The organism is Streptomyces sp. NPDC127177, assembly GCF_042672475.1.
Taxonomy (GTDB): domain Bacteria; phylum Actinomycetota; class Actinomycetes; order Streptomycetales; family Streptomycetaceae; genus Streptomyces.
In genome coordinates, this window is the sequence record NZ_JBHXUW010000023.1 from 57,672 (window position 1) to 111,641 (window position 53,970).

At 71.3% G+C, this 53,970-nt stretch carries 38 protein-coding genes, 6 tRNA genes, 1 rRNA gene and 1 riboswitch (1 of these 46 cut by a window edge); of the genes, 23 read left to right on the forward strand and 22 right to left on the reverse strand.

Annotation, left to right across the window (positions count from 1 at the left end; all coding sequences use genetic code 11):
- Nucleotides 1-188 carry the start of a Leu/Phe/Val dehydrogenase gene (locus tag ACFVJX_RS16575; RefSeq protein WP_384127928.1) on the reverse strand. The gene continues 904 nt to the left of window position 1, outside the view, so 188 of the gene's 1,092 nt are visible here — the first part of the coding sequence; its start codon is at nt 186-188; the stop codon falls past the left edge of the window.
- A 181-nt stretch (nt 189-369) separates the two neighbouring features.
- Between ACFVJX_RS16575 and ACFVJX_RS16580 the strand changes: the two genes are divergently transcribed.
- The gene (locus ACFVJX_RS16580) at nt 370-1,215 is read left to right on the forward strand and encodes a hypothetical protein (RefSeq protein WP_384127930.1); all 846 of its coding nucleotides are present in this window, start codon (nt 370-372) and stop codon (nt 1,213-1,215) included.
- A gap of 764 nt (nt 1,216-1,979) precedes the next feature.
- On the forward strand, nt 1,980-2,186 hold the full coding sequence (bldC, locus tag ACFVJX_RS16585; protein WP_003949541.1) for a developmental transcriptional regulator BldC: 207 nt from the start codon (nt 1,980-1,982) through the stop codon (nt 2,184-2,186).
- A gap of 515 nt (nt 2,187-2,701) precedes the next feature.
- Here bldC and ACFVJX_RS16590 read toward each other — a convergent pair.
- The 7 genes from ACFVJX_RS16590 to ACFVJX_RS16620 all read right to left on the reverse strand — a co-directional run bounded on the left by ACFVJX_RS16590 (nt 2,702) and on the right by ACFVJX_RS16620 (nt 9,643).
- The gene (locus ACFVJX_RS16590; RefSeq protein ID WP_384127931.1) at nt 2,702-3,109 is read right to left on the reverse strand and encodes a DUF6274 family protein; all 408 of its coding nucleotides are present in this window, start codon (nt 3,107-3,109) and stop codon (nt 2,702-2,704) included.
- A 139-nt stretch (nt 3,110-3,248) separates the two neighbouring features.
- Nucleotides 3,249-3,323 (reverse strand) — tRNA-Asp (locus ACFVJX_RS16595).
- 114 nt (nt 3,324-3,437) lie between these two features.
- The gene (gene hrpA / locus ACFVJX_RS16600; protein WP_384127933.1) at nt 3,438-7,358 is read right to left on the reverse strand and encodes an ATP-dependent RNA helicase HrpA; all 3,921 of its coding nucleotides are present in this window, start codon (nt 7,356-7,358) and stop codon (nt 3,438-3,440) included.
- A 348-nt stretch (nt 7,359-7,706) separates the two neighbouring features.
- A tRNA-Phe gene (locus ACFVJX_RS16605) sits at nt 7,707-7,783 on the reverse strand.
- Nucleotides 7,784-7,805: 22 nt separating this feature from the next.
- Nucleotides 7,806-7,880 (reverse strand) — tRNA-Asp (locus tag ACFVJX_RS16610).
- Between the two features lie 38 nt (nt 7,881-7,918).
- Nucleotides 7,919-7,991, reverse strand: a tRNA-Glu gene (locus ACFVJX_RS16615).
- 80 nt (nt 7,992-8,071) lie between these two features.
- A complete protein-coding gene (locus ACFVJX_RS16620) occupies nt 8,072-9,643 on the reverse strand; it encodes a metallophosphoesterase (RefSeq protein WP_384127937.1) in 1,572 nt (523 codons plus the stop codon).
- Between the two features lie 85 nt (nt 9,644-9,728).
- Between ACFVJX_RS16620 and ACFVJX_RS16625 the strand changes: the two genes are divergently transcribed.
- The 5 genes from ACFVJX_RS16625 to ACFVJX_RS16645 all read left to right on the forward strand — a co-directional run bounded on the left by ACFVJX_RS16625 (nt 9,729) and on the right by ACFVJX_RS16645 (nt 15,183).
- Entirely contained in the window at nt 9,729-10,079 is a 351-nt protein-coding gene (locus tag ACFVJX_RS16625; protein ID WP_384127939.1) for a metallopeptidase family protein, read from the forward strand.
- Nucleotides 10,080-10,416: 337 nt separating this feature from the next.
- On the forward strand, nt 10,417-10,971 hold the full coding sequence (locus ACFVJX_RS16630) for a hypothetical protein (protein ID WP_384127941.1): 555 nt from the start codon (nt 10,417-10,419) through the stop codon (nt 10,969-10,971).
- Nucleotides 10,972-11,180: 209 nt separating this feature from the next.
- Nucleotides 11,181-13,235 (forward strand): DEAD/DEAH box helicase, encoded by a 2,055-nt coding sequence (locus tag ACFVJX_RS16635; protein WP_384127943.1) that lies wholly within the window; start codon nt 11,181-11,183, stop codon nt 13,233-13,235.
- A gap of 124 nt (nt 13,236-13,359) precedes the next feature.
- Nucleotides 13,360-15,018 carry an amino acid permease gene (locus ACFVJX_RS16640; RefSeq protein ID WP_384127945.1) on the forward strand — a complete coding sequence of 553 codons (1,659 nt, stop codon included), beginning with the start codon at nt 13,360-13,362 and terminating at the stop codon, nt 15,016-15,018.
- Between the two features lie 91 nt (nt 15,019-15,109).
- A tRNA-Lys gene (locus tag ACFVJX_RS16645) sits at nt 15,110-15,183 on the forward strand.
- A 123-nt stretch (nt 15,184-15,306) separates the two neighbouring features.
- Here the strand turns inward: ACFVJX_RS16645 and ACFVJX_RS16650 are convergent.
- The gene (locus tag ACFVJX_RS16650; protein WP_384127946.1) at nt 15,307-16,236 is read right to left on the reverse strand and encodes an alpha/beta hydrolase; all 930 of its coding nucleotides are present in this window, start codon (nt 16,234-16,236) and stop codon (nt 15,307-15,309) included.
- A gap of 121 nt (nt 16,237-16,357) precedes the next feature.
- Here ACFVJX_RS16650 and ACFVJX_RS16655 point away from each other — a divergent pair, with 121 nt between their 5' ends.
- On the forward strand, nt 16,358-17,233 hold the full coding sequence (locus ACFVJX_RS16655) for a helix-turn-helix domain-containing protein (protein WP_384127948.1): 876 nt from the start codon (nt 16,358-16,360) through the stop codon (nt 17,231-17,233).
- A 122-nt stretch (nt 17,234-17,355) separates the two neighbouring features.
- Here ACFVJX_RS16655 and ACFVJX_RS16660 read toward each other — a convergent pair whose 3' ends face one another.
- From ACFVJX_RS16660 to ACFVJX_RS16675, 4 genes are all read right to left on the reverse strand, one after another.
- Nucleotides 17,356-17,724 carry an ArsR/SmtB family transcription factor gene (locus ACFVJX_RS16660; protein WP_384127950.1) on the reverse strand — a complete coding sequence of 123 codons (369 nt, stop codon included), beginning with the start codon at nt 17,722-17,724 and terminating at the stop codon, nt 17,356-17,358.
- A 278-nt stretch (nt 17,725-18,002) separates the two neighbouring features.
- Nucleotides 18,003-18,419: an ATP-binding protein gene (locus ACFVJX_RS16665; RefSeq protein ID WP_384127967.1), complete on the reverse strand. Its 417-nt coding sequence runs from the start codon at nt 18,417-18,419 to the stop codon at nt 18,003-18,005.
- A gap of 100 nt (nt 18,420-18,519) precedes the next feature.
- The gene (locus ACFVJX_RS16670) at nt 18,520-20,160 is read right to left on the reverse strand and encodes a SulP family inorganic anion transporter (RefSeq protein ID WP_384127968.1); all 1,641 of its coding nucleotides are present in this window, start codon (nt 20,158-20,160) and stop codon (nt 18,520-18,522) included.
- A 68-nt stretch (nt 20,161-20,228) separates the two neighbouring features.
- Nucleotides 20,229-20,570 (reverse strand): ArsR/SmtB family transcription factor, encoded by a 342-nt coding sequence (locus ACFVJX_RS16675; protein ID WP_384127951.1) that lies wholly within the window; start codon nt 20,568-20,570, stop codon nt 20,229-20,231.
- 415 nt (nt 20,571-20,985) lie between these two features.
- Between ACFVJX_RS16675 and ACFVJX_RS16680 the strand changes: the two genes are divergently transcribed.
- From ACFVJX_RS16680 to ACFVJX_RS16700, 5 genes are all read left to right on the forward strand, one after another.
- On the forward strand, nt 20,986-21,504 hold the full coding sequence (locus tag ACFVJX_RS16680) for a hypothetical protein (protein WP_384127953.1): 519 nt from the start codon (nt 20,986-20,988) through the stop codon (nt 21,502-21,504).
- Between the two features lie 89 nt (nt 21,505-21,593).
- Nucleotides 21,594-22,451 (forward strand): DUF4097 domain-containing protein, encoded by an 858-nt coding sequence (locus ACFVJX_RS16685; RefSeq protein ID WP_384127954.1) that lies wholly within the window; start codon nt 21,594-21,596, stop codon nt 22,449-22,451.
- Nucleotides 22,452-22,591: 140 nt separating this feature from the next.
- Nucleotides 22,592-23,668, forward strand: coding sequence for an ATP-binding cassette domain-containing protein (locus tag ACFVJX_RS16690; protein WP_384127969.1), 1,077 nt, complete (start codon nt 22,592-22,594; stop codon nt 23,666-23,668).
- Complete coding sequence (locus tag ACFVJX_RS16695) at nt 23,665-24,456, forward strand: ABC transporter permease (protein ID WP_384127955.1); 792 nt, start codon at nt 23,665-23,667, stop codon at nt 24,454-24,456. Before ACFVJX_RS16690 ends, ACFVJX_RS16695 begins: the two co-directional genes overlap by 4 nt.
- Before the next feature lie 81 nt (nt 24,457-24,537).
- Nucleotides 24,538-25,983: an NAD(P)/FAD-dependent oxidoreductase gene (locus ACFVJX_RS16700; RefSeq protein ID WP_384127957.1), complete on the forward strand. Its 1,446-nt coding sequence runs from the start codon at nt 24,538-24,540 to the stop codon at nt 25,981-25,983.
- A gap of 92 nt (nt 25,984-26,075) precedes the next feature.
- Here ACFVJX_RS16700 and ACFVJX_RS16705 read toward each other — a convergent pair whose 3' ends face one another.
- Nucleotides 26,076-26,486 carry an SHOCT domain-containing protein gene (locus ACFVJX_RS16705; protein WP_384127959.1) on the reverse strand — a complete coding sequence of 137 codons (411 nt, stop codon included), beginning with the start codon at nt 26,484-26,486 and terminating at the stop codon, nt 26,076-26,078.
- A gap of 366 nt (nt 26,487-26,852) precedes the next feature.
- On the opposite strand from ACFVJX_RS16705, the gene ACFVJX_RS16710 reads away from it, so the two are divergent.
- The 3 genes from ACFVJX_RS16710 (at nt 26,853) to ACFVJX_RS16720 (ending at nt 29,907) form a co-directional block, all read left to right on the forward strand.
- A tRNA-Met gene (locus tag ACFVJX_RS16710) sits at nt 26,853-26,926 on the forward strand.
- A gap of 211 nt (nt 26,927-27,137) precedes the next feature.
- Nucleotides 27,138-28,301, forward strand: coding sequence for a PP2C family protein-serine/threonine phosphatase (locus tag ACFVJX_RS16715; protein WP_384136067.1), 1,164 nt, complete (start codon nt 27,138-27,140; stop codon nt 28,299-28,301).
- A 277-nt stretch (nt 28,302-28,578) separates the two neighbouring features.
- Nucleotides 28,579-28,732: riboswitch (cyclic di-AMP (ydaO/yuaA leader) on the forward strand.
- 11 nt (nt 28,733-28,743) lie between these two features.
- Complete coding sequence (locus tag ACFVJX_RS16720; protein WP_384136065.1) at nt 28,744-29,907, forward strand: M23 family metallopeptidase; 1,164 nt, start codon at nt 28,744-28,746, stop codon at nt 29,905-29,907.
- A gap of 158 nt (nt 29,908-30,065) precedes the next feature.
- Here ACFVJX_RS16720 and ACFVJX_RS16725 read toward each other — a convergent pair whose 3' ends face one another.
- Entirely contained in the window at nt 30,066-30,239 is a 174-nt protein-coding gene (locus ACFVJX_RS16725; protein WP_384136063.1) for a hypothetical protein, read from the reverse strand.
- A gap of 2 nt (nt 30,240-30,241) precedes the next feature.
- Here ACFVJX_RS16725 and ACFVJX_RS16730 point away from each other — a divergent pair, with 2 nt between their 5' ends.
- Nucleotides 30,242-31,186, forward strand: a complete 945-nt coding sequence (locus ACFVJX_RS16730) for an aldo/keto reductase (RefSeq protein WP_384136061.1) — start codon at nt 30,242-30,244, stop codon at nt 31,184-31,186.
- Between the two features lie 3 nt (nt 31,187-31,189).
- Here ACFVJX_RS16730 and ACFVJX_RS16735 read toward each other — a convergent pair whose 3' ends face one another.
- The 4 genes from ACFVJX_RS16735 to ACFVJX_RS16750 all read right to left on the reverse strand — a co-directional run bounded on the left by ACFVJX_RS16735 (nt 31,190) and on the right by ACFVJX_RS16750 (nt 36,913).
- Complete coding sequence (locus ACFVJX_RS16735) at nt 31,190-32,794, reverse strand: PrsW family glutamic-type intramembrane protease (protein ID WP_384136059.1); 1,605 nt, start codon at nt 32,792-32,794, stop codon at nt 31,190-31,192.
- A gap of 174 nt (nt 32,795-32,968) precedes the next feature.
- Nucleotides 32,969-33,874 carry a tRNA (guanosine(46)-N7)-methyltransferase TrmB gene (gene trmB / locus ACFVJX_RS16740; RefSeq protein WP_384136072.1) on the reverse strand — a complete coding sequence of 302 codons (906 nt, stop codon included), beginning with the start codon at nt 33,872-33,874 and terminating at the stop codon, nt 32,969-32,971.
- 4 nt (nt 33,875-33,878) lie between these two features.
- Nucleotides 33,879-35,135: an L-2-hydroxyglutarate oxidase gene (gene lhgO, locus ACFVJX_RS16745; RefSeq protein ID WP_384136057.1), complete on the reverse strand. Its 1,257-nt coding sequence runs from the start codon at nt 35,133-35,135 to the stop codon at nt 33,879-33,881.
- A 101-nt stretch (nt 35,136-35,236) separates the two neighbouring features.
- Nucleotides 35,237-36,913, reverse strand: a complete 1,677-nt coding sequence (locus tag ACFVJX_RS16750; protein WP_384136055.1) for a sporulation protein — start codon at nt 36,911-36,913, stop codon at nt 35,237-35,239.
- 1,376 nt (nt 36,914-38,289) lie between these two features.
- On the opposite strand from ACFVJX_RS16750, the gene ACFVJX_RS16755 reads away from it, so the two are divergent.
- Nucleotides 38,290-40,401 carry an asparagine synthase-related protein gene (locus ACFVJX_RS16755; protein ID WP_384136053.1) on the forward strand — a complete coding sequence of 704 codons (2,112 nt, stop codon included), beginning with the start codon at nt 38,290-38,292 and terminating at the stop codon, nt 40,399-40,401.
- A 206-nt stretch (nt 40,402-40,607) separates the two neighbouring features.
- On the forward strand, nt 40,608-44,144 hold the full coding sequence (locus ACFVJX_RS16760) for a BTAD domain-containing putative transcriptional regulator (protein ID WP_384136051.1): 3,537 nt from the start codon (nt 40,608-40,610) through the stop codon (nt 44,142-44,144).
- On the opposite strand, the gene ACFVJX_RS16765 is transcribed toward ACFVJX_RS16760, so the two are convergent.
- On the reverse strand, nt 44,131-46,152 hold the full coding sequence (locus ACFVJX_RS16765) for a sigma-70 family RNA polymerase sigma factor (RefSeq protein WP_384136049.1): 2,022 nt from the start codon (nt 46,150-46,152) through the stop codon (nt 44,131-44,133). The genes ACFVJX_RS16760 and ACFVJX_RS16765 overlap by 14 nt on opposite strands.
- Before the next feature lie 286 nt (nt 46,153-46,438).
- Nucleotides 46,439-47,368: a TetR/AcrR family transcriptional regulator gene (locus ACFVJX_RS16770; RefSeq protein WP_384136047.1), complete on the reverse strand. Its 930-nt coding sequence runs from the start codon at nt 47,366-47,368 to the stop codon at nt 46,439-46,441.
- A gap of 418 nt (nt 47,369-47,786) precedes the next feature.
- Between ACFVJX_RS16770 and ACFVJX_RS16775 the strand changes: the two genes are divergently transcribed.
- Nucleotides 47,787-49,103: an NAD(P)/FAD-dependent oxidoreductase gene (locus ACFVJX_RS16775; protein WP_384136071.1), complete on the forward strand. Its 1,317-nt coding sequence runs from the start codon at nt 47,787-47,789 to the stop codon at nt 49,101-49,103.
- A 237-nt stretch (nt 49,104-49,340) separates the two neighbouring features.
- Entirely contained in the window at nt 49,341-51,005 is a 1,665-nt protein-coding gene (locus tag ACFVJX_RS16780) for a SpoIIE family protein phosphatase (protein ID WP_384136045.1), read from the forward strand.
- A 65-nt stretch (nt 51,006-51,070) separates the two neighbouring features.
- Here ACFVJX_RS16780 and ACFVJX_RS16785 read toward each other — a convergent pair whose 3' ends face one another.
- Nucleotides 51,071-52,372, reverse strand: a complete 1,302-nt coding sequence (locus ACFVJX_RS16785; RefSeq protein WP_384136069.1) for an MFS transporter — start codon at nt 52,370-52,372, stop codon at nt 51,071-51,073.
- 192 nt (nt 52,373-52,564) lie between these two features.
- On the opposite strand from ACFVJX_RS16785, the gene ACFVJX_RS16790 reads away from it, so the two are divergent.
- Both ACFVJX_RS16790 and ACFVJX_RS16795 read left to right on the forward strand, forming a co-directional pair.
- Nucleotides 52,565-53,119 (forward strand): MarR family winged helix-turn-helix transcriptional regulator, encoded by a 555-nt coding sequence (locus tag ACFVJX_RS16790; protein ID WP_384136044.1) that lies wholly within the window; start codon nt 52,565-52,567, stop codon nt 53,117-53,119.
- A 679-nt stretch (nt 53,120-53,798) separates the two neighbouring features.
- Nucleotides 53,799-53,970 (forward strand): 16S ribosomal RNA (locus ACFVJX_RS16795); the annotation flags it as partial.

Genomic DNA, 53,970 nt, shown 5'->3' on the forward strand with positions numbered 1-53,970 from the left:
ACGGCCTCCTCCTCGGAGGCGTACGGGTAGAAGCGGGTGCCGCCGAGGGCCGGGCCCAGGGCGGTGGAGTGGATGGCGATGACGGCCTTGAGGCCGCTGGCACGGTCCTGGCAGAGCACGACTTGTTCGTGGCCCCCCTGATCCGAGTGGAACAGGGTGTGCAGGACGCCGTCGGTCACATCGGTCACTGTGGTGACTCCCAATTACGAGGCGGCGGAAAGCCCTCCTGAAGGTGGGGAGGGCCCCGGACCGACCGGCACGGACGGTCCGTGCGCATGAGCTTAAGGCCGCTCGGCGCGCACGGACGGAGATCCGTTCCGGCGGGGCGGATCACCCACGTCCGGAGTACGGGCGTGACACGATCGCTGCATGTCGGTGGTGTCTTCGGTGCTCGTCCCATACGCGTCCTACCTCCGGGTCTACGAGCCACTGGCGGCTTTCCCGGAGGCCGAACGCGCCCACTGGGCCCGTTACGCGGGCCGCCCCTCCATCCCCACGGTCCAGGACGAACTGCGCCGCTCGCTGGCGGACTTGGCGGCGACCCCGCCGGTCGGTGTGCCGGCGCACGAGAGCGCCGACGCGTTCGTCGCCGAGGTGGACGGGGTGGTGTGCGTCTGCCCGTGGCGGACCCGGCTGCGCGGCTGGCTGGCGCTGGACGGTCTGGCGGACATGTTTCCCGGGCCGGTGCTCGACGCGGTGCTGCCGCCGGTGGTGCGGGGGCAGGCCCTCGCCGATCACGAGCGGTGGTCGGAGCGCAATCCGGACGCCCGGCCCTGGATCAGGACGGCGGTGTGGCAGGTCCCGGTGCGCTGGTTCGTCCTGGTCTCGGACGAGGAGCGCGAGTACCGGGAAGCGGGCGAGGACGGTGAGCCGGCCGTGCTGCGGTACCGGACGCCGATGGTCCAGGCCCGCCGCCGACTGGCACGGGCGCTGAAGACGCTGCGCGAGACGGTGGACGAGGGGCCGCTCACCGAGAGCCTGGTGGACGTCGGCCGCTGGCTGGAGGAGTTCCATCCGCGCGCGCTGGTGGAGCTGGACTACGGCGGCCTGGTGCACGCGCTGTCCGCCGCGCATCTCGCCGAGGACCGGAGCGCCGCCGATGTGGCCGAGGGAATCTCGGCGCTGCGGGCCGGTGAGGCCGAGAGGGCGAGTGAGGCCTATGCCCGTCTCTCGGAGCGCTGGAAGGCCGTAAGGGACCGTCAGTTCGCGAACTGATGACCGACGGAGTCACTGGCGACGACTGACGATCCGTGAATCCGGGCCCTGCCGGAGTGAACCTGCGACCCGGCAGGCATCAATCCGGGCCGTGCCGGATGTGAAGCAGTGTCGTGCCGGACGTGCAGCAGCATCGCGACGGCGGACATGAATCTGCGTCCCGGCGGGCGTGAAGCAGCATCGCGGCGGACACGAATCCGCCTCCCGGCGGGCGTGAAGCAGCGTCCCGGCGACGAGAATCTGAGGTCTGCGTCACACGTGAACCTGGGTCCTGTGTGACGCGTGAGGGTGAAGAGGCGGAACACTACAGCTGTGGCATCAGGACCTACGTCCCGAACCGGGCCTTTGCCTCAAGCGTGATGGATAGCACTTACGGGGCCCTTGCGCCCTTACCCACTCCTCGTGCCAAAATAGGACAAGGAGTCCGGGGAGGGCTCCATTCGTCCAAGTGTGGGCGTAATGCTCAGCATTGCACGCTATGGGGGGTCTGATGACTCCTGATCGCTCTGTGACTGATCGTCACGGTGGTGTGACTGTCCGCTATGGCATGGTCCATCGGCTTCCGTCGCTGATGAACACCTGGGAGGGCAATTCCATCGGTTTGGCCGACGTGGCTGGACGGATGGTGTAGTTGTAGTGCCGAGGACAAGCCGTTCGTCCTATAACCGACTCGGCCCGCGTCCGCCATTTCGGGCAACGCGGGTCAAGGTGCAGAATTTAGAGGAAAGAACCGAGATGGTTCGGTTCTCCCGAGGAGGCCGCTCATGACCGCTCGCACCCCTGATGCCGAGCCGCTGCTGACCCCGGCTGAGGTTGCCACGATGTTCCGCGTGGACCCGAAGACGGTTACCCGTTGGGCCAAGGCAGGCAAGCTCACGTCCATCCGCACGCTCGGTGGACATCGCCGGTACCGCGAGGCAGAGGTCCGCGCACTGCTTGCGGGTATTCCGCAGCAGCGCAGCGAGGCCTGACACACCCCTGTCGCCGCAGCACAACTGGGCTTTTGGGTCCCCCAACTCATACAAGCCCACCCATAGCTCCATATGACGGGCGCCCGCCCCAACGGGCGCCATACCTGTGCAATGCGGGTTACGTCATGAGATCGCGCTGGACTCCGCCGGGTCCAGCGCGATCTTTTTTGTGCTCTCGCGACTGGTCGCGGTGAGCGCCTGCGGCTGTGACACACGCCCTGTTCAGGCTGCTGGAAACCGGACGCCCGGTTGGCTCCCGAGGGGTCTCGTGCGAGCTTGCTCGGGTCTGTGCGGGACTGTGTGCCCTCGTCCCGGGAAGGTCGCGCCGGGGCGGTTCGGGGGCTCCTGGGCCGACCCCCTCCGAGTGATGCAATTGCACATATTAAATTCGCCAGTTGTAGGAAGGGTGTAAAGTCACCCCTTCTCAAAACTGATTCGGTGACTCCCGTCACACAGCAGGGCCCTTGCCAACTACGAGCCTGCCACTGCATAGGGGCGCGCGGTCGCGCCATTGGTCATGCGGCGGGGGGACTTTCGTCCTCGGCCGGCCGGGCGCCCGGCCGGCCCTCGTGGACCGCTCCAGCGCCTCCCGGTGGCGACTCCCCGCCGGCCCGTGCCACCGGTGCCCGCACGTCGGCCTCCCGCGGCCCTGAGGGCGCCTCCGGCGGGCCGGCCGGAGCGGACGACTCCTCAACCGGTCCGGTGGCCGGGGAGGCGGTCACGGGCTCCATGGCGAGCCGCAGCAACCGGGCGCAGACCGCGCAGTGCCGGGTGAGGTGGCGGTAGCCGGTGGCGGCTGCCAGATGGGCGCGCAGCAGGGCGCGTATCTCGCGCCGGGGCGCGCTGCGCCGGAGCCGGGGCCGGGCCGGTTCGCGGGTGCTCGCCCCGTCCGGCCGGAAACCCTCGTCCGTGGATGCCGTCATCCGCGCCACCTCCCGGTGGATGCGCGCTGTCCCGCGCCGGAAAACAGGGACAGCCCCTGTTTTCTGAGTACTCGTCGGCGGACACCGGAGTCAATACGCGCGAAAGCCCGGATCCAGGGGATCCGGGCTTTCGTTACTGCGGTCCTGACGGGATTTGAACCCGCGGCCTCCACCTTGACAGGGTGGCGAGCACTCCAAACTGCTCCACAGGACCAGGTTTTCGCGGCTGCCTCGCGGCTGGCTGCGAAGACAGACTGTACAGGAGGTCAGAGGGTGCGGTCGACCTCACTCCTGGTGGTGGGGCCGTTACGCGCCCGCCGCCGGACGCCTACGGGGCGGCGGCGTCGATCGCCTTCACGATCCGCTTGTCGGAGACGGGGAACGCGGTGCCCAGCGCGTGCGCGAAGTAGCTGACCCGCAGCTCCTCGATCATCCAGCGGATGTCCAGGACCTCCTGCGGAACGGGCCTGCCCTGCGGCAGCTGTTCGAGCAGCCAGGCGTACTCGTCCTGCATCTCGTGGACCTTCTCCATGCGCGAGGTGTCGCGCTGGACGTTCGTCGGCATCTGCTGGAGCCTGCGGTCCTCGGCGATCAGATAGCGCATCAGGTCGGGCAGCCTGCGCAGCCCCGTCGCGGTGACGAACCCGGGCGGCACCAGGCGGGCCAGGTGCTCCCGTACGTCCGTGACGTTGTTGATCAGGACCAGGCTGTTGGTGGCCTTCAGCCGGCGCTCGCACGCCTGCCACGCCGCCAGGATCTGCTGCACCTGACCGATCGTGCGGACGGTGAGGTCCACCAGATCGGCACGCACCTTGTCGTACAGCTTCCGGAACGACGCCTCGTCCCAGGCGGGCCCGCCGTGCGCCGCGATCAGCCGGTCGGCAGCGGCCGTCGCGCAGTCGTCGAAGAGCGCCTGGATGGAGCCGTGCGGGTTACGGGACAGGGCCAGCTTCTGCTGGTTCGTGAGCTTGTCGGACGCGAACTTCGCCGGGTTCACCGGGATGTTCAGCAGGATCAGCTTCCGGGTGCCGCGCCACATCGCCTGCTGCTGCTCGGCCTCGGTGTCGAAGAGCCGTACGGCCACCGTCTCGCCCTGGTCGACGAGGGCCGGATACGCCTTGACCGGCTGACCCGCCCGCCGGGTCTCGAAGATCCGGTCCAGCGCGCCGATCGTCCAGTCCGTGAGGCCCGAACGCTCGATGGACTCGCCGGAGGGCCCGGCGGTCGCCGCCGCGGCCTTGGAAAGGGCCTGCCGGGCCTTCGGGCGCAGCTGGATCTTCAGCGCCTCGAGGTCCTTGTCCTCGGCGACCTTGCGGCGCCGCTCGTCGACGATCCGGAACGTGATCTTCAGGTGGTCCGGGATCCGGCTCAGGTCGAAGTCGTCCGCGGTGACCGGGACGCCGACCATCCGCTGGAGCTCGCGGGCCAGCGTCATCGGCAGCGGCTCCTGGAGGGGCACGGCCCGGTCCAGGAACTTGTCCGCGTAGTTCGGCGCTGGGACGTAATGCCGGCGGATCGGCTTCGGCAGGGAGCGGATCAGCTCGGTGACGACCTCCTCGCGCAGGCCCGGGATCTGCCAGTCGAAGCCCTCCGACGTGACCTGGTTGAGCACCTGGAGCGGGATGTGGACGGTCACACCGTCGGCGTCCGCACCGGGCTCGAACTGGTACGTCACCCGGAACTTGAGCTTCCCCTGCCGCCAGGAGTCCGGGTAGTCGTCCTTGGTGACGCTCCCGGCCTTCTCGTTGATGAGCATCGAGCGCTCGAAGTCCAGCGCGTCCGGCTCGTCCCGGCGCTTGTGCTTCCACCAGGAGTCGAAGTGCGCGCCCGAGACGACGTGTTCCGGGATCCGCTGGTCGTAGAAGTCGAACAGCGTCTCGTCGTCCACGAGGATGTCGCGGCGCCGGGCCCGGTGCTCCAGCTCCTCGACCTCGCCCAGGAGCTTGCGGTTGTCGTGGAAGAACTGGTGGTGCGTGCGCCAGTCGCCCTCGACCAGGGCGTTGCGGATGAAGAGGTCCCGCGAGGTCTCCTGGTCGATCCGGCCGAAATTGATCTTGCGCTGGGCCACGATCGGTACGCCGTAGAGCGTGACCCGCTCGTACGCCATCACCGCCGCCTGGTCCTTCTCCCAGTGCGGCTCGCTGTAGGTGCGCTTCAGCAGGTGCTGGGCAACTGGCTCGATCCACTCCGGCTCGACCCGGGCGTTGACCCGCGCCCACAGCCGGGACGTCTCCACCAGCTCGGCCGACATCACGAACCGCGGCTGCTTCTTGAAGAGCGCCGACCCCGGGAAGATCGCGAACTTGGCGCTGCGCGCGCCCAGGTACTCGTTCTTCTCGGTGTCCTTCAGCCCGATGTGCGACAGCAGACCGGCCAGCAGTGAGGTGTGCACCGACTGCTCGGGGGCGTCGTCGTCATTGGGCTCGATCCCCATCTGCTTGGCGACCGTGCGCAGCTGCGCGTAGATGTCCTGCCATTCGCGGATGCGCAGGAAGTTCAGGTACTCCTGCTTGCACATCCGGCGGAAGCTGGAGGAGCCGCGCTCCTTCTGCTGCTCGCGGATGTAGCGCCACAGATTCAGGAACGCCAGGAAGTCCGACGTCTCGTCCTTGAACCGGGCGTGCTGCTGGTCGGCCTGCGTCTGCTTCTCGGACGGGCGCTCACGCGGGTCCTGGATGGAGAGCGCCGAGGCGATGACCATGACCTCGCGGACACAGCCGTTGCGGTCGGCCTCGATGACCATCCGGGCCAGGCGCGGGTCCACCGGCAGCTGGGAGAGCTGCCGGCCCAGCGGGGTGAGCCGCTTCTTCGGATCCTTCTCCTCCGGATCCAGCGCGCCCAGCTCCTGGAGAAGCTGTACGCCGTCACGGATGTTGCGGTGGTCCGGCGGGTCGATGAAGGGGAACTTCTCGATGTCGCCGAGGCCCGCTGCGGTCATCTGGAGGATGACGGAGGCCAGGTTCGTCCGCAGGATCTCCGGATCGGTGAACTCCGCCCGGGTCAGGAAGTCGTCCTCGGAGTACAGCCGGATGCAGATGCCGTCCGACGTACGGCCGCAGCGGCCCTTGCGCTGGTTGGCGCTGGCCTGCGAGATCCGCTCGATGGGCAGCCGCTGGACCTTGGTGCGGTGGCTGTAGCGGGAGATACGGGCGTTGCCCGGGTCGATCACGTACTTGATGCCGGGCACGGTCAGCGAGGTCTCGGCGACATTGGTCGCCAGAACGATCCTGCGCCCCGTGTGGCGCTGGAACACGCGGTGCTGCTCGGCGTGCGACAGGCGCGCGTAGAGGGGGAGCACCTCCGTATGTCTGAGGTTGCGTTTGCCCAGCGCGTCCGCCGTGTCACGGATCTCGCGCTCGCCGGAGAGGAAGACCAGGACATCGCCGGGCCCCTCGGACTGGAGCTCGTCCACGGCGTCGCAGATCGCGGTGATCTGGTCGCGGTCGGAGTCCTCGCTCTCCTCCTCCAGGAGCGGGCGATAGCGCACCTCCACCGGATACGTACGCCCGCTGACCTCGACGATCGGCGCCTCGCCGAAGTGGCGCGCGAAGCGCTCCGGGTCGATGGTCGCCGAGGTGATGACGACCTTCAGATCCGGGCGCTTGGGCAGCAGCCGGGCCAGGTAGCCGAGCAGGAAGTCGATGTTCAGCGACCGCTCGTGGGCCTCGTCGATGATGATCGTGTCGTACGCGAGCAGTTCGCGGTCCGTCTGGATCTCGGCGAGCAGGATGCCGTCCGTCATCAGCTTGACGAAGGTCGCGTCCTGGTTGACCTGGTCGGTGAAGCGGACCTTCCAGCCGACCGCCTCGCCCAGCGGCGTCTTCAGCTCCTCGGCGATCCGCTCGGCCACCGTGCGCGCCGCGATCCGGCGCGGCTGGGTGTGCCCGATCATGCCGCGGACACCACGCCCCAGCTCCATGCAGATCTTGGGGATCTGGGTGGTCTTGCCGGAGCCCGTCTCACCGGCGACGATCACGACCTGGTGGTCACGTATCGCCTCCAGGATCTCGTCCTTCTTCTGGCTGACCGGCAGCTGTTCGGGGTACGAGAGGGCAGGCATCCGCCCGGCCCGCAGCGCGAGCCGACCGGCCGCCTTCGTGGCCTGGACGGCGATCTCGTCCAGCACGCCTTGCTGGGCCTCGGGCTTACGAATGCGGCGCGCCCCTTCGAGGCGGCGGCCGAGCCGGTGGGCGTCGCGCAGCGAGAGCTGCCCGAGCTGGGACTGGAGATCGGCAAAGGAAGTAGACATACGGGTCCCAGGATCTCACCCGGGCCCGAGGAACGGCGAACCTATTTCGCGCGGGCTCGGTCACGGAGTCGGCACGGCGGGGCCGGGACGAGCACAGCACACACCATTCCGGACAGTTGATCATTTTCGACGGGACGACGGGACGACGGGACGACGGGACGACGGGACGACGGGCCGACGGAACTGCGGACTGCCCGGACTACTGGACGTGGACCAGTCGTTCGCCGTCGAGCGGTGTGCGCAGGGCGTCGGCGAGCAGATGCCGGACGCGATGCTGCTGGTCGCGGCCGCCGAGGCGCGGGGGAGAACACACGACGAAGGCCCCGTCCATCGGACGGGGCCTTCGAATGGTGGCTGGGGCCGGGATCGAACCGGCGACCTATCGCTTTTCAGGCGATCGCTCGTACCAACTGAGCTACCCAGCCACGCAGCTCATACGGGCTGCAGCGGTCCTGACGGGATTTGAACCCGCGGCCTCCACCTTGACAGGGTGGCGAGCACTCCAAACTGCTCCACAGGACCAAGCAATGTGCGAGACGAGTCTCGCACACGTTTTAGCGTGCCCCCAACGGGATTCGAACCCGTGCTACCGCCTTGAAAGGGCGGCGTCCTGGGCCACTAGACGATGAGGGCTAAGGGCCCACCTGCGCGCTTCGCAGCGCGTCGGGGACGTGAGAAGCATATGGGATGGCGGCAGCTATCGCCAAAACGGTTTACGGGGACGCCGTGGGAGACGTCCGGAGCGGGGTCGGGAGGGCCGGTTCGGCTTCCGGCAGATGGCGGCTGACCTCGGCCGTCGTCAGGCCGAGGCCGCCCAGGGTTATCTCGTCCCAGGCCTGCAGACGGCGGGTGGAGCGGTCCAGATAGAGCACCGACGCGAGCACCTGTTCCGGCTTCTTGTTCTGCACGGCGCGCAGCCCGCCGCCGCCCGTGGAGCCCTCCACCTTCAGCCGGGTGCCGTGCTCCATGACCTCGTTCTGCCGGTGGTGCACATGACCTGCCAGGACGAGCGGGACCGCGCCGTCCGTCTCGCGGGCCGCCGCGGGTTCGTGGGTGACGGCGATGTCGACCGGGGTACCGGCCCGCTGCTGGTCGTGGAGGGCGGCCGCCAGTCGCAGGCCGGCTGTCCGTTCGATGTCCTCGGCCTGTTCGGGGCCGGTGCGGTCGGGGGTGAAGTCCGGGTCCCCGATGCCCGCCACCCGCAGCCCGCCGACGTTCACGGCCCGGCCCTTGTCGAGCACGTGCACGTTCTTGAACCGTTTGGCCTGCTCCAGATACTTCTGGGTGACCGCGGAGTCGTGGTTCCCGCGGACCCAGACGTAGGGCGCGCCCAGATCGGCGATGGGGTCGAGGAAGCTGTTCTCGACGGCGGCTCCGTGGTCCATCGTGTCGCCCGAATCGATGATGACGTCGATGTCGTACTGCTCGACCAGCGAGCCGATGATGTGCCAGGCCGCCGGGTTCAGATGGATGTCGGAGACGTGCAGGACGCGGAGTGTGGCGGGGTCCGGGGTGTAGACGGGGAGCGTCGATGTGGCGTCGTAGAGCTTGGTGACGTTGGTGACCAGCCGGGCCAGTTCCCGCTGGTAGACGTCGAAGTCGGTGACGATCGAGCGGGCGTCGCCGACGACCGAGGGGGCGCTGGAGAGCAGGCCGGAGAACCGGGGCTCCAGGACCGACTTCGGGTTCCAGGTGGCGTAGGCGCTGATGCCCGAGGCGGCCAGCAGCGTGAGCGCGAGTCCTCCGGCGGCGAGTGCGCGGCGGGGCCTGCGGTAGACCGCGAGGCCGAGTGCGGTGGCCCCCGAGACGACCGCGACGCAGGAGCGCACGGCGAGTTCCCGGGTGCCGGCGGTGACGTCGCCGGTGACCTCGTCCTCCAGGCCGGCCAGCCGTTCGGGGTGCTGGACGAGGGCCTCGGAGCGGACCGGGTCCAGCCGGTCGACATCGACGTCGAGCCGGACCGGGGCGTGGTGCGAGTCCAGTTCGAGGGCGCCGAGCGGGGACACGTTGATCTTGGTGCCGCCGGTGAGAGAGGGGCGCAGCGTCATCGTGGTGTCCATCGGGCCGACGGTCGTACGGATACTGCCGACGGCCAGCAGTCCGAGCCAGGCGCCGAACAGCACCACGACGACCAGACCGAGCGCTCGGACGAACGGCCGGGGCGATGCGGCGAGCGTGGGGCCCGAGGGCCGGGCCCGGCGGCCGGCGCGCGGCCGGTGCCGGGTGTCGAGGCGGAGGCGGTGCCGGACGCGGGCTGCTGCGGCACGGAACGGGTCGCGGGCCATTGGGCGACTGTGCCCCGGTCCGGGGAGAGGTATGCGCCCGGGGCGCTTCGGGGCGCATCCCTCGGTGGTACGTGACAATGACGGGGTGCTGGAGATGACGCGGGAAGAGTTCGAGGAACTGGTCGGCGAGGCCCTGGACCGGATCCCGCCGGAGCTGACCCGGCTGATGGACAACGTCGCGGTGTTCGTCGAGGACGAGCCGGAGGCCGGTGAGCCGGATCTGCTCGGACTCTACGAGGGGACGCCCCTGACCGAACGCGGTGAGTGGTACGCGGGGGTGCTGCCGGACCGGATCACCATCTACCGCGGGCCGACGCTGCGGATGTGCGAGTCGCGCGAGGACGTCGTCGCCGAGACGGAGATCACGGTCGTCCATGAGATCGCCCACCACTTCGGCATCGACGACGAGAGGCTGCACGCGCTCGGTTACGGGTGAGGCGGACGGAGGGACGGACGTACGGGCGATGCGGTGGACGTACGGACGTACGGGCGATGCGGTGGACGTACGGACGTACGGACGTACGGACGTACGGACGTACGGACGTACGGGCGGTGCGGTGGGCGTACGGGTGCGGGTGGACGGCGCGGACGCGCGTTGCGTGGGCGGGGTGCGTCAGGACGCTGTTCAGGACGCGTCGGGTGCGAGGTGTGAATGAGGTGTGCGGGCCTGTCCCGGGGGCGTGTCCCCGGCGGGGCGGAGGGAGTTGGGCACAGCGCTCCCGGCTCGTTTCCTACCTGTCCCGTCCTTCTTCGCGCCCCCCGGAGGTGCCCCCGTGCGCCAGTTGTCCGTGCCTGTCCGCTGGGCGGCCGTCACCGTTGTGACGATCGCCGCGTCCACAGGCTGTATGAGTGTCGGCGACGGCGACGGGAAACCGGCGCCCTCGCGGTCGGCCTCGCCGAAGGCGTCGGTGGCCGGGCCGGACGGCTCAACGGTGGCCGGTACCGGCCGCGCCCGTACCGGCGGCGCCGAGGCGCACTCCGAGCGGGAGGCCGCGGAGTCCAGCGGCCCGAGCGCCTCCGCGCGCCCGTCGGACAGCCCCGGTACGGAGCCCGCCGAGCCGGGCCGGCTCCGGGGCGGCCGGTTGCCGGCCCCCGCACCCGCTCCGTCGCAGCCCGGGGTGCCGGACCAGCCGGACCCCCCGGCCCCGTCCGATCCGCAGACCCCCGAGCCGCCGGAACCGACGGAGCCCGGTCCGGAGCCCTCGGACCCGCCGGAGGTGCCTTCGGCGTCACCCGCCGCGCAGTTCCGCCATGACGCGATGGGTGCGCCGGGCGAGGTGGAATCGATGCGCACGCCGGAGGCATCGCCGCAGGTGGGACCGGCCTGACGGGCCGGTCGGCCGGGGCCGGTTTGCGCAATGGGGGTGACAGTGCGTATGGTAGTAGATCGTTTGATCCATTGCCCGGCGCCGACACAGAAGAGCGCCGTGTGGCGCGTACTCTCCCTTGCCGTGGCTGGACCGCATTGAGGCGGTCGAAATTGCGAATCACGGAGTTACGGGCGCGTGCCGAGACTCCGGAAGGTTTCGCATTTCGCATGTCAATTTCCAGTTCTGACCACACCGTGCTGCCCGAGAACATCGAGAACGACGAGCTCGTCGTGGCCGCAGAGGCCGTAGTCGCCGAGTCCGCCGTCTCCATCGAGGCCGGCGCCCCCGAGGCCGAGCAGGCCGACACCGACGCCGCCCCCGAGGCGGACGCCGAGCCGACCGTCACCTTCGCCGACCTGGGCCTGCCGGACGGCATCGTCCGCAAGCTCGCGCAGAACGGTGTGACCGCGCCCTTCCCGATCCAGGCAGCGACCATCCCGGACGCCCTGGCCGGAAAGGACATCCTGGGCCGCGGCCGTACGGGCTCCGGCAAGACCCTCTCCTTCGGTCTGCCGACCCTGGCCTCGCTGGCCGGTGGGCACACCGAGAAGAAGAAGCCCCGCGCGATCATCCTCACCCCGACCCGTGAGCTCGCGATGCAGGTCGCGGACGCGCTGCAGCCCTACGGCGACGTGCTCGGCCTGAAGATGAAGGTCGTCTGCGGCGGTACGTCGATGGGCAACCAGATCTACGCGCTGGAGCGCGGTGTCGACGTCCTCGTCGCCACCCCGGGCCGGCTGCGCGACATCATCAACCGGGGCGCCTGCTCCCTGGAGAACGTCCAGGTCGCCGTCCTCGACGAGGCCGACCAGATGTCCGACCTGGGCTTCCTGCCCGAGGTCACCGAGCTGCTCGACCAGATCCCCGGTGGCGGCCAGCGCATGCTCTTCTCCGCCACCATGGAGAACGAGATCGGCACCCTGGTCAAGCGCTACCTGAGCAACCCGGTCACCCACGAGGTCGACTCCGCCCAGGGCAACGTCTCCACGATGTCGCACCACGTCCTCGTCGTGAAGCCGAAGGACAAGGCGCCGGTCACCTCCGCGATCGCCGCCCGCAAGGGCCGCACGATCATCTTCGTCCGCACCCAGCTGGGCGCCGACCGCATCGCCGAGCAGCTCGTCGAGGCGGGTGTCAAGGCGGACGCACTGCACGGCGGCATGACCCAGGGCGCCCGTACCCGCGTTCTCGAGGACTTCAAGAAGGGCTACGTCAACGCGCTGGTCGCGACCGACGTCGCCGCCCGCGGTATCCACGTCGACGGCATCGACCTGGTCCTGAACGTGGACCCGGCCGGTGACCACAAGGACTACCTGCACCGCTCGGGCCGTACCGCCCGTGCCGGCAAGTCCGGTGTCGTCGTCTCCCTGGCGCTGCCGCACCAGCGCCGTCAGATCTTCCGCCTGATGGAGGACGCGGGCGTGGACGCCTCGCGCCACATCGTGCAGGGCGCGGGCGTCTTCGAGCCGGAGGTCGCCGAGATCACCGGTGCCCGCTCGCTCACCGAGGTCCAGGCCGACTCCGCGAACAACGCCGCCAAGCAGGCCGAGCGCGAGGCCGCCGACCTGACGAAGCAGCTGGAGCGCATCCAGCGCCGCGCCGTGGAGCTGCGCGAGGAGGCCGACCGCCTGGTCGCCCGTGCCGCCCGCGAGCGGGGCGACGACCCCGAGGCAGCGGTGGCCGAGGTCGCCGCCGAGGCGGAGGCCGCACTCGTGGCCGCCGCCGCCGTGCCGGAGCAGCCGGCCGCGCGTGACGACCGTCGCGACGACCGGGGCAACTACGAGCGCCGGGACAACCGTGGCGGCGACCGCGGCGGTTACCGGGGCGGCAACGACCGTGTCGGCGAGCGCAGTGGCCGTCCCACCGGTGGCAACGGCTACCGCGGCAGCAGCGACCGCCCGTCGTTCCGCGGCAGCAACGACCGTCGTGACGACCGCGGCGGCGACCGTGGCGGCCGTTCCTTCGAGCGTCGTGACAACGACCGTCCGTCGTTCAACCGCGACCGTCGTGACGACCGCCCGTCCGGTGGCTTCCGCTCCGGCGGCAGCGACCGCCCGTTCAACCGTGACCGTCGTGACGACCGCCCGTCGGGTGGCTTCCGCTCCGGCGGCAGCGACCGCCCGACCGGCCGCCGCGACGACCACCGCTCCACGGGCACCGGCACCAGCACCGGTTCCTTCGGCCGCCGCGACGACAAGCCGCGCTGGAAGCGCAACGGCTGATCGTCGTCCGGTCGCCTGACCGCTGAACAGGGCCCGCACACCACCTCGGTGGTGTGCGGGCCCTGTTTTTTTGGGGCCGACGGCCTGTGCATGTCGCGCCCCCGGGTAGGGAATCGCTGGGGGCATGACAATCAACCCCGGTGAGGCCCCATCCGAACCATCCGACCCACCTGAGCTCTCCGAATCCTCCGAGCCCTCCGAATCCTCCGAACGATCCGAGCCGTTCCGACCAACCGAGCCGCTCCACCCAACCGACGCGCCCGCACCGCCGGTTGCGCCGCCGTCCCCGGGCGGCGCCCCCGGTTCTGATGAGGCGCGGCTGGCCGAACTCGGCTACACCCAGGTGCTGGCCCGCCGGATGTCGGCGTTCTCCAACTACGCGGTCTCGTTCACGATCATCTCCGTGCTCTCCGGCTGCCTGACGCTGTATCTGTTCGGCATGAACACCGGCGGCCCGGTCCTGATCACCTGGGGCTGGGTCGGCGTCGGCCTGATGACGCTCTTCGTCGGCCTCGCGATGGCCGAGATCTGTTCGGCGTACCCGACGTCCGCGGGACTGTACTTCTGGGCCCACCGGCTGGCCCCACCGCGATCGGCGGCGGCGTGGGCGTGGTTCACCGGCTGGTTCAACGTGCTGGGGCAGGTCGCGGTGACCGCCGGCATCGACTTCGGGGCGGCGTCCTTCCTGGGCGCCTACCTGAACCTCCAGTTCGACTTCCGGGTCACGCCCGGCCGCACGATCCTGCTCTTCGCCGCGATCCTGTTCCTGCACGGCCTGTTGAACACCTTCGGGGTCCGGATCGTCGCGATCCTCAACAGCGTCAGCGTGTGGTGGCACGTGCTCGGCGTCGCGGTCATCGTCGGCGCGCTCACCTTCGTGCCGGACTCCCACCAGTCGGCCTCCTTCGTCTTCACGGAGTTCGTGAACAACACCGGCTGGGGCAGCGGGTTCTACGTGGTGATGATCGGGCTGCTGATGGCCCAGTACACGTTCACCGGATACGACGCCTCCGCCCATATGACGGAGGAGACGCACGACGCGGCGACGGCCGGTCCGCGCGGCATCGTCCAGTCGATCTGGACCTCTTGGATCGCCGGATTCGTCCTCCTCCTCGGCTTCACCTTCGCCATCCAGTCGTACGACGGAGCCCTGGCGTCCCCGACCGGCGCCCCGCCCGCCCAGATCCTCCTGGACGCCCTGGGCGCCACCACCGGCAAGCTGCTGCTCCTGGTGGTGATCGGCGCCCAACTCTTCTGCGGCATGGCGTCAGTGACCGCCAACAGCCGGATGATCTACGCCTTCTCCCGCGACGGAGCCCTCCCGTTCTCACGGGTCTGGCACACGGTCAGCCCCCGCACCCGCACCCCCGTGGCGGCGGTCTGGCTGGCCGCCGCCGGCGCGCTCGTACTGGGACTCCCGTACCTGATCAACGACACCGCGTACGCGGCGGTGACCTCCATCGCGGTGATCGGCCTCTACATCGCCTACGTCATCCCCACCCTGCTCCGCCTCCTGCGCGGCGACGACTTCAGGCGTGGCCCCTGGCACCTGGGCCGCTGGTCCCGTCCCATCGGGATCGTCGCGGTGGTCTGGGTGGCGGTCATCACGGTGCTCTTCATGCTGCCCCAGGTCTCACCCGTCACCTGGGAGACCTTCAACTACGCCCCGATCGCCGTCCTGGTGGTCCTCGGCTTCGCCGCCACCTGGTGGCTGGCCTCGGCCCGTCACTGGTTCCTCAATCCGGATCACAAGCGCACGATCGCCCGCAATACACCTCACTGAACGAGACCACCGCGACCCTGACGGGGCCCGGCAACCGATACCCGATCGGCGGCCGGGTCGCGGCGGGCTATGCTCGGGGGTGATTCGCCGGGGGCCGTTAGCTCAATTGGTCAGAGCAGCGGACTTTTAATCCGTTGGTTGTGGGTTCGAGTCCCACACGGCCTACCTCCGGCGGGGCGGGGTCTGCCACTCCGGCCTGCTCCTTCAGTGCCTCGATCGGCTTCGGCCGGTCGAGGCACTTCGTCTTTCCCGGTCGTCTTTCCCGGTCGTCTCGTCTTTCCCGGCGGGTCAGACGACGGACACCGGTGCGGGCCGCGTCGCCAGGTGGCGCGTGAAGAAGGGGACGAGCTCGGTGGTGACCTGGGGGACGTAGCGGTCGTAGAGGTCGATGTGGCTGGCCCCCTCGACCCAGTGCAGCCGCTTGGGCTCGTTCGCCTTACTGATCGCGTCCTCGGACATCCAGGCGGTGGCAGCTTCGTCGCCGGCGACCATCAGCAGTGGGCGCGGTGCGAGCAGGCCAACGAGGTGGAAGGCGTCGAAGTTCACGATCTTGTCGATGCTGGGAAGGGTGAACTCGTCCGCCTGCCGGGGGTGCCGACCGCGCTCGGTGGAGTAGTACTCCCACCCTTCGTAGGCGTAGCGGCCGCCGGCGCGCGCTTCCTCCTCCGAGGTGCGCAGGGGCATCATCCGAAGTGGCTCGCCGGCCGCTTCGGCGGTGCGTGCCGCGGCTGCGGCGTCGAGCAGTGTCCGGATGACCGCGGGGTCCTGGGCGCCGTCGGGGCCGAGCCGGAAGTTCAGGCCGAGGTCGACGGCGCTGACGGTCGCGACGGCGCGGATACGGTGATCGGCGACCGCGGCCGGGATGACGTAGCCACCGGACGCGCAGATTCCCAGGGCGCCGATCCGCTCGGAGTCGATGTCCGGGCGGGTGGTGAGGTAGGAGACGGCGGCCTTGAAGTCCTCCACGCGCTGGGCGGGATCCTCGACGCCGCGGGGGGTGCCGCCGCTCTCGCCCTGGTGGGCGGCGTCGAAGGCGAGCGCGGCGAAGCCCGCGTCGGCGAGCTGTCGGGCGTAGGCGCCGGCGGTCTGCTCCTTGACGCCGCTGCCGGGGTGGCCGACGACCACAGCGGCCATCGGGCCACCGGTGGCGGTGCCGGGGGTGTACAGGTGGCCGGCGAGTGTGGTGCCGGCGCTGGTGAAGGTCACATCGGTTCGCATGACTCCAGGCTGCACGCGCTCGCCCCGCGGCGGGAGAGACAGCTTTCTGCCTGGGATGACGCGTGCCGGGGAACGATTCTTCCCCCCCTTGACGGCGCCGTTTCCAGGCATAGTGAAAGGCATGTCCGATTCGCGTTCGTCCCGGTCCGAGTTCGGCGCGTTCCTGAAGGCGCGCAGGGCCGAGCTGTCACCCGGGCAGGTGGGTCTCGCCCATGACGGAACCCTCCGGCGCGTCCCGGGGCTGCGCCGTGACGAAGTCGCCCGCCTGGCCACGATGAGCACCGACTACTACACCCGTATCGAGCAGGGGCGCGTACGGGCGTCCGCGACCGTCCTCGCCTCTCTCGTACGGGCGCTGAGGCTCGACGAGGCACAACAGGCCTACCTTTACGAGCTGGCCGGCAAGACCCCCGCCCCGCGACGCCGTCCGGTCCAGCGGGTGCGGCCTTCGGTGCGGTGGATGCTCGACGGCCTCGGCCACCTGCCGGCCCTGGTCCTGGGCCGGTACAACGACATCCTTGCCTGGAACGCTGCCGCCGCGGCCCTCTACCAGGACTTCGGCAAGCTGGCGCCGCGCGAACGCAACTACACCAGGCTGCTGTTCCTCGACCCCGGTATGCGCCGCCTGTACATCGATTGGGAGGACGCGGCCCGGCTCAGCGCGGCGGTGCTGCGGATGGAGACGGCCGGCAACCCCGATGACCCGCGCCTGGCGGCATTGGTCGGTGAGCTGTCGGTACGCAGTCCCGAATTCCGCGAGTGGTGGAACGAACGGACCGTCTCCGACACCGCGTCCGGCTCCAAACGCTACCGCCACCCCCTCGTGGGCGCTCTCACCCTCGACTGCGACACCTGGACCAGCCCCGGCGATCCCGACGTCATGCTCATGGTCCTGACCGCCGAACCCGGCAGCCCCGAGGACCACGCGCTGCGCATACTCAGCTCCTGGCAGACCGACCCCGCACCGACGAACACGAGGGACACCCCCCACGACTGATCCCGGCCCGCACAGCAACGGCACAGCCGAAGGCGGCGCAGGCGGTCAGCTCATCGACCGGACTCCGCGGGAGCCGGCCGCCATCGAACCGTCCCGCGCTCCGGAGAAGCCCCGGCCGCCGTTCACCGAGGCGCCGGCCCGTGCCGGTGGGGCGTGGTGTCGGGTTCGGCCGCCTGAAGATCGGCCAGCAGCTCGGCCTGGCCCGTCAACACGCCGGACAGGATGGTTCGTGCCACTCGCAGCAGCTCCGCCACCTGCGGGTTGGTCAGGGAGTAGTAGACGGCGGAGCCCTCGCGACGGGGGACGACGAGGTTGGCCCGGCGTAGGACGGCCAGCTGCTGGGAGAGGTGGGCCGCCTCGATGCCGATCTCGGACAGCATTTCGGAGACCGCGTGCTCGCGCCGGCTGAGGAGTTCCAGGACGCGAATGCGCACCGGGTGGCCGAGGGTTTTGAAGAACTCGGCTTTCAGCTGGTACAACGGCGCGCTCACTGACCGGACCCCGCGGCATGCCGGGCCGCCGGACGGCTGGGCGGTCGGACGGCCGCTGTCGTGTGAGTGCTGTGCATCGCAGCCACCTCAGAACTCTTCACCATGGGGGACATCATCGCGTCTGGACCTGAGCCGCACGGAGCCGAAGCCATCGGTCCCGCGGTCGATGGCGCTCCTGCCCAACCCGTCGTCCTCGGTCCCGCCTTCGGGGCCGAGGACGCGGGCGTCACTCATGGCACACGCCGGAGCATCGGGGCCACGGCGGCAGCTCAATGCTCTCACTGGTCACCGGCTGCTGCTCCGGCCTCCCGTCCGGGGATCTTCACCAGGGGGAGGGTGACCCAGATGCTCTTTCCCCTGCCGTCAGCGTCGCCCCGGATGACGGCGGTGCCGCCCAGACCGAGGGTGAGTTCCATGACGGTGCACAACCCGCCTCCGCGCGCCTCGGTGACAGCCGGGTAGAGCGGGGGCTTGTAGGGGTGCCGGTCGTGCACGGCGAACGCGAACGTGTCCGGACCACCCGCGTAGACCACGGTCACGGTCGGGGACAGCGCGGCGGCGTGCCGGACGCTGTTGGTGACCAGCTCGGACAGGATCAGCAGCGCCGGATCGACCGCTGGGTGGCGTCTGCTGACGCCCCACTCGGCCAGGACCTGTTCGGTGGTCTCACGCGCGATCCGCACCGAGTGGCCCATCGCGGGCAGAGTCAGTACGTGCCGCAGGGGGAGAAGGTCGAGTCGGCCGTTCACCGGGCGGCCCCGGCACGGGCCGGACGAATCCCGCGGGAGGTGTCCATCAGAGAGCCTCTTCGGTGACGGGTGCGGTGGGCAGGAGCCCGGCCCTGTGCAGGTGGGTGCGGGCCCCGGCGATCGCTTCGGGTGTGGTGGCGTACTCGCGGCCGTCCACGCGCAGCAGCTCCAGGGCGCCCACCGATTGGAGGGCGCGCCGTTGGCCGGGGCGTATCCCGGAAGTCAGTACGGCGATGCCGCGCCGGTTCAGCTTTTCCACGGCGTCCTTGAGGACCAGGGCCCCGGTGGCGTCCATCGTGGTGATCCGCGACATCCGGAGGATCACCACGCGGACGTCGGCCACGTCGGCGAGCTCCAGGAGGAAGCGGTGGGCTCCGGCGAAGAAGACCGGCCCGTCGATGCGGTAGGCGACGATGTGCTGGGACAGCAGCGCGTGTTCCTCCTCGCTGTGTTCGCCCGGCAGATCGGCCTTGAAATCGACCTGGTCCATCCGGGCCTGGTTGGCGACGTCCCTCAGCGCCAGAGCGCCGGCGACGGCCAGGCCGATGATGACGGCGTGGACGAGGTCGAGGGCGAGTGTGGCGACCGCGGTCAGTACCAGCACGATCGCGTCCGAGCGGGTCGCCCGGACCATCGCTCGCAGCGCGCCGACCTCGACCATGCGGATCGCGGTGGCCAGCAGCACTCCGGCGAGCGCGGCCAGCGGGATCCTGGAGACGAGCGGGGCGGCGGCGAACACGATGACCGCGAGGACGGCTGCGTGGGTCAGGGCGGCGAGGCGGGAGCTCGCCCCGCTGCGGACGTTGACGGCGGTACGGGCGATGGCCGCGGTGGCGGGCACGCCGCCGAACAGCGGGGCGGCCAGGTTCGCGACGCCCTGTCCGAAGAGCTCCTTGTCCGGGTCGTGCTTCTGGCCCACGGTCATGCCGTCCGCGACCGTGGCAGACAGCAGCGACTCCAGCGCCGCGAGGGCGGCGACCGCTACGGCGGGGGCGAAGAGCGAGCCCAGTGCGGACAGATCGAGGAAGGCCAGCGAGGGCGCGGGCAGCCCGGTCGGCAGGGCGCCGATCGGTGCCGCAGCGTCCAGGTGGAAGAGCTGGGCAGCCAGTGTCGCGGCGACCACCCCGACGATCGAGAAGGGGATGGCGGGCCGCCACCGGGCACCGATCAGCATCACGGCCGCCACGGCGACGGCCAGGGCGGCCGCGGTCGGGTTCGGTGCGCGCACGAACTCCTCGATGGCCCGCCAGGCCACCACCAGCACCTTGTCGCCCTCGGGTGTGGCGACCCCGAGAGCGCCGGGGATCTGCTGCAGACCGATCACGCACGCGATGCCCAGAGTGAAGCCCTCCACGACCGGCGCCGGGATGTACCGCATGTACCGGCCGGCCTTCAGCAGGGCCAGCGTGATCAGCAGTACGCCGGCCATGAGCCCGACGGTGAGTACCCCGCCCGGCCCGTACTCGGCGACGATCGGTACCAGCACCACCGTCATCGCACCGGTCGGCCCGGATACCTGGAGGTTGGAACCGCCGAACACGGCGGCCAGCGCCCCGGCGACGACGGCGGTGGCCAGCCCGGCCTCGGCGCCCAGGCCGGAGGAGACCCCGAAGCCGAGCGCGAGCGGCAAGGCCACGATCGCCACGGTGAGGCCGGCGAGCAGGTCACGGCGCGGATTGCGGGCCATGGCGGCGAAGCCCGCACGGGCGGGCAGCACAGACCGCACTCGGTTCCACGATCGGGCGAGTGAGCGGCTCACCGCACCGAACCCTCGGCGTCCCGCAGCTCCGCAAGCAGTTCGTTCTGCCCGGTCAGCATCTCCGTCAGGATCCGCCGCGCCGCCCGCATCAACTCCGCCACGTCCCCGCCCGCGAGCTCGTACACCACCGTCGAGCCTTCACGCGCGGACGAGACGATGCCCGACCGGCGCAGCACCGCCAGCTGCTGTGAGAGCGCCGAGGGCTCCACCTCGATCGAGGCGAGCAGGTCACGGACCGGCATCCGGCCGCCCTGCAGCAGCTCCAGAACCCTTATCCGCACCGGGTGCCCGAGCATCCGGAAGAACTCGGCCTTGGCTTGGTACAGCGGAACCGGCACGGTCACAGATCCCCTTCGTCACCCCGACGCCCGGGGCTTCGCTTCGTGCTGCGCCCCACGGCTGCCCATCTGCACAACGAGCACAGCATGTAGTGAATTGCGTAATTTCGCAATTCACGGATTCGCTGAATCGGTCGGCTGTGCGGGTCGGGGTGGGGGTGGGGTTGAAGTGGGTGCGACGGCGGCGCGCGGGGCGCGTCGCCGCCCGGGGGTCCGTGCGCCAGCGTGCTTGGCGCCTCGATGGCGCCACCTGGCGCCATCCTGTGGCCGCGTGGCGCCAAGGCGTTGACGCTACTCGTAATCGGTCGCTGAGCTGCGGTGATGACTGAATCTTTGGTCCCTGTGCCCTGCCCTGCGCCACGCAATGTGCCATTTACGCTTGCGCATGGCGCCATAGTGGTGCCATTCTTGAGCCATGGACCTCACGCCGTACGTCGAAACACTTCACAGGGAACTGGCGGTAGCCGCCGAGGCCGGGGGTGACGAAGCCCGCGCGCTTGCCGAGCGGCTGACCGCGCCCCTGGAGTCGGCCACCCGGCTGACCCTGCTCAATGTGCTGTCCGCGGCCATGGACGAGATCACCCGTGAACTCGCCCCCGGCTCGGTCGACGTACGGCTGCGTGGTCTCGACCCCGACTTCGTGGTGGCGCTGCCCCAGCGTGAGGACCGGGCCCAGCCGCTGGACGCCCCGGTGTCCGCGCCGGCCGCGGTCCCCGCCGACGCCGACGAAGGTGGCACCGCCCGGGTCAATCTGCGTCTGCCCGCCCATCTCAAGACCCGCGCCGAGGAGGCGGCGGCCGGTGAGGGGCTGTCGGTCAACGCGTGGCTCGTGCGCGTGGTGTCGGCCGCGGTCGAGGCCGGGGGCCCCGCCGCACCCCGTAACCCCGGGAAGGCCCGGACCGTCGGGCAGAGCTTCACGGGCTGGGTGCGCTGACCAGCCCTCCGGAACGGCTTCATCCGCACCACGCCCCGCAGGCCGGGGCGCCGCCAACATTCAAGAGGACCCAAGAGGACGGGACAGCCATGCCTTCTTTCGATACTCCCCAGCCGATCTCGGTCAACGCCCATGTCGACGCGGGCTCCCTCCGGCTCGCCGCGTCCGACCGCGCCGACGCCGTGGTGGAGGTGGTCCCCCGCGATCCGAAGAAGGACCAGGACGTGCGCACCGCCGAGCAGACCGTGGTCACGTTCTCGGGCGGCGAGCTGCACATCAGGACGCCCAGGCAGCGTTACCTCTTCGGCCGCACGGGCACCGTCGACATCACCGTGGAACTGCCCGCGGGTTCCCAGGTGGAGGCGACCGGCGGGTGGGCCGAGGTGCGCAGCGAGGGGCGTCTCGGTGAGGTGCGCGTGAAGACCTCGGCGGGCGACGTCCGCCTGGACGTGACCGGTCCGCTGCGCCTGACGGCATCCCACGGCTCCATCGCGGTGGACCGTGTGGAGGGCCCCGCCGAGATCACCACCAGCTCCGGCAGCATGCGCGTCGGTACGGTGACGGGCCTCGCCGTGCTGAAGAACTCGCACGGCACCACCAGCGTCGGGGATGTCACCGGCGACCTCAGGGTCAGTGGCGCCAACGGTGACATCGTCATCGACCGTGCCCGCGCCTCCGTGTCCGCCACGACGGCTAACGGGACTCTGCGGGTCGGCGAAGTCATCAGCGGAGCGGTGCAGTTGGAGACCTCCTACGGAGCCATCGAGGTGGGAGTCCGCGAGGGCACCGCCGCCTGGCTCGATGTCAGCTCCGATGCCGGGACGGTGCACAACTCGCTCACGGCGTCCGGCGGCCCGGAGGAGTCCGAGGCCACCGTCGAGGTTCGTGCCCGTACCCGTTACGGGAACATCGACGTCCACCACTCCCGCGTCCGCGACCACGCCTGAGGGCCGGCTCCCGCTCGGGAGCCGGCGCCCGGCCCCCGAGGGTCCGCGCTCGTCCGTGGCCCCTGCTTCTCCATCTCGTTCCACCTCATCCCATTCCAGCCTTCGATCGGGAGGGCTCCATGCCTTCATCTGTCATGTCCATGTCGGAAAATGGCGGCGGTCAGCAGTCCGTCGCCACCACCGCCACCGCCGCGGTCTCCGCCGTCGGGCTCCGTAAGTCCTACGGCGACAAGGTCGTACTCGACGGAATCGACCTGCGTATTCCGGCAGGCACCGTCTTCGCGCTCCTCGGCCCGAACGGCGCCGGGAAGACCACCGTCGTCAAGATCCTCTCCACGCTCGTCCCGGCCGGCGCGGGCTCCGGCGAGGTCCGGGTCGGTGGCCACGACCTGGCCACCGATCCGCAGGCGGCGCGGGCCGCGATCGGTGTCACGGGGCAGTTCTCCGCCGTCGACGGACTGATCACCGGCGAGGAGAACATGCTCCTCATGGCGGACCTGCACCACCTGTCCCGCAGTGAGGGCCGCCGTGTCGTCGCCGAACTCCTTGAGCAATTCGATCTGGTGGCCGCCGCGAAGAAGCCTGCCTCGACCTACTCGGGTGGCATGAAACGCCGCCTCGACATCGCCATGACCCTGGTCGGGAACCCGCGGATCATCTTTCTCGACGAACCGACCACCGGCCTCGACCCGCGCTCCCGCCACACCATGTGGCAGATCATCCGCGAGCTGGTCTCCGGTGGCGTCACGGTCTTCCTCACCACCCAGTACCTGGACGAGGCCGATGAACTGGCCGACCGCATCGCGGTCCTGAGCAACGGACGGATCGCCGCCGAGGGCACCGCCACCGAACTCAAGCGGCTCATCCCGGGCGGCCACGTCAGGCTCCGCTTCACCGCCCCGGCCGTCTACCGCGACGCCGCCCGCGCCCTGGGCGAGGCCGCACGGGACGACGCCGCCCTGGTGCTGCGGGTTCCCGGTGACGGTGGCCAGCGCGAACTGCGCTCCCTGCTCGACCGGCTGGACTCCGCCGGAGTCGAGGCGGACGAACTCACCGTGCACACCCCGGACCTGGACGACGTGTTCTTCGCCCTGACCGGCCCCACCCCGGCCCCCGCCCGGGCCGACTCCACACCCGACCCCGCCCGGACCGATTCCACACTCACACCCACACCCACCCCCGTCCGGACCGACCAGTCCCAGGAGACAGCCCGATGAGTGCCTTCTCGCTCGCCGTACGCGACTCGTCCACCATGCTGCGCCGCAACCTCCTGCACGCCCGGCGCTACCCCTCCCTCACCCTCAACCTGCTGCTCACCCCGGTCATGCTGCTCCTGCTCTTCGTCTACATCTTCGGTGACGTGATGAGCGCGGGAATCGGCGGCGGTGGAGCGGGCCGCTCCGACTACATCGCCTACATCGTCCCGGGCATCCTGCTGATGACCGTCGGCGGCACCGTCGTCGGGACGGCCGTGTCCGTCTCCAACGACATGACCGAGGGCATCATCGCCCGCTTCCGCACCCTGGCCATCCACCGTGGTTCGGTGCTCGTGGGACACGTCCTCGGCAGCGTGCTCCAGTCGGTGATGAGCGTGCTCCTGGTGGGCGCCGTCGGTGTCGCCATCGGCTTCCGGTCCACGGACGCCACCGTCGTCGAGTGGCTGGCGGCGTTCGGGCTGCTCGTCCTCTTCGCCACCGCGCTCACCTGGATCGCCGTCGGCATGGGCCTCATCAGCCCCAACGCCGAAGCCGCCAGCAACAACGCCCTGCCGATGATCCTTCTGCCACTGCTGTCCAGCGCCTTCGTCCCGCTCGACTCCATGCCCGGCTGGTTCCGGCCGATCGCCGAGTACCAGCCGTTCACCCCGGCCATCGAGACCCTGCGGGGACTCCTCCTCGGCAGCGGGATCGGTAACAACGGATGGCTCGCGGTCGCCTGGTGCCTGGGCCTCGCCGTACTCGGATACTTCTGGTCCACCTCGAAGTTCAACAGCGACCCGGCGTAACAGCCGTCACAGCGCGGGCCGCGCCCGGGCCCGGCCCACTGGGCTAGGTTTTATGCGCAACACGGGCTGAAGGGGGCCGAATTGACACGGGTTGCGATCGTCGGCGGCGGGATCGGCGGTCTGGCCGCCGCGTTGTTCCTGGCTCGGCGGGGACACGGCGTCACGGTGCTGGAGCGGGACGGCCGACGGCCGGGGCGCGATCTCGACGAGGAGTTCTTCGGCCGGAGCCGCCCCCGGGTGCCGCAGGCGAACCAGCCGCACGGGCTGCTGGCTCCGGTCCGTACCGTGCTGCGGGCGGAGACCCCGGACGTGTACGAGGCGATCCTGCGCATGGGGGCCGTAGAACGCCACGAGTTCGAGTGGTTCGCCGAGCCCCCGCCCGCCCGGCCGGGCGACGAGGACCTGGTCACACTGCAGACCCGCCGCATCGTCCTCGAAGTCGCTCTGCACGACGCGGCGCGCCGCGAACCTGGCATCGACATCCGGCTCGGGGACACCGCCGAAGGGCTCCTCGTCGACCGGCACGGTGCCGTTCCGCAGGTCACCGGGGTGCGGTCCGCGTCCGGGCGGCACGACGCGGATCTGGTCGTCGACGCCGGTGGGCGACGCTCCCCGGTGGCGGCCTGGCTGTCCGGGGCGGGCTGGCTGTCCGGGGCGGGCTGCCGGGCCCCGGTCGTGGAGAACCACCGCATCGGGATCTCGTACGTCTGCCGCTGGTACCGGCTGCGCCCGGACGGGCCGCGGAACCCCGGCCGGGTCAAGGCCGGCTCGGTGGCGGCCTTCGCGGTGGGCGGGGTGTTCCCGTCGGACAACGGCATCTTCGCCGTGTCCCTGATCGTCTCCTCCGCCGACCCCACCCGGGGAGCGCTGCGGGATCCCGAGGTCTTCGAACGGGTCGCCCGGACGTTCCCCGCGGTGGCCGCCTGGCTGGCCCTGCGGCCCGAACCGGTCTCCGGCGTCCTCGCGATGGGCGGCCTCGACAACCGCTGGACCGGCCTCGCTGACGAAGCCGGGCCCGTGGTCACCGGGCTGGTCGGCATCGGGGACGCGGTCGCACACACCAATCCCACGATGGGACAAGGGGTCGCCCTGACTCTCCAGGCCGCGCAGTGGGTGGCCCGGCGGGCCGGCACCGCCGAGGACGACCCGGAATCGTTCGCCACCGACTACCACCGCTGGACCGAGCGCACGCTGCGCCCCTGGTTCGACATCCAGGTCGCCATGGACCGAGCCAACGAGGCCAGACTCAGGAACCCCGCACGGCCTGCGCCGTCGCGGCCGCCCAGTGCGGCGGACATCGAGCAGGCCGCCCTGTCCGCCTGCTCCTGGGACGACCCGGTCGTCATGCGGGCGCGGGCCAGGATCCGTCATCTCCAGCTGCCCGCCGACCAGGCGTACGGCACCGATGAGGTCCGTGCCCGGCTCGCGCGCTGGCTGGCGGACCACCCCGGTTTCACACCCGGATACGAGGGTCCCGCGCGGGACGAGTGGGAGTCGGCTGTGCGGGGTCCGGGGCGGGCGGTCTGAAACGGCTCCGCGTCGTCAGAAGAGGGGCGGGCGGTCTGAAACGGCTCCGCGTCATCAGAAGAAGGTGCGGTCCGGAGAGGACCCCGCGGCCGTCAGACGAGAAGCTTCGTCTTCGCCCGCTGGTACTCGTCGTCCGTGAGCGCGCCCTTGTCCTTGAGGTCGGCGAGCCGTGTCAGGTCCTCGACGTGGGTGCTCCGCGTCGAGCCGCCCGCCGAATCGGTGCCCGCCGCGTCCCTCACGTACGCCTTGAAGGCCGCGTCCCGGTCCTTGGCGTCCTTCGCGTCGCGCGCCCCCATGGACCTGCCGCGGGCGAGCACATAGATCAGGACACCCAGATACGGCAGCACCAAGGTCAGGATCAGCCAGCCGGCCTTGGCCCCTCCGCCCAGGTCGTGGCTGCGGAAGATGTCCATGATGACGCGGAACAGCAGGAACATCCACATCACCCAGAGGAAGAACCAGAGCATGGTCCAGAACAGGTTGAGCAACGGGTAGTCGTCCATCGTCCACTCCGGGGCGCCGCGTCGAATGGGTGGATACAAAATAATTCATACCACCGCATTTCGCCCCTCGCCCGGTGGGCTCCGCGGGTGCTGCCGGCGGAGCCCACCGGGCGAGGGGCGGGCCGGGGTTACGCCGGGGACTCGTCCGCGGTCATCTCGTCGCGTCCGGGGGATGTGCCAGATACCTTGCGGCAGAACACGCGTCCCCTGTAACACCATCTCGGTTTCCACACTTTGAGCCGGTGGGTGAGTAAGTCGCTCTGCCGCCGGGACCGTTGATGGCGGGGGGCGGATGGCCGGCGCGCGGGGCGGGCGCGTGGAGTGGTCATGGGTGCTTCGAACATGCCGTAGAGTTGTGTTTACCGACGCGGGGTGGAGCAGCTCGGTAGCTCGCTGGGCTCATAACCCAGAGGTCGCAGGTTCAAATCCTGTCCCCGCTACTGAAGAATCAGGCCTGGTACGCATACAGCGTGCCGGGCCTGATTCGTTTGTACGTTCGCCGGGCCGTCGGCCCGCCGGCCGGTACGACCCGTACCGCGTGCGTACTCCCATTGGCCGTCGAGGAGTCGCCCCGCGACCGCCCTCCGGGAACTCTGGGAGTGGTGCGCGGTACCGTCCGCGGCCGTGGATGCACCGGGCAGGAGACCAAAGGTGGGGAAGCGGGAGCAGCGGCGGGGGAGGCGCGTCGAGGAGATCCGGAACCGGCGGTTCGTCCGGGCGCTGCCCGGTGTGGTGATCATCGGCGGGTTGATCTTCGACTTCTTCACCCCGCCCACCTTCACCGCCGTTCCCCTGTTCGCCGCGGCCCCGCTGATCGCCGCACCGTTCTTCTCCCTGGCCGGCACCGTCCGGGTCTCGATCGCCGCGCTGGTGTCCGTCGCCGCGCTGCGGCTGTACAGGGGGACCCTGCTCCAGGTCGTGCCGGACATCGAGCTCCTCACGGTTCTCACCGTCTCCGTCCTCGCGGTCTTCATCAACGGGGTCGTACGGCGGAGCAACGAGCAGCTGGCCTCCGCGCGGGTCATCGCGGAGACCGCCATGCGCGCGGTGCTGCCGACGCCGTCCGACCGGATCGGCGGGCTGCACGTGGCCGCGCGGTACGAGGCGGCGCAGGCGGACGAGTTCGTCGGCGGTGACCTGTTCTCGGTCACGGACACCCCGTACGGGGTGCGGCTGGTCGTCGGGGACGTGCGGGGCAAGGGCCTGGACGCGGTCGAGGCCGTGGCGGTCGTCATCGGCGCGTTCCGCGAGGCGGCCGAGCAGGAGCGCTCGCTGGAGGGTGTGGCGCAGCGGCTGGAGCGGGCGCTGGCGCGGGAGTCGAGCCGGCGCGGCGGTCTCGACGCGGTCGAGGGGTTCATCACCGCCGCGCTCGCGGAGATCCCGCCGGAGGCGACCCGGGTGCGGATCGTCAACCGCGGTCACCCCGAGCCGCTGCTGCTGCACAGGGACGGGGCGCTGGACGTGCTGCGGCCCTCGCTGCCCGCACTGCCCCTGGGGATGGACCTGGGGGTGTGGCCGGACCGCGCGGACGAGTGGGAGCTGCCCGCCGGGTCGACGCTGCTCCTCTATACGGACGGCCTCTCCGAGGCCCGTAACGCCGAAGGCGTCTTCTACGACCCCGCCGAGCGGCTGCGCGGGCGGATCTTCCCCGGCCCCGAGGAGCTGCTGTCCGCGATCACCGACGACGTAGGGCTGCACACCGGTGGGGTGACGACCGACGACATGGCGCTGCTCGCGGTCGTGCGGCCCGCCGAGGGGCAGCCGGAGCGGCGCACGACCGTGAAGATCGTGGGCCTGGGCGGTGGCACCGGATGACGGGGAAGGGCCGCGGCGCGGCGGCGTGCCAGAGAGGCCGCGCACACTGCCACCGTCCGTAACCGTAGGGCGCCACTCCGCATAACATTTGACGCAACGTCAGAAAGCGCATAACGGTTGAGGGACGATCAACTCGCCCGATTCCACCCGGTTGTGTCCCGTAAAGTCCAGGCCAAGGACGTGAACGATCAGTTGGAACGGCTTGGAATCGGACCCGGGTGTCTATTAACGTTCGATAACGCAGCGCGGTTGTCCCAGCCGCCGTCAGAGGCGGCACCGTGCGCGAGCGCCGAATTCCGCAAGGGAACCGGGGAACCACCTACATGGGGTGAATCGGGCATCTCTGTCTCGTCGAGAGACGGAGGGACCCGTAGGAGACCTTCCTGCTCCGAACCCGTCAGCTAACCCGGTAGGCGAGAAGGAAGGAAAGGAGTGCGCCCCAGTGGCGTCCAACAAGCCTGCCCCCGAAGCACCCTCCCGGTTCGTCCCCGAACACGGAAATGACTTCGGAACCGGGCCCGGTGCCGCTTACGGCACCGATTACGGAACCGAGTACGGAACGGCTTACGGAACCGATCGGGGCAGCGAGTTCGGCGACGGCTTCCGCACCGGCGAGGCCGACTCCGACAAGGCGTGGGAGGAATGGAACCCCACCGAGGACTCCGTCCGCCCCGTCCGCGGCAAGCACCGCGTCGCCAAGCAGCGCAACGGTCTCGCCCGTAGCTCCACCGTCCTGGGCGTCGGTGTCATCGCGGCCGTCGGCGCGGGCGGCATGGCCACCGCGCAGAGCAAGCCGCCGGTCTCCATCTCCCTGCCCGATTCCATCTCGGACAAGCTTCCCGAGGCCAAGTCCCTGCCGGGCGTCGGCGCGTTGTTCTCCGGTGAGTCCGAGGCGGAGAAGACCGGGACCGAGACCGTCTCCGCTCCACTGACGAGCGCGGGCATCACCACCACCGAGGCCGAGCAGGGCACGACGGACGCCGGTGAGGCGCTCCGCGCCCGCATCCTCCAGCAGGCCGAGCAGCAGCAGGACTCCGCCGACGCCGAGGTCAAGGCGGCCGAGGAGAAAGCCGCCGCGGAGAAGGCGGCCGCCGAGGCGAAGAAGCAGCAGGACGCCGCAGAGGCCAAGGTCGCCGCCGAGAAGAAGAAGGCGGCCGAGGAGGCGAAGAAGAAGGCGGAGGCGGTGCGACTGGCCAAGCTCGCCGCCAGCTACGCCATCCCCACCTCCTCGTACACGATCACCTCGACGTTCGGCGAGGCCGGTTCGATGTGGTCCTCCGGCTACCACACGGGCCTCGACTTCGCGGCCCCGACCGGCACCCCGATCAAGGCCATCCACAGCGGCACCATCAAGTCGGCCGGCTGGTCGGGCGCGTACGGCTACCGCACGGTCCTGGAGCTCGACGACGGTACGGAGCTGTGGTTCTGCCACCAGTCCTCGATCGGTGTCGGTGTCGGCCAGAAGGTCACGACCGGGGACACCATCGGACGCGTCGGCGCGACCGGCAACGTGACCGGCCCGCACCTCCACCTCGAGGTCCACACCCCGGACGGCACCGGGATCGACCCGATGGCATGGCTGCGCGCACGGGGCCTGACGGTCTGAGGCCCCCGCACGGTCCACGCACCGGAGCCGGGGATTCCCGGCCGGTTGGCCTGCGTTGATTGATCCGCCTCTGGTCTCTCCGGCCTGTCCTGCCTTCCGGCCCTTGCGGCCTCTCCGGTCACTGAAACCCCGGCAGTCCTGACGCTCACCCCCCGACGTCAGGGCTGTCGGCCTGTCCCCCCGCCGTCACCGGCCCGCTGCCCAAGGCTGCCGTCGTTGGTCCAGCCGTAGCCGTAGCCGTAGCCGTAGCCGTAGCCGTAGCCGTAGCTACGGCTGTATCTGTAGCTGTAGTGGCCATGGAATAGCGGGAGCGGGGGGACAGGTTGTTCCACCCATGACTTCTCTTCGCAAGCTCGGTTCGTCCGACCTTCAGGTCTTCCCGCTCTCCCTCGGCGGCAACGTCTTCGGCTGGACCGCCGACGAGGCGCAGTCCTTCGCGGTCCTCGACGCGTACGCGGCGGCCGGCGGCAACTTCGTCGACACCGCCGACACGTACTCCTCCTGGATCCCCGGCAACGAGGGCGGCGAGTCCGAGACCGTCCTCGGCAAGTGGTTCGCCGCGCGGGGCAACCGTTCCGACGTCGTCCTCGCCACCAAGGTCGGCTCCCACCCCTCGTTCAAGGGGCTCGCCGCCTCCACCATCAAGGCCGGGGCCGAGGAGTCGCTGCGCCGGCTCGGCACGGACTACATCGACCTGTACTACACCCACCACGACGACGAGACCGTCCCCGTCGAGGAGATCATCACCGCCCTCGACCAACTGGTGAAGGAGGGCAAGGTCCGCGAGATCGCCGCCTCCAACATCAGCCCTGAGCGGCTGCGCGCCTCGCTCGACTTCTCCGAGCGCGAGGGACTGGCCCGCTACGTGGCGCTCCAGCCGCACTACAACCTCGTCTCCCGGGACACCTACGAGGGAGCCCTCCAGGACACCGCCGCCGGTGCCGGGCTCGCCGCCGTCCCGTATTCCGCCCTCGCCTCCGGGTTCCTGACCGGCAAGTACCGCCCCGGCACGACCGTGGACAGCGCCCGCGCCGGTGGTGCGGCCCAGCACCTGGAGACCGGGCGCGGCCAGAAGGTTCTCGCCGCGCTCGACAAGGTGGCGCAGGAGCGGAACGCGGAGATCGCCACCGTGGCACTGGCCTGGCTGGCCTCCCGGCCGACGGTCGCCGCACCGATCGCCTCCGCCCGCACGGTCGAGCAGCTTCCCGCGCTGGTGGCCGTCGCCGATCTGCGACTGACCGACCAGGACCTGGCCGAGCTCACCGAGGCGTCCGCCTAGGGCCTAGGGCTGCTGGCCGTACGGCGGTTGGCCGTAGGGCTGCTGCCCGTACGGAAGTGGCTGTTGCTGCCCGTACGGGTGGGCGGGGTACGGCTGTTGGCTGTACGGCGGTTGCCCGTACGGGCCCGGGTGCGGGGCGGGGCTGCCGTATCCCTGGCTCGGGCCGGGTCCCCGGTACGCGCCGTACGGCCCGTAACCCGGGTACGGCCGCTGCTCCGGGCGTACGAACCGGGGTCGCAGGCGGCCCGTCGCCTGCGCCGCGTACGCCAGGGCGGGGCCGGCGACCTCGCGTCGCTGCCACAGGTGGTGCAGCAGCTCCAGCTCGCGTTCGCGCAGGTCCGGGCCGGCCGTGCCGTGGCGGGCCTGGCGGCGGAGGAAGGCCAGTGACGTCGCGAACGACTCGTACTCGGCGACCGTACGGGCCGCCGCCTTGCCCTGGACCTTGGCCTGGGCTCCGTGCGGGGGTGCGTGGTGGACCGGGTGACCGTAGGGGCCGCCGCTCGCCGCTGCCGCGTGCCATCGGCGGGCCGTGTCCCTGGCCATGCCACGGGCCCGCATCGAGGACAGCGCGAGAGGTTCGGTTGGGGAGAGCCAGCCGGCCGCGGCATAGGCGGGCAGCTCCACGGCCAGGGTGCGCAGCCCGCGCTGACGGGACCAGATCGCCAGCCATGTCACCAGCCCGAAGGCGGGCATCATGAACACCCCGTACACGACGTAGAAGCCGTACGGGCCGAACGTCGACGACCCGTTCCACAGGGCGTGCATGCCCATCGCGAGGACCAGGCCGAGCAGTGGCAGCGCGATGCGGCGGAACCGCTGGTGGCGTGCGCTGCTCGCCGCGATCCCGAAGCCGATGCCGGTCATGACGGTGAAGAGCGGATGCGCGAACGGCGACATCACCGCCCGTACGAAGAACGTCGCGACGGTCACCGAGGCGAACCCCGACCCCATCTCCTGGTCCTCGCCGAAGGCATTGCCCAGATAGAGGATGTTCTCGGTGAAGGCGAAGCCCGTCGCGGCGAAACCGGCGACGACCACGCCGTCGACGACTCCGTTGAAGTCCCGTCTTCGGAACAGGAAGAGCAGCAGTACGGCCGCTGCCTTGGCGCTCTCCTCGACGACGGGCGCTATGACCGTCGCGCCCAGGGTGTCCGCGTCGCCCGGGTCGGCGGTGGCCGTGGCGATCCACTGCGTCGCGAAGGAATTGGCGATGATCGCGACCAGGGCCGCCGCGCAGGCGCCCCACGCGAAGGCGAACAGCATGTTGCGCCACGGGCCCGGTTCGACCCGGTCCAGCCAGCGGAACGCCGTCATCAGCAGCGGGACGGGCAGGACCGCCAGCCCCAGACCGACGAGGAAGCCCTGGGTCCCCGTCTGGTCGCGGACGAGGGCCAGGATCACCAGGCCGCAGAGTGCCAGCACGGTGAAGACGGCGACGACGCGGAGCGTTTTGCTCCGCCAGAGCATGCCGACGCGGCGCGGCCGGTAACGCCACTGGCCGCGCTCCGGCACGGCAGCGAGGAACTCGCCGACCCGCTGCTCCTCGAGCACCGGGACGGACGGCTGCGACTGCCGCTGTTGCTGTTGCTGGACAGAACCGTCTGACACCCCACGACCCTAACGAGGCGGACTGACAACAGCCATGGCGCGAGGGTGGTGCGCACGGTCCAGGCGTAGGCCACGGCGTATGGGTGGTGCGCACGGTCACGGCGTACGCCGGGGCCGGGCCGGGACCGTGCGCGGCGGGGAGCGACGGCTGCGCGCGGTGGCCGAGTGGACGGATCAGTGGCGGGCGAAGAGCAGGTCGTGCACGGCATGGCCCTTGTCCAGGCCCTGCCCCTCGAACCGGGTCAGCGGCCGGAACGCGGGCCGTGGTGCGTAGCCGCCGTCCGCCGCGGTGTTCTCGAAACGGGGGTGCGCGCTCAGCACTTCGAGCATCTGCTCGGCGTACGGCTCCCAGTCGGTCGCGCAGTGCAGGACCGCTCCCGGCCTCAGCCGCTCGGCCACCAGGTCGAGGAACTCCGGCTGGATCAGCCGGCGCTTGTGGTGGCGGGACTTGGGCCACGGGTCGGGGAAGTACACCCGCAGTCCGTCCAGTGCGTCCGGCTTCAGCATCTCCCGCAGCAGGATGATGGCGTCGCCGTTGGCGACCCGGATGTTGGACACGCCGTTCCGCTCGGCGAGACGGAGCAGGTTGCCCTGGCCCGGGGTGTGCACGTCGACGGCGAGGATGCCGGTGCCCGGGTCGTCGGCGGCCATCTGCGCGGTGGCCTCGCCCATTCCGAAGCCGATCTCCATCACGACGGGCAGTCCGTCGAAGAGCGCGGGCAGATCGAGGACGCGCAGCCCGTCGATGTCCAGGCCCCACTTCGGCCAGAGCCTCTCCAGGGCGTCCTGCTGGCCGGGCGTGACCCGGCTGCGGCGAGGCTGGAAGCTTCGGATCCGGCGCTCGTGGTGCGAGCCGGCGGGATCGGCCGCGGGGCCGCCCGGGAAGCGGGGCGCCTGGCGCAGCCTGCGCTGGCGGTCCAGGGCGGCGGCACGCAGCTCGTCCGGGATACCGGCGGTGGCCGGCGCGGCCGGCGTGGGGTCGGCTTCGGGCGCGATGGGCGCGACGGGCGCGACGGGCGTGGCCGGCGTCGGTTCGGCTCCGGGCGCGGCGTCGCCGGGCGTCGCGGGGGAGGGGTTCATGGGCTCAGACACAATGCCCCGATTCTACGGCGGGCGGCTTCCACCCCGTCCCCTGTGCCCGTAGGAGTGCCCTGCGCGCGACCTCCCGCCCGATGGGCAGGGAGGCGGTGGCGGCGGGCGAGGGGGCGTTGAGCACGTGGACCGTGTGCGGGGCCTCGCGGATCAGGAAATCGTCCACCAGAGTGCCGTCGCGCAGCACCGCCTGGGCCCTGACCCCGGCCGGTGCGGGCCGCAGATCGGCTTCCGTGACCTCGGGGAGCAGCCGCCGTACGGCCGCCGTGAACGCGTGTTTCGACAGCGAGCGGTGCACCTCGCCCGCCCCGTACCGCCAGTGCCTGCGGGCGATCCGCCAGGAGCCCGGCCAGCTCAGCGTGTCCATCAGCTCGCGGGGGCGCACGACCGGCCAGCCGTAGCCCTCCCGGGCCATGGCCGGGACCGCGTTCGGTCCGACGTGGACACCGCCGTCGTGGCCTCGGGTCAGATGCACGCCGAGGAACGGGAACGCCGGATCCGGCACCGGATAGACCAGGCCGCGCACCAGATCGGGCCGGGCCAGCTCGTAGTACTCCCCCCGGAAGGGCACGATCCGCATCCCCGGGTCGTCGCCCGCCAGCCGCGCCACCCGGTCGCACTGCAGCCCCGCGCAGTTGACCAGCACCCGGGCCCGCACCACCAGCCCGTCCGCCGTGCGCACCGCCACGCCCCACGGCCGCCGGTCGATCGCGGTGACCTCCGCACCGAACCGGATCAGCCCGCCGGCTTCCCGCACCTCGGTGGCGAAGCGCTCGGCGACCGCGCCGAAGTCGCACACCCCGGTCGTGCCCACCCGGATCGCGGCGAGGCCGCGCACCCGTGGCTCGTACTCCGCGATCTGTGCCGGCCCCAGCTCGCGCACCGGCAGCCCGTGCTCGCGGCCGCGCTGGACCAGCGCGTGCAGCCGGGGCAGCTCGGAGCGTCCGGTCGCGACGATCAGCTTGCCGGGCACGGCGTGGGCGATGCCGTGCTCCCGGCAGAACTCGACCATTTCGGAGGCACCACGCAGCGCGTACCGCGCCTTGAGCGAACCCGGGCGGTAGTAGACGCCGCTGTGGATCACCCCGCTGTTGCGCCCGGTCTGGTGGCGCGCGGGGCCCCACTCCTTCTCCAGCACGGTCACCCGAGTGCCCGGGGCGGTCCGTGTGAGCGCATACGCGGTCGACAGGCCGACGATCCCGCCGCCGATCACCAGCACGTCGCAGTCGTACGCCGCGTGCGTCATCATCACGCCACCTCCCACCCCGATAGTGCACTGACCCACTGACAACGCACTCAAACCCCTGCGGGACAGCGTGGCGCCGGCGCTCTCGCTCCGGGCAGGAGCGGCTACGCCGGGGCCACCAGCAGCGGACGGGCGCGTTCGCGCAGCTCGACGACGCGCGGCTCGTCCCCGTAGGGCTCCAGCCGGTGCAGCAGATCGCGCACGTACTCGGTGGTCCGCGCCGACGAGATGCGGCCCGCCACCTCCACCGCGCGGGTCCCCGCCGCGCAGGCCGCGTCCAGGTTTCCCGACTCCAGCTCGGCGACGGCCGACACCACGAGCCGCAGCCCGTGCGATCGGACGAACTCCTCGGTCGGCCGGGACAGCGCCTGCTCGGTGAAGCGCCGCACCTGCCGGGGCGCCTTCAGGTCGAGGTGGCACTCGGCGGCGTCGGCCGCGAACCTGTCGTACGAGTAGAAGCCGAGCCACGACGGGTCCGCGTCGCCTTCCCGGGAGCGCTCCAGCCAGCCCTCGGCGGCCTTCAGCGCGGCCCCCGCGGCCGGTGCGTCGCTCGCCTTGGCGTGGGCGCGCGCCTCCACCAGGCGGAAGAAGCTCATGGTGCGCGCCGTCGCCAGTCCCCGGTTGCGCTCCACGGCCGCCTGCGCGAGGTCGACGCCCTCGTCGGCGAAGCCGCGGTAGGTGGCCTGCAGGGACATGGAGGCGAGGACGTAGCCGCCGAGCGGTACGTCGGCCGCGGCGCGTGCCAGGCGCAGCGCCTGGATGTAGTAGCGCTGTGCGGCCTCCTGCTGGCCGGTGTCGAAGGCCATCCATCCGGCGAGCCTGGTCAGTTCGGCCGCGGCGCCGAAGAGGGCCCGGCCCACCTCGTCGCTGTACGAACCCAGCAGCAGCGGTGCGGCGTCGACGCGTAAGCACTCCGGGACCATGGACGAACGCCAGTCCCCGCCGCCGTACTTGGAGTCCCAGCGGCGTGCGTCCTGGGCGGCCTCGCGAAGTTTGGACACATCGCTGTGGCCGACCCGCAGCGGCGAGCCGCCGGGCGTGGACTCGGGACCCGGCTGGGCCGGGATGGACACGCTGTGCCCCGGCACAGGCACCGATGGCCCGCCGTGTCCGGGCAGTGGCGATTCCGTCCGGCCGGGCGGAATCGATGTTCCGGGCGGGAGCGATGCCTCGGGTTGGACCGGCTGTCCCGGCTGTCCCGGCTGTCCCGGCGCCAGTGCTGCGGGCGCACCGGACGTGCCCTGCGCCCCCGTTGCGCCCCGTGCGCCCTGTGTGCCGAGAACCGCCGCCTCGGCGGCCGCCGAGGCGCGGGCGACCGATGGGTCGGCGGGGGATATCAGCCAGCGGGACGCGGGAGTGGCGTAGGCGCTCACCGAGAACGAACCGGCCAGCGACTGCCAGATCCCGCCGCTGCCCGCCCGCCGTCCGGCCAGATCCAGCCGGTACAGCTCGGTCGCCGAACGGACCGCCTCACCCACGTCGCGCGGAAACGTCAGACCGACCTCGGGCGCGGGATCGGCGTCGGCCAGCCCGATCTCGTGCAGCGGGACGGGCCGGCCGAGCTTGGCGCCGATCGCGGCCGCGATGAGATGGGGCGCGGCGCCCTGCGGCACCATGCCCTTGGAGACCCACCTGGCCACCGAGGTCTTGTCGTACCGAAGTGTCAGTCCGCGCTGCGCCCCGAGGTCGTTGACCCGCCGGGCGAGCCCGGCGTTGCTGATTCCCGCGAGGGCGAGAACGGTTCCGAGCTTCTCGTTCGGCCCGCGTTGCTCCCTGGACATGCGCCACCCCTCGACACACAGACGGCAGCCGCGTCACCGTTGAGGCGCGCGGCATTCGTACCGTGTTCTCCCCAGGGACGAACCCCGGCACTCCGGCCGCACACGCATTTGGCCGAGCCCCGAGGAATATGCCGCTCTGCTGAGAACATCAGTAAACCCAGCGTAGTTCGCCGCATCCCTACCGTTAAGGGGCGGACGTCCGTATGGCGGGATTGTTGTCCGTCCGACCCTCCGGGCCGCGAACCGTGTCGAACGGCGGGGAGCTCTGAGGCGTAAGGGGTCGACGGGAAGGCTGTGACGGGCTGGGGCGTGGCAGAAGTGGAGGTCGGGCGGAGGGGAAGCGCGGGGATGGGGGAGGAGGCGTGTCGTCCTTCGGTACGGGGCGGGCGGGCAGCCGGAGCACCCCCCGCGAGGGGCTCGGGGAAGGCGTGCGCGTGGGGCGCGGGGGTGGTGCGGCGGAGCCGTGGGGCAAGGGGGACACAGGCTGCTCGGACGCGCCGGCCCCCGCTCTGACCAGCCCGGATCCGCCCCGAGGGCGGCGCGGCCGTCCCCCTGGGGTGCGGGGGACGGCCGGCCCTTGCGGCGCCCCTGCCCGAGGTGTTCCGGCGTGCTCCTCATGTGTGGCCGTGCGCCCGGCCGTGCGCTCTGGCCCGGTCCGCGCGGAAGCGCTTCCATGGGTGCTGCGTGGGTCGGCCCGCCGCTCTGGACGCTGCGGGCTGGGGGAAACTGCCGCCTCATTCCCCGCAGGCGGTGGACCGGTCCGGGAGGCGAACTCCGTCTCCCGGACCGTGCGTGAGGCCGGGGATGAGCGGCCGGGTCCGGAGCTCGTTCCCATGAAGCGGCTCACGCGTGGCAGTTCGTGCGGGCCGATGGGCCCCACCCGCGTCCCCAGATGATTCGCGGCAGGTCACGGCGTTGTCCGGTGCTGTTCGGAACAACCCGGTACGTATCCGGATGAAGGCGGCCAGGATCTTCTGGGCATGCGGTTCCAGCGCACTCCGAGATTGGCTGAATATCGTCGGTCGAGCGGGGTTGGGCCGAGGGATTCGCGGACATCCCGCCGGCCGCCCGCGCGGGCCGCGTGCGGTGGCCGGATCCGGGCCGTTCGAAATGGCGTGCACGGGGGAACGCAACGCGCGTAATCCGTAACCCCGTTGCCGCCGACGGCGACGCGCGCGGGCGACGGTCCGGCCGATGCGCCCGGAGGCCCCGCTCGGGCCTTTGCCAGGGGCGCATGCGCTCACGACGTGCGCCGTCCGTAGCCACTCCTGCACGCCGTTGTCGTGGCAGCATGTCCGCAACGGCGCCGCGCGTTACCGGAGTTCTCCCGATAACGCCCTGCCGCGCCGTTTTGTCCACAGCCTGTGGAGGCGGCGATGCGTTGGTTGGTGGGTTGGAGCAGTATCGCCGCGAGCTTCGGCACGGTCGGGGCGGTCGGCGCGAACGACGAGGGGCGCACGATGCACCCCGTGGGCTCCCAACTCCTGTGGGGAGACCCGGATCCGCTCTGGGCGGTCGGCGACTGGCGGCCCGACGAGATCCGCACCGTCCGGGTGGACACGGCCGATGGGGCGCCGACCGTCCGGCTCGCCGTGCTCGGCTGCTGCGGCGCCACCGACGAACAACTGCGCGTCGGCCTGCTCGCCGCACGCGGAGGAGCCCTGCGCCACCTCACCGCATGGACCGGCAGCTACACGGCCGTCGTCCAGATAGGCCGACGGATCACCGTGGTCGGCGACCTCGCCGGAGCCCGCCCCGTCTTCTACACCCCGTGGGCCGGCGGTACGGCGTACGCCACCGCCGCCCTCCCGCTCGCCGACCTCATCGAGGCCCAGCTCGACATCGGCCACCTCGCCGCGCTGCTCGCCTGTCCCGAAACCCCGGAGGCACTGCGCGACGGCACCCCGTACGCCGGGGTGAAGCGCATCCCGCCGGGGCACGCGCTGATCCTCCGCGAGGGCTCGCGGGAGATCACCGGTTACGAGGCGGTGGCCTCACTCGCCGTGGCCGCGCCCGAACTCGACCCGGTCAGCGCCGTCGACGGAGTGCGCGACGCCCTGGTCGAGGCCGTGCGCGCCAGGCTGCTCGCACCGCGCCACGCCCCGGAGACCCTGCCGCCCGACCCGGGCCCGGTCCCCGGAATGGGCCCCGCCGAACGCCGGGCCGCCCGGGGCGCCCCCGTCCCCGGCATCGGCTCCGACCTCTCCGGAGGCAGCGCGTCGGCCACCCTCGCCCTGCTCGCCGCCGGACTCCCCGGGCTGCCCGGCACCCTCCTGGGACACGGCACCGGAGCGGGCGAGCGACTGCTGGCCGTCACGTTCAACGACCTGACCACCCGCGCCCACGAGGACGAACTCGAACGCGCCCGCGTCATCGCGGCCAATCCGCGGCTGCACCACGTCGTCGTCGCGGCGGGCGAGGAGGCCCTGCCGTACGCGGAACTGGAGAACGGCCCCCTGACCGACGAGCCGGCCCCCTCCCTCGTCCTCGTCGAACGCCACCGCCGCCGCCTCTCCGCGGGCAGCGCCGACCACTTCGTGGGCGACGGCGCCCGGCAGGTGCTCGACGCCCACCCGGCCCGCCTCGCCGACCTGCTGATCGACCGCCGCCGCCGCCATCTGCTGCGCCCGGTGGCCGCGCTCACCAAGGCCGAAGGGCCGTCCGCGCACTCCCTGTTCGTCCCGCTGACCGTCTACCGGGCGGCCCGCCGACTGGCCCGTACCTCTTACCGCACCGGCCTGGAAGCGGCGGCCGGCCGCCTTCCCGACGCCAACCGGCTGGCCCCCGATCTCGACACCCCGGCCGACGCTTCGCTCGCCGCGCTGACCTGGTCGCGTCCGGGACCCGCCGCCCGCTGGCTCACCGGGGAGGCGCTCGCCGAAGTATCGGTTCGCCTCCAGGAGGCGGCGATCCGCCCCACCTCCGTCCAGCGCCCCGGCGAGGCACGCGCCAGAGCCGCCCTCACCCGGAGCGCCGCCGACCACCGGATCCTGGAGCAGGCCGCCGAGGTCCGCAGCCAGCGGCTGCACGCCCCCTTCCTCGACAACCAGGTCGTACGTGCCGCCCGCGCGCTCCCCGAGTCCCTCCGGGTCCAGCCGGGCGCCCGCGCGGCCGTCCTGCGCCGCGTCCTGGCGGGCGCGGGCATCCATGAGCTGCCGCCGGGCTGGGGCGCTCCGTCCCAGGCGACCCCGACCGCGGTCACCCGGACCGGGCTGCGTACGGCGCTTCCCGAGCTGATCGCCCTCTTCGACGCGCCACTGCTCGCCGACGCGGGCCTGGTCGAGGCCCGCGTCGTACGCAAGGCCCTGCGGGCGGCCGCCGAGGGCGAACCCCTGCCCCTGGACGGCCTCGCCGACCTCGCCTCCACCGAGCTGTGGCTGCGCCGTCTCGTCTCCCGTCGCGGTACCTGCTGGACGGGCACGGCGGCTCCGCGCCAGCGCGCGGTCGCGGGCGGCGTGGTCCCGGCCCGCCGGACACTCCAGCCGTAGCGGGACGGCGCCGGCAGCCGCCCCACCCCCACACACGGACCGCCCTGGCGGCCCGCGGGGCCTCTGCTGTCGGTCCGCGGAGGCTTTCGCTGTCCGACCGGCAGGCCTCCGTTGTCCGTCCGCGGAGGCTTTCGCTGTCCGACCGGCGGGCCTCCGCTGTCGGTCCGCAGGGCTTCGCTGCCCGACCGGCGGGACACAATGGCGGGGTGCGGTATCTGATCCTGGGCGTCACGGAGGCGCGAGACGAGACGGGCGGTGCGCTGCCGCTCGGCGGTACGCGGCTGCGCGCCCTCCTCACCGCCCTGGCCCTGCGCCCCGGCAAGTCCGTGCCGATCACCGAACTCGTCGACGACGTGTGGGCGGACGATCCCCCGGCGGACGCCCCCGCCGCGCTCCAGGCCCTGGTCGGCCGGCTGCGCAGGGCCCTGGGGAGGGACGCGCTCACCAGCACCCCGGGTGGCTACCGCCTGGCCGCCGGACCTGACGATGTCGACCTGTACGTGTTCGACCGGCTGGCCCGGCAGGGCGCTGCCGAGCTGGAGGCCGAAGCCCCCGGGGAGGCCGCCCGCACCCTCCGCGCGGCACTCGCGCTCTGGCGCGGCCCCGCCTTGGCCGACCTGCCCGACCGCGACCACGGTCACGCGCTGCGTCCGGAGGCCCAGCGGCTGTCCGCGGTGGAGCGCCGCGTCGAGGCAGACCTGCGGTGCGCGGAGACCGGTGCGTGGACGGGGGAGGCCGCCGACGCGTGGACCGCGCCCGCAGCCCTCGTACCCGAGCTCATGGAACTCACGGCGTCCCACCCGTACGACGAACGCTTCCGCGCCCAGCTCATCCGCGCGCTCCGTGCCGCAGGCCGCCCGGCCGACGCGCTCGCCGCGTACGAGGACGCGCGACGCGCCCTCGCCGACGGTCTCGGCACCGACCCCGGGCCCGAACTGACCGCGCTCCACCACGAACTGCTCATCCCGGCGTCCGCCCCCGGCTCCGCGGCGGCGGACTCCGCCACGGGCAACCTCCGTCCCCGGCTCACCTCGTTCGTCGGACGTGAGCCCGAGCTCCGGGCCATCCGGGAGGAACTGACCCGCTCCCGGCTGGTCACCCTCACCGGACCGGGGGGCTCGGGCAAGACGCGCCTCGCGGAGGAGTCCGGCGCGCGGCAGGTCCGCGAGTCCGCCGGCGAGGTCTGGCTCGCCGAACTCGCCCCGGTGGAAGACCCCGAGGCCGTACCGGGAGCGGTACTCTCCGCGCTCGGACTGCGCGAGACGACCTTGCTGCGGGACAGCGGCCACGACGGAACGTATCTGCGCCCCGACCCCGTCGATCTGCTCGTCGAGCATCTCGCGCACCGGTCCGGGACCCGCCCCTTCCTCCTCGTCCTGGACAACTGCGAGCACGTCATCGCGGCCGCGGCCGAGCTCGCCGAGACCCTGCTGACCCGCTGCCCGGGGCTGCGCGTCCTCGCCACCAGCCGTGAACCGCTCGGTGTGCCCGGCGAATCCGTACGCCCGTTGGATCCGCTCCCGGCCGATCTCGCGCACCGCCTCTTCACCGAGCGGGCCCGCGCCGTGCGCCCCGGCTTCGACCCCGAGTCGGAGGCCGCACCCGACGCGGAGGCCGTCGCCGAGATCTGCCGCAGGCTGGACGGCCTCCCGCTCGCCATCGAGCTCGCCGCTGCCCGGCTCCGGGTGCTTGGCCCGCGCCAGATCGCCGCCCGGCTCGACGACCGGTTCCGCCTGCTGACCGGCGGCAGCCGGACCGTACTGCCGCGCCAGCAGACGCTGCGGGCGGTCGTCGACTGGTCCTGGGACCTCCTGGACGAGGACGAACGCACCGCCCTGCGCCAGGTCTCGGTCTTCGCCGGCGGCTGGGACCTGCCCGCGGCCGAGGCGGTCATCACCACGGCGCCCGGCCCCGCCCGGCACACCGCCGCCGCCACCGCGGACGTCATCGGGGCGCTCATCGACAAGTCCCTCGTCGTCGCCACCCCGGCCTCCGACGGCGGGATGCGCTACCGCCTCCTGGAGACCATCCACGAGTACGCCATCGAACGCTGCGCCGAGACCCCGGACGTACGGGCGGCGGCCGGGCGGGCACACACCGCGTACTTCCTCGCGCTGGTGGAGGAGGCGGAACCGAAGCTGCGCTCTGCCGAACAGCTCCCCTGGATCCAGTGCCTGGAGACGGACCTCGACAACATCCGGGCCGCCCTCCACCGCACCACCGCCACCGCCGAGCCGTCCGGCCCCTGCGAGCCGGACGCGGTACGTCTGGTGCTGGGCATGGGGTGGTTCTGGTGGCTGCGCAGTTACCGGCCCGAGGGCGTCGTCTGGGCCGAGCGCGCCCTCGCGCTCGGCCCGGAAATCGCCGACGACACCGACTCCCGGTACTGGCCGCGGATGAACCTGCACATGCTGCGCTTCTTCCTGGAGGCGGAGAGCAGTCCGTCAGACATGGACCAGGAAGGTCACCGGTCCCGGGAGTTCGTGCGGCGGATGACCGAGGCGTTCATCGCCTCGGGCCCCCAGGCCGCCCGCTTCCCCGGGCTGCTCTGGCCGATGACCTCGTTCATCACCCTCGGCATGACGGACCTGCACGACGTACGGCAGAAGATCGACGCGGTCGTCGACAACACCCGTCTCCACGGCGGCGCCTGGGAGTACGGCGTCGCGCTGATGTTCCGGACGCACATGGTCGTCGACATGCCGGGCGGCATGCCGGGGGTCGACGAGGACCTGGCGGAACTGCGGGTGCTGAGCCGCCGCGTCGGGGACCGCTGGATGCGCGCACAGGTCGCGAGCGCCGCGGCCGAGGCGGGCATGATGCGCGGGCGGTACGACGAGGCGCGTCCGGCCTACGAGGAGGCGCTGCTGCTCGCCCGTGAGGTCGGGGCCCATGCCGAGGCTCCGTTCCTCCTGGCCCGGCTCGCCGAACTCTCCTACCGCACCGGCGACCTGCCCTCCGCGGAACGAGGTCTGGACAGGTCGGAGGCCGAGGCGGAGCGCTACCAGACGCACGACGCGGCCGCGTACGTCCACTACCTGCGGGCCACCATCGCACTGGACCGGGGCGACATCGCAGCCGCGAGACGCAGGCTCACCGCCGCACGGGGGAAGCACCACGACGACAGCAGCCCGCCGTCGCAGTTCCCCGCGCTGCTGGACGGCCTGTCGGCCCGGATCGCCGTGCACGAGCAGGGGCCCGACGGTGGTCCGGCCGCCGGTCTGCGCGGGCTGACCGCTGCTCTCGTCGCGGCGAGGGAAGCGCAGTGCGCCGAGGTCATCACCGGATACCTGGCCGACGGTGCGGCGACCGTACTGCCGAAGGTGGGCCACCATGCCGCCGCCGTACGGGTACTGGCCGCCGCCGACGGCTGGCGGCTCTCCGGCCCCAGAACGGCGGCGGAGCAGTCCGAGGTGGACGCGGCCGAGCGGCTGGCCCGCGAGACGCTGGGGGCGCGGAGCTACGAGAAGGAGCGCGCGGCGGGGAGCGGACTGACCATCGACGACGTCATCGGCTTGCTCGACGAGATCACGGGCGCGGCGGGGGACGGTACGGGCCTGGCAGGGGACGGCGTCGGTTTGGTGGAGAACGGTACGGGCCCGGCAGGGGGCAGCGCCGGCGCGGTGGTGAACGGCACCGGCCCGGCAGGGGACAGCGCCGGCCTGGCGGGCGACGGTACGGGCCCGGCAGGGGACGGCGCCGGCCCGGCCGAGAACGGTACGGGCCCCGTCAGCGGCAGCTGATGCGGGATTCGGCCCAGTCCGCGAGGGCCACCCCGCCGAACGGGCCCGCCGGCTCCACGACGAGGCGGATCCGGTCCTGGCCCGCGATGCCGACGCCGACCGGCACGGCCGGGTCGTCCCCGTTCATCACCGGTGACTGCCACAGCCGCGCCCCGTCGCCGTTGAAGACGGAGAAGCGCACCGATCCGAGCCCCATGGTCAGATCGTCGACGCCGACCATCGCCTCGTAACGCGTGCACTGGCGGTTCAGCTCGATGACGACCGACGAGCGGCTGTGGACGGTCACCCCGTGGGCGTACCGCGTGCCGCCGATCGACATTCCGGAACGCTGCCAGACCCAGCTGCTCTCCCCGAGCACCACCTCGGGCCCGGTGTGGTCGCCGAGGAGGCTGTAGCTCAACTCGCTGACCTGGTAGACCTCCGGTGCCGGTGCGGGCGGCGGCGGTGGGGTCGGGGTAGGTGTGGGCGTCGGCTCCGGGGCCGGCGGGGCGGGAGCCTTCGGCGTGGGGGTCGGAGTCGGGGTGGGCTTCGGGGGCGGCGTGGGCGTCGGTGTGGGTGTCGGCTTCGGCGGCACGGGAGCGGGCGGCGCGGCCTTCGGCGGCGGGGTCGGCTCGGGGGCCGGCTTCGGCGGTGCGGGCGAGGGCACCGCGGGCGCCACGGCCGGTGGTTTGGCCACCGGCTTCGCCTCGGGCCGCGGCTGGTCGTCGCCGACCAGCGCCCACACCAGCCCGGCGGCGGCCGCGACGACGACCGCCGCCGCGATACCGGCCTTCGCCGGAGCGCCGAGCCCCTCGGATGCGGCGGCACCACCGGCCGATCCCGCCGACGAGCTGCCGCCGGTCGCCGCGGCCGCTGCACCGGCGCCCGCGGCACCGGCTGCCCCGCCCGCCACGATCCCGGCCGCCTTGAGCGCGTACCCGGCGGCGAACCAGCCGATGACCGCGACCGGGAGCAGTGCGGGGATCCCGGCGTTCACATGGGCCAGTTCGCCCGCGGCGAGCCGGCATTTCGCGCACTCGTCCAGGTGCCCCCGCAGCCCGCGCTCGGCGCGCATCCGGAGCCCGCCACGGGCGTAGGCGCCGAGCCGGTCGGCGTAGCGCGCGCAGTCCCCGCCGGCGGTGAGCGCCTGGCTCACATGGGCCTGCAGATAGGCCTGCTTCAGACCCTCGCGGGCCCGGCTGGCCAGCACCGACGTGGCGTTGGCGGTGAGTCCGAACAGCGGGGCGATGTCGCTGGGCGACTCCTCCTCGACGGTGGTGTGCCACAGGACCGCCTGCCAGCGTTCGGGGAGGCTGCGGAAGGCCTGCATCGCCATCGACTGCTCGGCCTCGTGCATCGCCAGCACATCGGCGCCGAGATCGAGGGTGTCCGCGTCCGACACCTCCGAGGAGCGCGAGGCCTGGGAGGCGAACGCCGCGAAGTCGTCGACCAGGTGCTCGCGCTTCGCGGTCTTCGTCCAGGCGGCTCCGACGTGCCGGACCGCCGTCATCAGATAGGCGCGCACCGCCTCCTCGGGCCCTTTGCCGCCGCGTACCGCCTGGAGTGTCCGGGCGAAGACCTCGGCCGTCAGGTCGTCCGCGGTGTGCGCGTCCCGGCAGCAGGTGCGCGCGTACCTGCGCACCGCGTCCGAGTGCCGGCGGAACAGCTCCTCGTACGCGAGGTCGTCGCCGTCCCGCATCTGTTGGATCAACTGGGCGTCGGAGAGGGCGAGCCCGGAGGCGTCCGTGGTGGATGAGCCGCTGCCCACCCGCTGAAGGGGCACGGCGGCGGCCGCCGTGTCGATCGCGTCCGGGTCAGCCGGTGCCGGGTTCTCGACCGGCGCGGGCGGCCAGGGACCGGGCAGGACCGTTCCGCCACCGTCTTCGTCCACGCTCTGGCGGCCGGGGCCGGCCTGGTTCGGCACCTGCCCCGGTGGCAGCCCGCCCGCACCGGTTCCGCCCGCCGCGGCTCCGCCGTCCGTGGTGGAGACACCGTCGAACGACTCTTCCTGCTGCCCGTCACCGCTCATCGCGGACGCCCCCGGTTGCGCTTTCGGACCCGAACACCGGGCAAGCGTGCCACAGAGCGCGGGAACGGCGGACGCTCATCCCCGGCAACCACTCATCCGGGGCGTTCTCCCGAATGTGAGCACTAACGGACACCCGTTCGGGGAAGGGGTAACAGGATGTGCGGAAGGGACGGTTGAGCGCGCAGGCGTCAGAAGTGACTGCACAGACCCGCAGCCGGCCCGCCGGTGAGGCCCCCGCGATGACGGGGGCCTCACCGAAGCACGGTCAGCACGGTCCACCGCCGCTTCACGCGGGACGCGAGCGCAGTCCCTCCAGCAGGATGTCGAGCAGCCGGGCCGAGGCCGCCGCCTGCTGCGCCGCGTCCGGCAGGGAGGGCGCCGCCGTCGCGATGACCAGCAGCACATCGGCCACCGTCACATCGCGCCGCAGCTCACCGGAGGCCCGCGCACGGTCGACCAGCCGCCCCACTACCTCGAGCAGTTCGACGGCCCCGCTGCCGACCTCGTCGCTCGCCGTCTCCGGCGCGCCCCGCTGCCCGGCAACCCGCAGCCCGCCCTGGCCGACCGCCTGAGCGGTCTCCTGTCGCTGCTGGGGCACCCGGGCCTCGTCCCGGCCGCCACCGGCCGCCGGGCCCGTTCCCACCTGTTCCGCTGCCCGTACGGCGCCCGGATCACCGACCACCGTCGAGTCGTCGGTGTCCACGCCGACCCGCAGTATCTGCGGCGGCAGCAGACGGCCCGCGCCCGAGGCCACCGAGGTCCGCAGGAAGCGCGACAGCGCCGACCACGGCTCGTCCTCCTGGCCGAGTGCCGACTTGGCCTGGTCGGTCAGCCGGGAGGTCTCCTCCTCGGCTATCCGCCGGACCAGCACGTCCTTACTGGGAAAGCGCCGGTACACCGTCCCGACACCGACCCTGGCGCGACGCGCCACATCCTCCATCGGAGCGCCGTACCCGAGCTCGCCGAACACCTCGCGTGCCGCCCGCAGCACATGTTCCAGATTGCGCTGCGCGTCCACGCGCAGCGGCGCCGAACGGCCGTGCGCCCCGGCGCCCGCGGCGCCGGCGCCCAGCGCCGCGCCCAGTGTGCTCACCGTTGCCGACGGCACCGAGGCCGCTGCGGACCCCCTACCGTTCACCGTACCGACTGCGCCGATTCGTCCGTTTCCTTCGGACGTGACAGCAGTAGTCGGCCAATGCGATTCCTGAATATGCATAACTTTTCCCCCGGTTATGACGTCTCCCCCCGGAGACTCCCGCCGTGTCTGCCGGGTTGACCGATGGTCCACATCCGACACCCCGACGACACACGAACATAGTTGAGCTCGGGTCAATTCAGAAGGGGGCAGTTCCGCCCGGAGCGCCCCCTGATCGGAACAAGGACCGGTTGGTCACCGATTCGCCCTGTGCCCGTGCCGTCGGCCGCAACCCCTGACCTGCGGGGCGTCCGTAATGCCGCAACGATCAAGCGGACCCGCCCGTTCGGACCCTCCGGTCACACAATTTGCCGGGGCTGTGGACAAAATCCGGAGCGCGTTGCGTCATGGGGTGGTGATGGCTTCAGATTCCGGGGGAACACCCCCCGGCCCCCCGCCGGGTGTGCGCATTCTCGTCGTCGGTGGCGGATACGTCGGGATGTACACCGCACTGCGTCTCCAGCGCCTGCTGAAACAGCGGCTGAGAAGCGGCGAGGCCGAGATCGTCGTCGTCACCCCTGATCCTTATATGACGTATCAGCCGTTCCTCCCCGAAGCCGCCGCCGGGTCGATCTCACCGCGCCACGTGGTCGTGCCACTGCGCCGGGTCCTGCCGCACTGCACGATCGTCATCGGCGAGGTGCGGAGCATCGACGACACCGAGCGCACCGCGACCGTCACCACCCTGGCCACCGGCGAGGACGGCACCGGTGCCGTACGGATCACGTACGACCAGATCGTCGTCGCACCGGGCTCCGTCTCGCGCACCCTCCCCGTCCCCGGCCTCGCCGACCACGGTTTCGGCTTCAAGACCATCGAGGAGGCCATCGGGCTGCGCAACCACGTGATCGAGCAGATGGACATCGCCTCCGCCACCCGCGACCCCGCCATCCGTGACGCCGCCCTCACCTTCGTCTTCGTGGGCGGCGGGTACGCGGGTGTGGAGGCGCTGGCCGAACTGGAGGACATGGCCCGCTACACCGCGCGGTACTACCACAACATCAAGGCCGAGGACCTGAAGTGGATCCTGGTCGAGGCCACCGGGCGCATCCTGCCCGAGGTCGGTGAGGCGATGGGCAAGTACGCCGTCCGGGAACTGCGCGGCCGCAATATCGACGTACGCCTCGACACCCGGCTGGAGTCCTGCGAGGACCGGGTGGCCGTGCTCAGCGACGGCTCCCGCTTCCCGACCCGCACGCTCGTGTGGACGGCCGGCGTCAAACCCGCACCGCTGCTCGCCGCCACCGGCCTCCCGCTCAACGAACGCGGCAGGCTCCGCTGCACGGCCCGGCTCACCGTCGAGGGGACCGAGCACGTCTGGGCCGCAGGGGACGCGGCAGCCGTCCCCGACCTGACCTCCGACGAGCCGGGGCGCGAGACCGCCCCCAACGCCCAGCACGCGGTCCGCCAGGCCAAGGTCCTCGCGGAGAACATCGTCGCGTCCATGAACGGTGAACCGCTCAAGGAGTACCGGCACAGCTATGCGGGTTCCGTCGCCTCACTCGGCCTCCACAAAGGTGTTGCGCACGTCTACGGACGCAGGCTCAAGGGCTACCCTGCCTGGCTGATGCACCGCGTCTACCACCTCAGCCGGGTCCCCACGTTCAACCGGAAGGCCCGCGTGCTCGCCGAATGGACCCTCGCCGGCCTCTTCAAGCGAGAGATCGTCTCCCTGGGCTCGCTGGAACACCCCCGGGCCGAGTTCGAACTCGCCGCGGGACGTCGTCCAGCGACCGACGACGACGACTGTCAGTAGGGTCCGACACACTGGACGTGTGACCATAGGTGGGCTCACATCTGCACAGAGTGACCCGGCAGGCAGCGGCCGACAGTGACCAGCAGAGACCGGCTCCGGCTGCGCCTTCCGGCGGTCAGGCCCCGAACCGGCCGGAGAACCGGCCAGAGAGAACCGGCAGGAAGAACCGGCAGAGGACCCGGCAGAGGAAGCAGCCCGCCCGAGCGGACCAGACCGACACACGAGGCCAGAAATTCCGTGAACTTCACGCGTTGGAGCGCCCGCCTACCCGGTACGCAGCGTCGCGCGGCCCGGGACGACCACAGCGCCGTCCCGGCGGCCCGCGCCGAATACGCACAGGACGAAACCGGATCCGGCCCGCCGGACGCCGAGCCGGTCGGCGCCGCACCCGGACCCGCGGCGCCCGCCCTGGAGGCTCTCTCGGCCCGGGACATCCTCGGCCGGCTGCCCGCGCTCGTCGCTCTGGTGCACGGCCCCGAACACCGCGTCACGTACGTCAACGACGCCTACGCCGCGGCCTTCGGCCCCCGCCCGTCCGGCGTCCCCGCAGCCGAGGCGATGCCCGAACTCACCGAGCTCAGCCTGCTCCCCCTGATGGACCAGGTCCTGCGCAGCGGCACACCCCGCACCGTCAAGTCCCGCAAGGTCGCCGGCGGCAGCTCGTACACCGTCACCTGCACCCCCGTGTCGCACGGCGGGGACGAGGGACACGAAAACGGTGTGCTCGTGTACGCCGCCGACGTCACCGACCACGCCGAAGCCGCCGAACGCCTGCGCACCAGCGAGCGGCGCCACCGCGAAACGGCCGTCACCCTTCAGCGGTCCCTGCTCCCGCAGGAGCTGGAACAGCCCGACGACCTGCGGATCGCCGCCACGTACCAGCCGGGCGGTACGGACGCCGCGGTCGGCGGCGACTGGTACGACGTCATCACCCTCGGAGCCGGCCGCACCGCCCTGGTCATCGGGGACGTGATGGGCCGCGGAGTGCGCGCCGCCGCCGTGATGGGCCAGCTGCGGACCGCGGTACGGGCCTACGCCCGCCTCGACCTGCCGCCGCACGAGGTGCTGCAACTGCTCGACGGACTCGCCGCCGAGATCGACGCCAGCCAGATCGCCACCTGCGCCTACGCCGTCCACGACCCCAACGAGGGCCGGCTGGTCTACTCCTCGGCCGGCCACCTCCCGATCCTGGTGCGCGACGAGGACGGCACGGTGCACCGCGCCGAGGGACCCACCGGACCCCCGCTCGGCACCGGCGGCTGGATCCACACATCGGGCACCATCGCGCTGCCGCCCGGCTCCACCGCCGTCCTCTACACGGACGGCCTGGTCGAGCGGCGCAGCGAGGACATCGACGAGGGCGTGGCCGCGCTGGAACGCGCGCTGTCCGGCGCGAAGGGCGCACCCCAGGTGGTCTGCGACCGTCTGATGCGCTCCCTCAACATCACCGCGGAGCACGACGACGACGTGGCGGTCCTGGTGGTGCAGCACCCCGCCCGCACCGGCTCGGCCGCGGAGCTGTTCCACAACGCCTCGCTCGATCTGCTCGGCGGCATCGAAGCGGCCCCGCGGGCCCGCGCCTTCGCGACCGGAGTCCTGACGTCGTGGCGCTTCCCGGTCGAGCTGTGCGACCTGGGCGTGCTCGCCGCCGGCGAACTGGTCGCCAACTCGCTCCAGCACGGCACCCCGCCGATGCGCCTCGGCCTGCGCCGCACCGACCGCCGGCTGATCATCGAGGTGACCGACGGCGACGATCACCTGCCGCGCCGCCGCCGGGCGGACCCGGCGGACGAGGCGGGCCGTGGCATCTCGATCGTCGCGACGATCGCCACGTCCTGGGGCAGTCGGCGCACCCCGGGCGGTGGCAAAGCGGTCTGGTGCGAATTCGCTCTGCCGCGCTGAGGGCTGTCCCGTAATCGTCGTGCGCCCGCCAGGGACTACGGGACGGCCCTCAGCGGGCCGCTCCCTCAGTGAACGGCGGCGACCGGCGCCGGCGCCTCGGCCGACGAGGTCTCCGGCAGCGACACGGCCACCACCCGGGACGGCACCGCAGCGACGGACGGCTGGTCCTGTACGGGGGTGAGCCGTCGGCCCAGCCGTAGCGCGAGCACCGTGATGCCCAGCGAGAACAGCACGAACGTCACGATGTACGGCCCGTGCAGCGAGGCTCCCATCGGACCGCCGACAGCGGGACCGACGGCAAGCGCCAGCTGCTTGCACAGGGCGAAGGCGGAGTTGTACTGCCCGACCATCGACTCCGGCGCCAGATCGGCGACCAGCGGCGCGACGGTCGGCGAGAGCATCGACTCACCGAGCCCGAACAGCGCGTACGTGGAGATCATGGCGGCCGTCGCCATGGTCTGGCTGCCGTGCCCGAGCCCTGCGTAGCCCGCCACGATCCAGGCGAACGCCCAGATCAGACCGACCGCTGCGATGACCCGGCTGCGCCGGCGGCGCTCCACCAGCCGCAGCACCACGAACTGCGCCACGACGATGACGGCGGTGTTGGCGGCCAGCGCGATCCCGAGCGTCGAGGGCTCGATCCCGGCGGCCTCGGTGCCGTACGCGGCAAGCCCGGACTCGAACTGTCCGTAGCAGGCGAAGAACACCACGAACCCCAGCACACACAGCTGCACCATGGCCCGGTGCGAGAGCAGCACCCGCATGCCACCCCGCGCGGCGGTCCCGGACACCTCAGCGGCGACGCCAGGAGTACGGGGCATCCGCACGGTCGCCGCGATGGCGCCGAGCACGAGGAACATCACCGCTTCGATCAGGAACAGCAGCGTGAAGGACGCCGGCCGCTCCGTGTCGACGATCTGCCCGCCGACCAGTCCGCCGATGCCGAGGCCCAGGTTCTGCAGAAAGAACTGCATGGCGAAGGCGCGGGTACGGGTGCCGGCGCTGGAGCACCGGACGAGCATGGTGGCGAGGGCCGGCTGCATGACGGCCGTCCCGGCACCGAGCACCGCCGCCGCGAGGACGGAAGCGGTCACCTGCGAGGACAGGCCCAGCGCGACCGCGCCCAGGGAAGCGACGACCGAGGCGACGACCAGCACGGGCAGCGGCCCGCGTCGGTCGATGGCCCGGCCGGTGAACGGCAGGACGGCCAGCGCTGCCATGGCGAAGACCGCCAGTACGACACCCGCCGTACCGGCACCCAGATCCCGCACCTGCGCCACGTAGACGTACAGATACGGAACGGTGAACCCCAGCCCGAACGCGCTCAGCGCGCTCCCCAGCTGGATCCGCCGCAGCGCTGCACCCATTTCCCTGGTCACACTCACCTACCTCAAGGTCTCGAAACTCTGCGAACCGCGCGAACCCCGCGGTCGGCACTCTGCGAGCGACACTCCGCGAGTGAACGACTCGAACCCGAAGACTTTAGCACTAAACTTAGAAGCTCAACAATACAGACCGAAGGACTTCGATGCCTACGAGGGCGTGCCATACTGCGCGCCATGTCTGACACCACCGGGCCCGGCCTCCAGGAGCCGAGCCTCGACGAGCAGATCGCCGCCTACCAGCGCGAGTTCCGCGACCTGGACCCGCAGGTCGAACAGGTCGTCTCGGCGCTCGGCCGGCTGAACCGCCGTATGAACGTGGCGTACGGACGCCAGGTCGCCGCACTCGGCATCAGCAACGCCGAGTGGGAGGTCCTGAAGACCCTGGTGCTGGGCGGCGCCCCCTACCGGCTGGGCCCGGGGGAGCTGGCCAAGCGGCTCGGGCTGACCCCGGCCGCGATGACGCACCGCATCGACCGCATGGCGGGCGAGGGCCTGGTCACGCGCGACCGCGACGAGAACAACCGGGTCCGCGTCATCGTCGAACTGACCGACGAGGGCCGTACGAAGTGGCTGGAGGCGATGCGGATGGCCACGGACTTCGAGGAGGAGCTCCTCCAGGACCTCTCCGGCGATGAGCGCGGCGCCTTGGGCGAGATGCTGATCCGCCTCCTGCGCAGGGTGGAGCACGCCCAGCCGGACGCCGGCGGACGCCTCACCGACCTGGACTGACACGGCCCTGCCGGAGGCGCCGGGGGAGGGGTTGACACGCCCCGCGTCGATCCGTAAGGTTCTTCGAGTTGTCACGGGTCCGAAACGGTTCCGAGGCAACCGATCCCGCCGCGGATGCGGCAACCAAAACTCAGAACGATCTCCCACTCGGGACAATTTCGGCATGCCGAAATCAATTTCGAAGACTCGATTATGAGTCGCCGGGAAGATCCGCTAGGGTTTTGAACGTCGGAACGGCCCAACGGCCGCGAGGACAAGCCCCACTGACTGGGAATCAGGCCCGAAAGGATCTGATAGAGTCGGACTCGCCGGAAAGGGAAACGCGAAAGCGAAGAACTGGAAAGCGAAAAGATGCGAGGCCCGCTTCGACCGGGAATCGGACACGAAAGAGTCTGATAGAGTCGGAAACGCAAGACCGAAGGGAAGCGCCCGGAGGAAAGCCCGAGAGGGTGAGTACAAAGGAAGCGTCCGTTCCTTGAGAACTCAACAGCGTGCCAAAAGTCAACGCCAGATATGTTGATACCCCGACCTGCTTCGGCAGGTTCGAGGTTCCTTTGAAAGTCCTGCGAGGTCACTGACCTGGCAGGCAATGCACATAGCGAGGATGTAGTGAACGGTCGGTCTTATTCCGATCTGATCGTTCCGCTCTCGTGTGTGTGATCCCGATTACGGGAAAACATTCACGGAGAGTTTGATCCTGGCTCAGGACGAACGCTGGCGGCGTGCTTAACACATGCAAGTCGAACGATGAAGCCCTTCGGGGTGGATTAGTGGCGAACGGGTGAGTAACACGTGGGCAATCTGCCCTTCACTCTGGGACAAGCCCTGGAAACGGGGTCTAATACCGGATA

Coding starts and splice junctions, on each gene's coding strand:
- ACFVJX_RS16580 (WP_384127930.1), top strand. CDS start 370: ATGTCGGTGGTGTCTTCGGTGCTCGTCCCATACGCGTCCTACCTCCGG.
- bldC (WP_003949541.1), top strand. CDS start 1,980: ATGACCGCTCGCACCCCTGATGCCGAGCCGCTGCTGACCCCGGCTGAG.
- ACFVJX_RS16590 (WP_384127931.1), bottom strand. CDS start 3,109: ATGACGGCATCCACGGACGAGGGTTTCCGGCCGGACGGGGCGAGCACC.
- hrpA (WP_384127933.1), bottom strand. CDS start 7,358: ATGTCTACTTCCTTTGCCGATCTCCAGTCCCAGCTCGGGCAGCTCTCG.
- ACFVJX_RS16620 (WP_384127937.1), bottom strand. CDS start 9,643: ATGGCCCGCGACCCGTTCCGTGCCGCAGCAGCCCGCGTCCGGCACCGC.
- ACFVJX_RS16635 (WP_384127943.1), top strand. CDS start 11,181: ATGTCAATTTCCAGTTCTGACCACACCGTGCTGCCCGAGAACATCGAG.
- ACFVJX_RS16640 (WP_384127945.1), top strand. CDS start 13,360: ATGACAATCAACCCCGGTGAGGCCCCATCCGAACCATCCGACCCACCT.
- ACFVJX_RS16650 (WP_384127946.1), bottom strand. CDS start 16,236: ATGCGAACCGATGTGACCTTCACCAGCGCCGGCACCACACTCGCCGGC.
- ACFVJX_RS16655 (WP_384127948.1), top strand. CDS start 16,358: ATGTCCGATTCGCGTTCGTCCCGGTCCGAGTTCGGCGCGTTCCTGAAG.
- ACFVJX_RS16665 (WP_384127967.1), bottom strand. CDS start 18,419: ATGGGCCACTCGGTGCGGATCGCGCGTGAGACCACCGAACAGGTCCTG.
- ACFVJX_RS16670 (WP_384127968.1), bottom strand. CDS start 20,160: ATGGCCCGCAATCCGCGCCGTGACCTGCTCGCCGGCCTCACCGTGGCG.
- ACFVJX_RS16680 (WP_384127953.1), top strand. CDS start 20,986: ATGGACCTCACGCCGTACGTCGAAACACTTCACAGGGAACTGGCGGTA.
- ACFVJX_RS16685 (WP_384127954.1), top strand. CDS start 21,594: ATGCCTTCTTTCGATACTCCCCAGCCGATCTCGGTCAACGCCCATGTC.
- ACFVJX_RS16690 (WP_384127969.1), top strand. CDS start 22,592: ATGTCGGAAAATGGCGGCGGTCAGCAGTCCGTCGCCACCACCGCCACC.
- ACFVJX_RS16695 (WP_384127955.1), top strand. CDS start 23,665: ATGAGTGCCTTCTCGCTCGCCGTACGCGACTCGTCCACCATGCTGCGC.
- ACFVJX_RS16705 (WP_384127959.1), bottom strand. CDS start 26,486: ATGGACGACTACCCGTTGCTCAACCTGTTCTGGACCATGCTCTGGTTC.
- ACFVJX_RS16730 (WP_384136061.1), top strand. CDS start 30,242: ATGACTTCTCTTCGCAAGCTCGGTTCGTCCGACCTTCAGGTCTTCCCG.
- trmB (WP_384136072.1), bottom strand. CDS start 33,874: ATGAACCCCTCCCCCGCGACGCCCGGCGACGCCGCGCCCGGAGCCGAA.
- lhgO (WP_384136057.1), bottom strand. CDS start 35,135: ATGATGACGCACGCGGCGTACGACTGCGACGTGCTGGTGATCGGCGGC.
- ACFVJX_RS16750 (WP_384136055.1), bottom strand. CDS start 36,913: ATGTCCAGGGAGCAACGCGGGCCGAACGAGAAGCTCGGAACCGTTCTC.
- ACFVJX_RS16755 (WP_384136053.1), top strand. CDS start 38,290: ATGCGTTGGTTGGTGGGTTGGAGCAGTATCGCCGCGAGCTTCGGCACG.
- ACFVJX_RS16765 (WP_384136049.1), bottom strand. CDS start 46,152: ATGAGCGGTGACGGGCAGCAGGAAGAGTCGTTCGACGGTGTCTCCACC.
- ACFVJX_RS16770 (WP_384136047.1), bottom strand. CDS start 47,368: ATGCATATTCAGGAATCGCATTGGCCGACTACTGCTGTCACGTCCGAA.
- ACFVJX_RS16775 (WP_384136071.1), top strand. CDS start 47,787: ATGTACACCGCACTGCGTCTCCAGCGCCTGCTGAAACAGCGGCTGAGA.
- ACFVJX_RS16785 (WP_384136069.1), bottom strand. CDS start 52,372: ATGGGTGCAGCGCTGCGGCGGATCCAGCTGGGGAGCGCGCTGAGCGCG.
- ACFVJX_RS16790 (WP_384136044.1), top strand. CDS start 52,565: ATGTCTGACACCACCGGGCCCGGCCTCCAGGAGCCGAGCCTCGACGAG.